53 protein-coding genes (2 of these 53 only partly in view) are annotated in these 55679 nt (G+C 66.4%); 28 read left to right on the forward strand and 25 right to left on the reverse strand.

The window, feature by feature from the left end:
- Positions 1 to 189: the beginning of an MSMEG_6728 family protein gene (locus AC1DNG_RS12790; RefSeq protein WP_476887490.1), read on the reverse strand. It extends 708 nt beyond the left edge of the window; the window shows 189 of its 897 coding nt (coding positions 1-189); the start codon lies at positions 187 to 189; the stop codon falls past the left edge of the window.
- 305 nt (positions 190 to 494) lie between these two features.
- Here AC1DNG_RS12790 and AC1DNG_RS12795 point away from each other — a divergent pair, with 305 nt between their 5' ends.
- Complete coding sequence (locus AC1DNG_RS12795; protein WP_084476203.1) at positions 495 to 1022, forward strand: hypothetical protein; 528 nt, start codon at positions 495 to 497, stop codon at positions 1020 to 1022.
- A 119-nt stretch (positions 1023 to 1141) separates the two neighbouring features.
- On the opposite strand, the gene AC1DNG_RS12800 is transcribed toward AC1DNG_RS12795, so the two are convergent.
- Positions 1142 to 1792, reverse strand: a complete 651-nt coding sequence (locus AC1DNG_RS12800; protein ID WP_476859728.1) for a transglycosylase family protein — start codon at positions 1790 to 1792, stop codon at positions 1142 to 1144.
- Positions 1793 to 2127: 335 nt separating this feature from the next.
- Positions 2128 to 4743: an excinuclease ABC subunit UvrA gene (locus AC1DNG_RS12805; protein WP_476887491.1), complete on the reverse strand. Its 2616-nt coding sequence runs from the start codon at positions 4741 to 4743 to the stop codon at positions 2128 to 2130.
- Between the two features lie 48 nt (positions 4744 to 4791).
- Between AC1DNG_RS12805 and AC1DNG_RS12810 the strand changes: the two genes are divergently transcribed.
- Entirely contained in the window at positions 4792 to 5853 is a 1062-nt protein-coding gene (locus tag AC1DNG_RS12810) for an adenosine deaminase (protein WP_476887492.1), read from the forward strand.
- Positions 5854 to 5942: 89 nt separating this feature from the next.
- Here the strand turns inward: AC1DNG_RS12810 and AC1DNG_RS12815 are convergent, their stop codons facing one another.
- Together AC1DNG_RS12815 and trxA are read right to left on the reverse strand one after the other, a co-directional pair.
- Positions 5943 to 6917 carry an aldo/keto reductase gene (locus AC1DNG_RS12815; protein ID WP_476887493.1) on the reverse strand — a complete coding sequence of 325 codons (975 nt, stop codon included), beginning with the start codon at positions 6915 to 6917 and terminating at the stop codon, positions 5943 to 5945.
- Positions 6918 to 7220: 303 nt separating this feature from the next.
- On the reverse strand, positions 7221 to 7586 hold the full coding sequence (trxA, locus tag AC1DNG_RS12820) for a thioredoxin (protein WP_230007315.1): 366 nt from the start codon (positions 7584 to 7586) through the stop codon (positions 7221 to 7223).
- 235 nt (positions 7587 to 7821) lie between these two features.
- Here trxA and AC1DNG_RS12825 point away from each other — a divergent pair, with 235 nt between their 5' ends.
- From AC1DNG_RS12825 to AC1DNG_RS12840, 4 genes are all read left to right on the forward strand, one after another.
- Positions 7822 to 8124, forward strand: a complete 303-nt coding sequence (locus tag AC1DNG_RS12825; RefSeq protein WP_230007322.1) for a rhodanese-like domain-containing protein — start codon at positions 7822 to 7824, stop codon at positions 8122 to 8124.
- 156 nt (positions 8125 to 8280) lie between these two features.
- Positions 8281 to 8889, forward strand: a complete 609-nt coding sequence (locus AC1DNG_RS12830) for a rhodanese-like domain-containing protein (RefSeq protein WP_230007316.1) — start codon at positions 8281 to 8283, stop codon at positions 8887 to 8889.
- Positions 8886 to 9650, forward strand: a complete 765-nt coding sequence (locus AC1DNG_RS12835) for a sulfite exporter TauE/SafE family protein (RefSeq protein WP_476851644.1) — start codon at positions 8886 to 8888, stop codon at positions 9648 to 9650. The genes AC1DNG_RS12830 and AC1DNG_RS12835 overlap by 4 nt, the downstream gene beginning before the upstream one ends.
- Positions 9651 to 10189: 539 nt before the next feature.
- Positions 10190 to 10633, forward strand: a complete 444-nt coding sequence (locus AC1DNG_RS12840) for a universal stress protein (RefSeq protein WP_476887494.1) — start codon at positions 10190 to 10192, stop codon at positions 10631 to 10633.
- On the opposite strand, the gene AC1DNG_RS12845 is transcribed toward AC1DNG_RS12840, so the two are convergent.
- Positions 10630 to 11919, reverse strand: a complete 1290-nt coding sequence (locus AC1DNG_RS12845; RefSeq protein WP_476887552.1) for an MFS transporter — start codon at positions 11917 to 11919, stop codon at positions 10630 to 10632. The genes AC1DNG_RS12840 and AC1DNG_RS12845 overlap by 4 nt on opposite strands.
- 99 nt (positions 11920 to 12018) lie before the next feature.
- Complete coding sequence (locus AC1DNG_RS12850) at positions 12019 to 13428, reverse strand: MBL fold metallo-hydrolase (RefSeq protein WP_476887495.1); 1410 nt, start codon at positions 13426 to 13428, stop codon at positions 12019 to 12021.
- 189 nt (positions 13429 to 13617) lie between these two features.
- On the opposite strand from AC1DNG_RS12850, the gene AC1DNG_RS12855 reads away from it, so the two are divergent.
- From AC1DNG_RS12855 to AC1DNG_RS12865, 3 genes are all read left to right on the forward strand, one after another.
- Positions 13618 to 13875, forward strand: coding sequence for a metal-sensitive transcriptional regulator (locus AC1DNG_RS12855; protein WP_476851641.1), 258 nt, complete (start codon positions 13618 to 13620; stop codon positions 13873 to 13875).
- A gap of 28 nt (positions 13876 to 13903) precedes the next feature.
- Entirely contained in the window at positions 13904 to 14329 is a 426-nt protein-coding gene (locus AC1DNG_RS12860) for a DUF302 domain-containing protein (RefSeq protein WP_476887496.1), read from the forward strand.
- Between the two features lie 226 nt (positions 14330 to 14555).
- On the forward strand, positions 14556 to 16286 hold the full coding sequence (locus AC1DNG_RS12865; RefSeq protein WP_476887497.1) for a SulP family inorganic anion transporter: 1731 nt from the start codon (positions 14556 to 14558) through the stop codon (positions 16284 to 16286).
- Positions 16287 to 16313: 27 nt separating this feature from the next.
- Here the strand turns inward: AC1DNG_RS12865 and AC1DNG_RS12870 are convergent, their stop codons facing one another.
- Positions 16314 to 17141, reverse strand: coding sequence for a CPBP family glutamic-type intramembrane protease (locus AC1DNG_RS12870; RefSeq protein ID WP_476887498.1), 828 nt, complete (start codon positions 17139 to 17141; stop codon positions 16314 to 16316).
- Positions 17142 to 17486: 345 nt separating this feature from the next.
- Here AC1DNG_RS12870 and AC1DNG_RS12875 point away from each other — a divergent pair, with 345 nt between their 5' ends.
- Positions 17487 to 18404 carry a pullulanase X25 domain-containing protein gene (locus AC1DNG_RS12875; protein ID WP_476887499.1) on the forward strand — a complete coding sequence of 306 codons (918 nt, stop codon included), beginning with the start codon at positions 17487 to 17489 and terminating at the stop codon, positions 18402 to 18404.
- A 217-nt stretch (positions 18405 to 18621) separates the two neighbouring features.
- The gene (locus AC1DNG_RS12880; protein WP_476887500.1) at positions 18622 to 19419 is read left to right on the forward strand and encodes an alpha/beta fold hydrolase; all 798 of its coding nucleotides are present in this window, start codon (positions 18622 to 18624) and stop codon (positions 19417 to 19419) included.
- A gap of 304 nt (positions 19420 to 19723) precedes the next feature.
- On the opposite strand, the gene AC1DNG_RS12885 is transcribed toward AC1DNG_RS12880, so the two are convergent.
- Positions 19724 to 21604 (reverse strand): alpha-glucosidase, encoded by a 1881-nt coding sequence (locus AC1DNG_RS12885; protein WP_476887501.1) that lies wholly within the window; start codon positions 21602 to 21604, stop codon positions 19724 to 19726.
- Between the two features lie 147 nt (positions 21605 to 21751).
- Entirely contained in the window at positions 21752 to 22999 is a 1248-nt protein-coding gene (locus AC1DNG_RS12890) for a mechanosensitive ion channel family protein (RefSeq protein ID WP_476851634.1), read from the reverse strand.
- Between the two features lie 218 nt (positions 23000 to 23217).
- On the opposite strand from AC1DNG_RS12890, the gene AC1DNG_RS12895 reads away from it, so the two are divergent.
- A complete protein-coding gene (locus AC1DNG_RS12895; RefSeq protein WP_476871886.1) occupies positions 23218 to 24009 on the forward strand; it encodes a hypothetical protein in 792 nt (263 codons plus the stop codon).
- Between the two features lie 15 nt (positions 24010 to 24024).
- On the forward strand, positions 24025 to 24963 hold the full coding sequence (locus tag AC1DNG_RS12900) for a hypothetical protein (protein WP_476887502.1): 939 nt from the start codon (positions 24025 to 24027) through the stop codon (positions 24961 to 24963).
- A gap of 20 nt (positions 24964 to 24983) precedes the next feature.
- Here the strand turns inward: AC1DNG_RS12900 and AC1DNG_RS12905 are convergent, their stop codons facing one another.
- The gene (locus AC1DNG_RS12905) at positions 24984 to 25259 is read right to left on the reverse strand and encodes a YegP family protein (RefSeq protein WP_243182192.1); all 276 of its coding nucleotides are present in this window, start codon (positions 25257 to 25259) and stop codon (positions 24984 to 24986) included.
- Positions 25260 to 25489: 230 nt separating this feature from the next.
- On the opposite strand from AC1DNG_RS12905, the gene AC1DNG_RS12910 reads away from it, so the two are divergent.
- The 3 genes from AC1DNG_RS12910 (at position 25490) to AC1DNG_RS12920 (ending at position 27676) form a co-directional block, all read left to right on the forward strand.
- Positions 25490 to 25807 carry an acylphosphatase gene (locus AC1DNG_RS12910; RefSeq protein WP_043436330.1) on the forward strand — a complete coding sequence of 106 codons (318 nt, stop codon included), beginning with the start codon at positions 25490 to 25492 and terminating at the stop codon, positions 25805 to 25807.
- A gap of 87 nt (positions 25808 to 25894) precedes the next feature.
- A complete protein-coding gene (locus tag AC1DNG_RS12915; RefSeq protein WP_026538519.1) occupies positions 25895 to 26230 on the forward strand; it encodes a cupin domain-containing protein in 336 nt (111 codons plus the stop codon).
- Positions 26231 to 26299: 69 nt separating this feature from the next.
- Positions 26300 to 27676 carry a diacylglycerol/lipid kinase family protein gene (locus tag AC1DNG_RS12920; protein WP_230009345.1) on the forward strand — a complete coding sequence of 459 codons (1377 nt, stop codon included), beginning with the start codon at positions 26300 to 26302 and terminating at the stop codon, positions 27674 to 27676.
- 37 nt (positions 27677 to 27713) lie between these two features.
- Here AC1DNG_RS12920 and AC1DNG_RS12925 read toward each other — a convergent pair whose 3' ends face one another.
- Positions 27714 to 29342: a PucR family transcriptional regulator gene (locus AC1DNG_RS12925; protein ID WP_476887503.1), complete on the reverse strand. Its 1629-nt coding sequence runs from the start codon at positions 29340 to 29342 to the stop codon at positions 27714 to 27716.
- A gap of 134 nt (positions 29343 to 29476) precedes the next feature.
- On the opposite strand from AC1DNG_RS12925, the gene AC1DNG_RS12930 reads away from it, so the two are divergent.
- The 5 genes from AC1DNG_RS12930 (at position 29477) to AC1DNG_RS12950 (ending at position 34214) form a co-directional block, all read left to right on the forward strand.
- The gene (locus AC1DNG_RS12930) at positions 29477 to 30751 is read left to right on the forward strand and encodes an alpha-hydroxy acid oxidase (protein WP_476857463.1); all 1275 of its coding nucleotides are present in this window, start codon (positions 29477 to 29479) and stop codon (positions 30749 to 30751) included.
- A 78-nt stretch (positions 30752 to 30829) separates the two neighbouring features.
- Positions 30830 to 31732 carry an ABC transporter substrate-binding protein gene (locus tag AC1DNG_RS12935; protein WP_028277463.1) on the forward strand — a complete coding sequence of 301 codons (903 nt, stop codon included), beginning with the start codon at positions 30830 to 30832 and terminating at the stop codon, positions 31730 to 31732.
- A 6-nt stretch (positions 31733 to 31738) separates the two neighbouring features.
- Complete coding sequence (locus AC1DNG_RS12940; RefSeq protein WP_476887504.1) at positions 31739 to 32764, forward strand: amino acid ABC transporter permease; 1026 nt, start codon at positions 31739 to 31741, stop codon at positions 32762 to 32764.
- Positions 32761 to 33528 (forward strand): amino acid ABC transporter ATP-binding protein, encoded by a 768-nt coding sequence (locus tag AC1DNG_RS12945; RefSeq protein ID WP_275959779.1) that lies wholly within the window; start codon positions 32761 to 32763, stop codon positions 33526 to 33528. Before AC1DNG_RS12940 ends, AC1DNG_RS12945 begins: the two co-directional genes overlap by 4 nt.
- 83 nt (positions 33529 to 33611) lie before the next feature.
- A complete protein-coding gene (locus AC1DNG_RS12950; protein WP_476887505.1) occupies positions 33612 to 34214 on the forward strand; it encodes a class I SAM-dependent methyltransferase in 603 nt (200 codons plus the stop codon).
- Between the two features lie 40 nt (positions 34215 to 34254).
- Here AC1DNG_RS12950 and AC1DNG_RS12955 read toward each other — a convergent pair whose 3' ends face one another.
- On the reverse strand, positions 34255 to 34377 hold the full coding sequence (locus AC1DNG_RS12955; RefSeq protein ID WP_476873630.1) for a hypothetical protein: 123 nt from the start codon (positions 34375 to 34377) through the stop codon (positions 34255 to 34257).
- Between AC1DNG_RS12955 and AC1DNG_RS12960 the strand changes: the two genes are divergently transcribed.
- The 4 genes from AC1DNG_RS12960 (at position 34330) to AC1DNG_RS12975 (ending at position 37842) form a co-directional block, all read left to right on the forward strand.
- A complete protein-coding gene (locus AC1DNG_RS12960; protein WP_476873628.1) occupies positions 34330 to 35103 on the forward strand; it encodes an alpha/beta fold hydrolase in 774 nt (257 codons plus the stop codon). The two genes, AC1DNG_RS12955 and AC1DNG_RS12960, sit on opposite strands and share 48 nt — an antisense overlap.
- 88 nt (positions 35104 to 35191) lie before the next feature.
- Positions 35192 to 36553, forward strand: coding sequence for an MFS transporter (locus AC1DNG_RS12965; protein WP_476887506.1), 1362 nt, complete (start codon positions 35192 to 35194; stop codon positions 36551 to 36553).
- 92 nt (positions 36554 to 36645) lie between these two features.
- Positions 36646 to 37059: an ester cyclase gene (locus AC1DNG_RS12970; protein ID WP_476887507.1), complete on the forward strand. Its 414-nt coding sequence runs from the start codon at positions 36646 to 36648 to the stop codon at positions 37057 to 37059.
- Positions 37060 to 37422: 363 nt separating this feature from the next.
- Positions 37423 to 37842: an ester cyclase gene (locus AC1DNG_RS12975; protein ID WP_476887508.1), complete on the forward strand. Its 420-nt coding sequence runs from the start codon at positions 37423 to 37425 to the stop codon at positions 37840 to 37842.
- A gap of 140 nt (positions 37843 to 37982) precedes the next feature.
- Here AC1DNG_RS12975 and AC1DNG_RS12980 read toward each other — a convergent pair whose 3' ends face one another.
- From AC1DNG_RS12980 to AC1DNG_RS12990, 3 genes are all read right to left on the reverse strand, one after another.
- On the reverse strand, positions 37983 to 39227 hold the full coding sequence (locus AC1DNG_RS12980; RefSeq protein ID WP_476887509.1) for a flavin-containing monooxygenase: 1245 nt from the start codon (positions 39225 to 39227) through the stop codon (positions 37983 to 37985).
- 170 nt (positions 39228 to 39397) lie between these two features.
- A complete protein-coding gene (locus AC1DNG_RS12985; protein ID WP_476887510.1) occupies positions 39398 to 40477 on the reverse strand; it encodes a glycerophosphodiester phosphodiesterase family protein in 1080 nt (359 codons plus the stop codon).
- A gap of 209 nt (positions 40478 to 40686) precedes the next feature.
- Positions 40687 to 41139 (reverse strand): SRPBCC family protein, encoded by a 453-nt coding sequence (locus AC1DNG_RS12990; RefSeq protein ID WP_476887511.1) that lies wholly within the window; start codon positions 41137 to 41139, stop codon positions 40687 to 40689.
- Between the two features lie 374 nt (positions 41140 to 41513).
- On the opposite strand from AC1DNG_RS12990, the gene AC1DNG_RS12995 reads away from it, so the two are divergent.
- Complete coding sequence (locus tag AC1DNG_RS12995; protein ID WP_476887512.1) at positions 41514 to 41894, forward strand: VOC family protein; 381 nt, start codon at positions 41514 to 41516, stop codon at positions 41892 to 41894.
- A gap of 175 nt (positions 41895 to 42069) precedes the next feature.
- Here the strand turns inward: AC1DNG_RS12995 and AC1DNG_RS13000 are convergent, their stop codons facing one another.
- The 4 genes from AC1DNG_RS13000 to AC1DNG_RS13015 all read right to left on the reverse strand — a co-directional run bounded on the left by AC1DNG_RS13000 (position 42070) and on the right by AC1DNG_RS13015 (position 46627).
- Positions 42070 to 42963: a potassium channel family protein gene (locus AC1DNG_RS13000; protein WP_476887513.1), complete on the reverse strand. Its 894-nt coding sequence runs from the start codon at positions 42961 to 42963 to the stop codon at positions 42070 to 42072.
- A gap of 190 nt (positions 42964 to 43153) precedes the next feature.
- On the reverse strand, positions 43154 to 44887 hold the full coding sequence (locus AC1DNG_RS13005) for a hypothetical protein (protein ID WP_476857453.1): 1734 nt from the start codon (positions 44885 to 44887) through the stop codon (positions 43154 to 43156).
- Between the two features lie 335 nt (positions 44888 to 45222).
- Positions 45223 to 45636, reverse strand: coding sequence for a hypothetical protein (locus AC1DNG_RS13010; protein ID WP_476857452.1), 414 nt, complete (start codon positions 45634 to 45636; stop codon positions 45223 to 45225).
- A gap of 64 nt (positions 45637 to 45700) precedes the next feature.
- Entirely contained in the window at positions 45701 to 46627 is a 927-nt protein-coding gene (locus tag AC1DNG_RS13015) for an Ltp family lipoprotein (protein WP_476857451.1), read from the reverse strand.
- A 680-nt stretch (positions 46628 to 47307) separates the two neighbouring features.
- Between AC1DNG_RS13015 and AC1DNG_RS13020 the strand changes: the two genes are divergently transcribed.
- Complete coding sequence (locus AC1DNG_RS13020) at positions 47308 to 47898, forward strand: hypothetical protein (protein ID WP_476857450.1); 591 nt, start codon at positions 47308 to 47310, stop codon at positions 47896 to 47898.
- A gap of 153 nt (positions 47899 to 48051) precedes the next feature.
- On the opposite strand, the gene AC1DNG_RS13025 is transcribed toward AC1DNG_RS13020, so the two are convergent.
- The 5 genes from AC1DNG_RS13025 to AC1DNG_RS13045 form a co-directional block, all read right to left on the reverse strand.
- Positions 48052 to 49674 carry an alpha-amylase family glycosyl hydrolase gene (locus tag AC1DNG_RS13025; RefSeq protein ID WP_476887514.1) on the reverse strand — a complete coding sequence of 541 codons (1623 nt, stop codon included), beginning with the start codon at positions 49672 to 49674 and terminating at the stop codon, positions 48052 to 48054.
- Positions 49671 to 50624: a carbohydrate ABC transporter permease gene (locus tag AC1DNG_RS13030; protein ID WP_476887515.1), complete on the reverse strand. Its 954-nt coding sequence runs from the start codon at positions 50622 to 50624 to the stop codon at positions 49671 to 49673. Before AC1DNG_RS13030 ends, AC1DNG_RS13025 begins: the two co-directional genes overlap by 4 nt.
- Positions 50621 to 51694 (reverse strand): carbohydrate ABC transporter permease, encoded by a 1074-nt coding sequence (locus AC1DNG_RS13035; RefSeq protein WP_476851661.1) that lies wholly within the window; start codon positions 51692 to 51694, stop codon positions 50621 to 50623. The genes AC1DNG_RS13030 and AC1DNG_RS13035 overlap by 4 nt, the downstream gene beginning before the upstream one ends.
- A gap of 79 nt (positions 51695 to 51773) precedes the next feature.
- Positions 51774 to 53093, reverse strand: coding sequence for an ABC transporter substrate-binding protein (locus AC1DNG_RS13040; RefSeq protein ID WP_476887516.1), 1320 nt, complete (start codon positions 53091 to 53093; stop codon positions 51774 to 51776).
- A 153-nt stretch (positions 53094 to 53246) separates the two neighbouring features.
- Positions 53247 to 54281, reverse strand: a complete 1035-nt coding sequence (locus AC1DNG_RS13045; RefSeq protein WP_476887517.1) for a LacI family DNA-binding transcriptional regulator — start codon at positions 54279 to 54281, stop codon at positions 53247 to 53249.
- A gap of 634 nt (positions 54282 to 54915) precedes the next feature.
- On the opposite strand from AC1DNG_RS13045, the gene AC1DNG_RS13050 reads away from it, so the two are divergent.
- Positions 54916 to 55679, forward strand: the 5' portion of a protein-coding gene (locus AC1DNG_RS13050) for a ParA family protein (protein WP_476887518.1). Its footprint extends 256 nt past the window's final position; the window shows 764 of its 1020 coding nt (coding positions 1-764); the start codon lies at positions 54916 to 54918; the stop codon falls past the right edge of the window.

Consider the following 55679-nt stretch of genomic DNA (forward strand, 5'->3'; position numbering starts at 1 on the left):
GCCGTACATGGTCAGCGCAGGAACGTACCCCATCCACATCCTGATCGCCGGGTGCGACTGCCAGCCGTACTCCGGGATCACCAGCGCACGCAGGATCTGCAGCGCTTCGACGCGCTGCTTGCCGAGCCGCACACGGTCCAAAACCGCGGCGCTCTGCTGGAAATCAGGGAAGGGGAGGAAAGTCTGCATCTCTCCAGTTTGAGGCCACGGACCAAATGCGCCAATTGCTGGCGCGCGGCGGTGAGGGTGCTCACATGACGGAACAGGGCAGACAGGCGTGCTGGAGAGCGGCTAAAATAACATGAACCACTCCCGCCGCCACGGAAGACACGCCCATGCCTTATCAAGCAGAGCCTTATCAAGCAGAGCCCTATTCAGCAGAACCATCTCTAGCAGAGCCTAAGTCAGCGGAGCCCATTACTGCCTTGCCTTTTACAGCAGAGCCACCAACAGTAAGGGTGGCACCGGCGCCGTTCGTGCCCAGGTACGGACAAATGCTCAGCCCCGACGCCCACGGGATCGTGGTGCTGGAGGAATTCACGCTGGATCCGGTTGCCGCCCGCGACGAGCAGCGCGGATTCCGCGCGGCTATGGCTGGAGTGGCCCTCACCATGCGGCGCCTGGTGGCCCTCCGCCTCTTCATCGCCGCGGTGGCGATCGCCAACCTGCCCCTGTTCCTGCTCTCGAGTGGCTGGGAGATCTACGTCATCTCACTGACCCTGGTGGTAGCCGTCCACGCCGCGGTGTCCTGGCTGAACCGCCACGAGCCCAGGATCAAGCAGCGCCGGATGCTGGAATTGCACCTTCACCGGGAGCGGAGCGCCAACTACCGCAAAGTCCGCGACGCCGTGAAGTACGTCATTGACGCCCCGGCCCGGATGAACGAAAGCCTTTACCTTGAGCTCCTCGCCGCGAAACGGGTAGCGCTGCATCTGGCCATGGGCACGGTGGCCCTGCTGGACACGAGCGACGACGCCGCCTGGAAAGTGCGGATTATCCGCGAAATCCCACAGGCCGCCTGAGCCCGCACGGCTGAGCCAGCACGGCCCACTGAAGCACCACGACGCCGGAGCGTCCCCTTTGCGGGATCGCTCCGGCGTCGTGCTGTGTGTCGTGCTGTACGCCAAGTGCTGTAACCGCCCTATGCGGGCAGCCGCAGCACTTGGCCCGGGAACACCAGATGGGGGTTGCTGATGGTCGCCGTGTTGGCGTCGGCCAGCGCGTGCCAGCCTCCGGCGATGTTGAGCTTCCCGGCGATCGTGCTCAGGGTTTCGCCGCTCCGGATGGTGTAGGTCTGGCCGCTTACGGCTACCGGTGCAACGTGGCGGGGTGCCGGCACGGCTGCCTTAGGGGCGTATCTGGCGGGGGCCTTGGCTGCGACGGGAGTCGCGGCGGGCCGCTGCGCTGTGGCTGCACTCTGCGGAGCCGCGGCGCCGCCGCGCAGTCCCAGCTTGGCCGCGCAGGCTGGCCACGCGCCCCAGCCCTGGCTGGCCTGCACTTTCTCGGCGACGGCGATCTGTTGCGCACGGCTGGCATTGGCCGGAGATCCCGTGCCGCCATGGGCCGCCCACGTGCTGGCGCTGAATTGCAGCCCGCCCGCGTATCCGTTTCCTGTGTTGGTGGCCCAATTCCCGCCACTTTCGCATTGGGCCAGCGAGTCCCACGTGGAGGCAGGGGCTGTGGCCGGTACGGCCGCGTTGGCGGCCGAGGCGGACAGGGCGACGCCTGCAATTGAGACGGCCGCAAAAGTGACGCCGCGGCGCGCGGCAGTGCCATAGATTGATTTCTTCATGGTTTAGATGCTCCTGAGGCCCACCAGCGCTCGGTCCGTCCCCGGACGTTTTTACGCCACTGCCCGCCCCTGACAATAGAGGTCATAGCGGTGTCTACCGGTCGGGCAGTATCTGGTGGTGGTAGCACCGGGCATGCAATACCCGGTTGCCGGGCATGGACACTAGGCTAAGTCAGCCCCGCGCCGTTATCAAGACGTTACTTTCCCTGCTTCTGCCGTTATCATCCGGCGCGCGTTGACGCCGACGCCCGCGCCCCGCCGGCCGCGTTGACGCCGCCCCCGCGTCCCCAGGGCCCGCTGGCCGCATCGACGCCAACGCCCGCGCCCCGCGTGGATCAGCTTCCGAGCATTGCGGCCAGGTACGGAGCCGTCCGGCTCTCCGTGGAGCCCGCGACGGCGGCCGGGGTCCCGATCGCCACGATCTCGCCGCCCGCGTCGCCACCGGCCGGGCCGAGGTCGATCACCCAGTCCGCTGCGGCCACCACATCCATGTCGTGTTCCACCACGATGACGGTGTTGCCGGCGTCCACGAGCCGGTGCAGTTGGGCCATGAGGAGCTGGACATCGGCCGGGTGCAGGCCGGTGGTGGGCTCGTCCAGCAGGTAGAGGGAGTGGCCGCGCTGGACACGCTGCAGTTCGGTGGCGAGTTTGATGCGCTGGGCCTCGCCGCCGGAGAGCTCGGTTGCCGGCTGGCCGAGGCGGAGATAGCCCAGGCCCACCTCGCGCAGTGTTTGCAGGCTGCGCGCCGCTGCCGGTACCCCTTCGAGGAACTCTGCGGCGGCATTGACCGTCAGGCCCAGCACCTCCGCCACGTTTTTGCCCTTGTACGTCACTTCAAGGGTTTCCGGGTTGTAGCGCGAGCCATGGCACTCGGGGCAGGGGCCGTAGCTGCCGGGAAGAAATAGCAGTTCGACGGCGACGAAGCCCTCGCCCTGGCAGGTCTCGCAGCGGCCGCCGGCAACGTTGAAGGAGAAGCGGCCGGCACCAAAGCCCCTCGCCCTGGCCTCGTCCGTGGCCGCGAACTCCTTGCGGACCGCATCGAAGAGGCCGGTGTAAGTGGCGAGGTTAGAGCGCGGAGTGCGGCCGATCGGTTTCTGGTCCACCTTGACGAGCCGGTCCAGCTGGTCGAGGCCTAAGACCGGTCCGACACTGAGCGGCCCGGTGGGCTCACCGGCGTCGGCCTCCAGGTCCTCGGGGGCCTTGGCAGCGTCTGTCTCCGGGTGCAGCCTGGCGCCGACCACCTCGGCCAGGACCTGGCTGACCAGCGTGGACTTGCCGGAGCCGGAGACGCCCGTGACCGCGGTCAGCACGCCGAGTGGGAAGTCGGCATTGAGTTCGCGCAGGTTGTGGCGGCTGATGTCGCGCAGTTCCAGCCAGCCGGCCGCTTCCCGCCGGGTACCGCTGGCGGCGGAACGGGCGCCGTCGTCCGCGCTGTGGCGGACGCCGCCGTCGTCCGAACCCGCCGAACCGTCCGGGAACAGGAACGGCCGGGTCACGGACGCGTCCACCTCGGCGAGACCGGCCACGGGGCCGCTGTAGAGCACCTCGCCGCCGCCTTCACCGGCGCGGGGACCGACATCCACCAGCCAGTCGGCGCGGCGGACGATGTCCATGTTGTGCTCCACAACGAACACCGAGTTGCCGGAGGACTTGAGCTGGTCCAGGACTGCGAGGAGGGGCTCGGCATCGGCGGGGTGCAGTCCGGCGGAGGGCTCGTCCAGCACGTAGATCACGCCGAACAGCCCGGAGCGGAGCTGGGTGGCGATCCGGAGCCGTTGCATTTCCCCGGGGGAGAGCGTGGGCGTGGACCGGCCCAGCGCCAGGTAGCCCAGGCCGAGGTCCAGCAGCACCGTGACGCGCTGCAGGAGGTCGCGGGTGATGGCGACGGCCACCTCGTTGCCCTCGCCGGATGACTGCTTCCGGGAGGCGGTGCCGGCCTCCGTGAGTTCGGTGGTGGGGCGGATGATGTCCGCCAGTTCGGTCATGGGGACGGCGTTGAGCTCGGCGATGGTGTGCCCGGCGAAGGTGACGGCGAGCGCGGCCGGGGTCAGGCCGCTGCCGCTGCAGACCGGGCACGGGCCGGTTTCCATGAAGCGCAGCACCTTCTCGCGCATTGTGGTGCTCTTGGAATCGGCGAGCGTATGCAGCACATAGCTCCTGGCGCTCCAGAACCGGCCCTTGTACGGCTTGGCCACGCGGTCGCGCTGGGGCGTCACCTCCACCACGGGTTGTTCCTCGGTGAACAGGATCCAGTCGCGGTCCTTTTTGGGCAGCTTCCGCCAGGGGGTGTCGACGTCGTGGCCCAGGTGGGTGAGGATGTCGCGCAGGTTCTTGCCCTGCCAGGCCCCGGGCCAGGCGGCGATGGCGCCGTCGCGGATGCTCAGCGAAGTGTCCGGGACCAGGGAGGACTCGGTGACGGTGTGCGCGATCCCCAGGCCGTGGCACTCCGGGCACGCGCCGGCGGCCGTGTTCGGCGAAAACGCGTCCGAGTCCAGCGGGCCGGCGCCGTCCGGATAGCTGCCGGCGCGGGAGAAGAGCATGCGCAAAGAGTTGGACAGCGTGGTGAGGGTGCCCACCGTGGAGCGCGAACTCGGCGTCCCGCGGCGCTGCTGGAGCGCGACGGCGGGCGGCAGCCCGGTGATCATTTCCACCTTGGGGTTGTGGCCCTGCTGGATGAGCCGGCGGGCGTAGGGGGCCACGGATTCGAAGTAGCGGCGCTGCGCCTCGGCATAGATGGTGCCGAACGCGAGGGAGGACTTGCCCGAGCCGGAGACGCCGGTGAAGGCGACAATTGCGTCGCGGGGCACGTCCACGTCCACGTTGCGCAGGTTGTTCTCACGGGCGCCGCGCACCCGGACAAAACCGTCCGTCGGATTGCCTGGAGCTAGATCAGGAATGAGGTCCCGGCCGGCCGGGCGCGGCAAATGGGAAGCATGCTGTTTACTTTGCATTGGTTCGACTCTATCCGCTCCGGGGAGCGCCGGGCATATCCTTACCGGATGGAAACACACGACGGCGATGCCCAGTTGACAGCGGAACAGCCGGAAGAACCGGACGAGCCGGAGGCGGGCGAACCCCTCCCGCTCCCGGTCGCCGAGCTGCACCTGCATATCGAGGGAACGCTGGAACCGGAGCTGATCTTCGCGCTGGCGGAACGCAACGGGATCGCACTGCCCTATGCGGACCTGGACGAGTTGCGCTCGCGCTACGAGTTCACTGACCTGCAATCCTTTTTGGACCTGTACTACGCCAACATGGCCGTGCTGCAGACGGAGCAGGACTTCGCCGACATGACCCGCGCCTACCTGGCCCGGGCGGCGCTCGCCGGGGTCCGGCACGCCGAGATCATGCTGGACCCGCAGGCCCACCTGTCACGCGGGATACCGCTGGAGACGTGCGTCAACGGCGTGGCCTCGGTGCTGGCCGGATCCCGCGAAGAGTTCGGCATCTCCACCCTCCTGATCGCGGCCTTCCTGCGCGACCTCACCGAGGACTCCGCCCTCGAGGTCCTGGAGCAGCTGCTCGCCATGGGCGCCCCGATCGCCGGCATCGGGCTCGATTCCGCCGAGGTGGGCAACCCGCCGGCCAAATTCGAGCGGCTCTTCGCCCGGGCCAAGGACGCCGGGCTGCACCGGATCGCGCACGCCGGCGAGGAGGGCCCGCCGTCGTACATCATCGACGCGCTGGACCTCCTCGACGTGGAGCGGATCGATCACGGCATCCGCTGCATGGAGGACCCGGAGCTCGTGGAACGGCTGGTGGACGAGCTCATCCCGCTGACCGTGTGCCCGCTGTCCAACGTCAGGCTCCGCGCGGTGGACACCCTGGCCGGGCACCCGCTGCCGGCGATGCTCGCGGCGGGGCTGAACGTCTGCGTGAACTCGGACGACCCGGCGTATTTCGGCGGGTACGTGGACGACAACTTCGCGCAGCTGAAATCGGTGATCGGCCTGTCCGAGTTCGACTGCGTCCGGATGGCCGCGAACTCGATCCGGTCCTCCTTCGCGAGCGAGGAACGCAAGGCCGAGCTGCTGGCCGAGCTCGCCGCGTCGGGACACTAGCCGCCCAAGCAACGCGGGGTCACTACGCGCCCATCCGGAGGCCCCGGACGGGCCGTAAGTGACCCCGCGTTGGCTGTCGAACGGCCGGGTTAGACGTCGATCGAGTCCATGTGCGGGTAGCGCGCTCCGGCTGCCACCCCGGCGGGAGCCAGTTCGTCCAGGCGGGCCAGGTCCTCGGCGGAGAGTTCGACGTCGGCAGCGCCCAGGTTTTCCCGCAGGCGGTTGACCTTCTTGGTGCCGGGGATGGGAACGATGTGCTCGCCCTGGGCCAGCAGCCAGGCCAGTGCCAGTTGCCCCGGGGTGCAGCCCTTCGCGTCCGCCAACTCCTTGACCCGGTCCACGAGTTGCAGGTTCCTGTCAAAGTTCTCGCCCTGGAAGCGCGGGGAGTGCCGGCGGAAATCGTCTGCGGCAAAGTCCTCGGGGCTGCGGAACTGGCCGGTCAGGAATCCACGGCCCAGCGGGCTGTAGGGCACAAAGCCAATGCCGAGCTCGGCGAGGACCGGGAAGACCTTGGTCTCCGGCTCGCGCTCCCATAGCGAGTATTCGGTCTGCAGGGCGGTGATGGGGTGCACCGCGTGGGCCCGGCGCACGGTGTCGGCGCTGGCCTCGGACAGGCCAAGGTGCCGGACTTTGCCGGCCTGGACCAGCTCAGCCATGGCCCCGACGGTTTCCTCGATCGGGACGGTCTTGTCCACCCGGTGCTGGTAGTACAGGTCGATGTGGTCCACGCCCAGCCGCTGCAGGCTTGCATCGCAAGCGGCGCGCACGTAGTCGGGGGAGCCGTTGATGCCCACCCAGGATCCGTCGGGCCGCCGTTCGTTGCCGAATTTGGTGGCCAGGACGACGTCGTCGCGCCGGCTTGCGATGGCCCGGCCCACAAGCTCCTCATTGGTGAAGGGGCCGTACATGTCCGCGGTGTCGAGCAGGCTTCCGCCGGCGTCGAGAAACGCCTGGATGGTGGCGACGGACTCGTTGTCCTCGCCGTGGCCGTAGAACTCGCTCATGCCCATGCAGCCCAATCCCAGGGCTGAGACGGTGAGTGAACCGAGTGTGCGGGTTTCCATAGATATCTCCTCAACGGGAACGGTTGGACGCCCTCTCCGGCACCTGGTCCGGCGCATGTTCAGCGGCGGGACGGCGCGCGGTGGGCAGACCGCAACTTTAGGCCCATCGGGCCGGGGACACAACGGGAGGTCTGCTTTGGCTCGGTGCTCCCTGGCTCGCGTAATGCCGGTCCGGCCCGGGAGCGAAAACGGCGTATGCCATCGGACCCAGCCAGAACGGCTGCAGACCTCCAGACCCGCGGATCGTCAGTACGAGCATGCGAGGGCGATCGCCCAGGCAATGGCTGGGGGGCCGCTTGATCCCTACGACGCCGGGGCGGCTGCCATTTTCGCCCGGACCTCGTCCATGTCCAGGTCCTTGATGGCGGTGATGAGCTGTTCCAGCCCGGCCGCGTTCATTGCCCCGGGCTGTGAGAAGACGAGGATCCCGTCCCTAAAGGCCATCAGGGTGGGGATGGAGGTGATGCGGGCGGCGGCGGAGAGGCCGGGCTCGGCCTCCGTGTCCACCTTCGCGAAGACGACGTCCGTGTGGTTGTCGGACGCCTTGCTGAACGTGGGGGCGAACATCCGGCACGGGCCGCACCAGGCTGCCCAAAAGTCCACCAGCACGATGCCGTTGCCGGTGATGGTGTCGTTGAAGGTTTTCTCGGAAATGTCGATGGTTGCCATGGCAAAATATTATACCCCCGGGGGTATATCAGCAAGCGTGGCACCGGGTTTGCATTTATACCCCAGGGGGTATCATGATGGAGAGGGAAAGATGCCCGCCCTGGAGGATATCCGCACACTTTTCCTGCGCCTGACCTACGCCGGCGCGGGTCTTTCCCGGGCAACCCCTGGTCCCGTATTCTGCCGCTCAACATTTTTCCGCTCAACAGGCCAGTCCTACCGAAAGGTCCAGCACATGGAAATCACCCCGCAGCAGCTCGCGGAACAGCTCAAGGCCGGCAGCGATGCCCAGATCGTGGATGTGCGCGAACCGGCTGAAATCGCCGAAGGCATGATCCCCGGTGCCACGCACATTGCCTTGGGCGAACTGGCCGGCCGCCTCAGCGACCTGGACAAGTCCCGTCCGGTCATCGCCGTGTGCCGCAGCGGACGCCGCAGTGCGGCAGCGGCTGACCAGCTGGCGGCCGCAGGCTACACGGCTTACACCGTGCCCGGCGGAATGCTTGATTGGACTGCCGCGGGATTCCCGACCGCCTGACCCCACCAGACTGCCCGGGCGGCACGCCCCCAAGCGCCGCCCGGGCTTCCATTTGCCCGGACCGTGTCCCTGATGTGGCGAACCGGGCGGTGGAGGGCGGCCTCGCCCAGTAGCGGGCCGCCACAAGAAATGCTCCAAGAAATACCGAAAGAGATCATGAATTCCTTGAATACGACCACTCCTGTTCACAGCGCTCCCAAGTCCATCGATGCCTCGACCCTGAAGGCCTGGGAGGATAACCACGACGATCTCATGGTCATTGATGTGCGCAACGGCGCAGAGTTCGATGCCATGCACATCAATGGCTCGTACCATGTGCCGCTGTCCATGCTCAGCGAACACACTGAAGAATTCGCGGCCAAGATGGGTACCCGCGTGGTCCTCGTCTGCCAATCCGGTAACCGGGCCGAGCAGGCCCGCAAGCACCTGGACGCCGTAGGCCTGGCCAGTGCCAGCGTTCTGTCTGGCGGGGTCCCCGCCTACGCGGCCGCCGGCGGGAATGTCGTCCGCGGCCGTGGCACCTGGGCCCTGGAACGCCAGGTCCGGATGACCGCCGGCTCCCTTGTCCTTGCCGGCATGCTCGGCAGCAAGTTCATCTCGCCCAAACTAGGCCTGATTGCCGGCGGCATCGGTGCTGGCCTGACGTTCTCCGCGGCCACTAACAGCTGTGCCATGGGCCAGATGCTCTCCAAGATGCCTTGGAACCGCTCCGCGAACGAGCCCACCGCGCACCAGGCCCTGAAGAGCCTGGACGCCCGGGCATGATCATTTCCGCGGCGGCCTTCGGGCTGATCGTCGGTGGCCTGCTGGGCCTGGTCGGAGGCGGCGGATCCATCCTCGCCGTGCCCGCCCTGGTCTATGGCGTGGGGCTGCCGCTTGCGGCGGCGATCCCGACGTCGCTGGTCGTCGTCGGCGCATCCTCCGCCGTCGCGGTGCTGCCCCGGCTGCGGAACGGGGTGAACTGGAGACTGGCGCTGATCATCGGCGCCGCAGGCACCGTGACGGCCTACCTCGGCGCGATGGTCAACAGGTTGCTGGACCCGAAGGTCCTGCTGCTGGCTTTTGCCGCGATCATGGTCTTCGCCGGCATCCGGATGCTGATGCCGTCGACATCCGTCGGTGGCGCCTGCGCGCTGCCCGGCGGCGGCGTCAACTGGCGCAGCTGCCTGCCCAAGGCGATCGCCACCGGCGCCGTCGTCGGGTTCCTGACCGGTCTACTCGGCGTCGGGGGCGGCTTCCTGATCGTCCCGGCACTCACCCTGGCTCTCGGGCTCCCGATGGCGCTGACGGTCGGGACTTCCCTCGTGATCATCGTGATCAACTCGGCCGCCGGCTTCGCCGCCCACCTGGGTGATCTGCAGATCGACTGGGCCGTCACGGCGGCCTTCGCCGTCACCGCGATGGCCGCCTCACTCGCGGCAGGGCGGATCGGCACCGGCATCCCGGACAGGGTCCTCAAGCGTGGCTTTGGAATCCTGGTGCTGGTGATCGCCGCCTACGTCGCTGTGCAGGCGCTCCTGTCCTGAGGGGCGCCAGGGAACGTGAAAAAAGGCGCCGGAGGACATGTCCTCCGGCGCTTTCCCTTCCTCAACGCCTGTGCTTGGGCGCCGGCAGGGTCCACCTACCGCCCGAACAGCTTCGCGAAGAAGCCCTTGCCGGTCGACTTTTCCTGCTCGTGCCCGCGGCAACGCTGGGAGCTCGGAACCCCGCGCATGACCTGGTCGACGTGCTGGCCGCAGCCTGCCCATGTGGTCTTCTGGCATTTCTTACATGTCACCGCACGGCACATCTGGTTGCTCCCTTGCATAAGTGGATAGTCTCATCAGTATACCCCCTAGGGTATTTATGGGGATGAAGACTTCACCGCGAGATAGGGCGGCAGCCCCGCGGGCCGGCGCCAAGGCAGCCTTCGAGGGAGTGTTTTGAGGCCGCCAACGGTCTGGGCGCAGCATCGCCACCGCGTCCGGCTCCAGCCGAGTTGTCCCCTTGATTCCGCTGCGCAGCGGGAGGATCGTGGGCCGTGCGGCACGACGTTGTGCCAGGCAGACGCGTAGCGGGAGGCTCGATGGCGGCAGAGGCGGTCTTCCGGGTTGTTGTTGGGGTCGACGGGTCGGACTCGTCACTGGCAGCTCTGGAATGGGCCCTTCAGGAAGCCCGGCTGAGAGCCGGGCAGGTTCACGTTGTCACAGCATGGCACTACCCCCTCCTCGGGGATGCCGCTGGCAAGGCTGAGGACCATGAAGCCTTCGGCGACAACGCCCGGAATGTGCACGCTGATGCGCTGCGGCGGGCATCCGGTTCCGGTGTTGCGGTCACCGGTGAAGTGAAGGAGGGGCATGCCGCGGAGGTGCTCCTGAAGGCTGCGGCCGGGGCCGATCTCCTGGTGGTCGGATCGCGGGGTCGTGGCGGCTTCGCCGAAATGCGACTGGGGTCGGTATCGAGCCATGCGGTGCACCATGCCCGTTGTCCTGTGCTGGTGGTCCGTACCGGTGCCAGGGCGGTTCCTTAGATTGCAGGTTTGTGGTCGGTGCCGCGCATCCGGACGGCCACGAGGATTCCCGACAACGCGGTGAGCGCCGCGACGACGGCGACGGCAGCGGGGATGCCGTAGGCGTCCGCGAGAATGCCGGAGAGCAGGGCGCCGACGGCGAAGCCGCCGTCGCGCCAGAGCCGGTAGATTCCCACCGAGCGTGCGCGCCACTGCGGATGGGCGACGTCGCCGATGGCGGCGAGCAGGGTGGGGTAGACCATGGCTGTTCCGAGACCGAGGAGAGCGGCGGCGGCGAACCAGACCCCGAAGCCGGTGCCGAGGGCAACGATGCCGAGCGCTACGGCCTGGACTAGCATGCCCCCGACGATCAGCCTTTTACGGCCGTATTTGTCCGACATGGCTCCGGTGACGAGCTGCGCGGCGCCCCAGACGGCAGGGTAGACGGCGGCCAGGATGCCGATCTTCTCGATGCTCAGCCCGGCGGCGGCAAAAAGGAGCGGAAACAGGCCCCAGGCGAGGCCGTCGTTGAGGTTGTTGACCATGCCGGCCTGGCTGACCGAGGACAGGGACTTGTCCCGGAAACTGGTGAGGGTAAAGATCTCCCGGTTGCTTAGTTCCCCGTGGGCGGCCGTGTGGTTGACGGCCTCCACTCTGGCGTAGCCTCGGGTTTCCTTCACGGCCAGAACGGACAGGCCCAGTCCCAAGGCGATGTAGGCGGCGCCGAGCAGGAACGGCCCAGGGCGGAGCCCGTAGTTGGTGGCGATGTAGCCGGTGGCCAGAGCGGTCCCGGCGACGCCGAGGTAGCCGGCAGCCTCGTTCAGGCCCATCGCCAGGCCGCGCCGGGAGGATCCGACGAGGTCCATCTTCATGACCACAGTAGTGGACCAAGTGAGGCCCTGGCTGATGCCGAGGATCACGTTGGCGGCAACGATCCAGCCCCAGGAGGTTCCGAAGGTCAGCAGCAGCGGCACGGGGATGGCGATGAGCCAGCCGGTCACAAGGACGGGTTTCCGGCCGTAACGGTCCGAGAGCGTGCCGGCGAAGTAATTGGTGCCGGCCTTGGCGAGTCCGAAGGCCACGATATAGGTCAGGGCGGACGTGTAGAGGTCAAGGTGGAAGACCTGGTCCGCCAGCAGCGGCAGCACGGTGCGTTCCTGGCCGAGGGTGCCGCCGACTAGGGCATTGACGGCGACCAGGAGTATGAACTGGGCCAGGTTCTGACGCAGGCCCAGGGTGATGCCGGTGCGCTGTGGGCGTTCCCGCCGGACTGCGCTGCCTTGCGGGGACGGGGTGTTGCCGGGCATCATTTCTGAACTCCAGTTGTCCGGGACATGCGTCGACGGCGGCCGGGTGTCCCGGCCGCCGCCAACGCTGTCAGTTAATTACTTCGGGTCGTGCCGCGATCAGTTGCTGGAAACAGATTCCCGAGCCTGCTGCCAGGCGGCCCATCCGGCGTAGCTGCCGTCGAGTTCGACGACGTCGTAGCCGGCCCGGCGCAGGGCGCTGGCCGCGACGGAGTTCCGGACCCCGCTCTGGCAGTAGGACACGATGGTGCCTTCGGAGGGGAGCTGGTCCAGGTTCCACATCACGCGGCCGCCGCTGAGCTGGTGGGAGCCTGGGATGTGTCCTGCGGCGTGTTCGGTGCGGTTGCGGACGTCGAGGACCATCGCGGCCTCAAAGCCACCCAGTTCTTCAGGCTGGATGAGCTTGGGGGTGCTGGCGGGCAGGCCTTCGAGGCCTGTGACGTAGCCGGCGACGTCGTCGATGCCGACGCGGACCAGGTGGTCCCACATTTCCTGCGCGGCGGCCTGGCTGGGGGCCAGGAGTACGAGCGGGTTCTTGTCGGTTTCGGGGTTGACCACCCAGGCGCCGAAACTGGCGGTGGACTTGCCGGAGGGGATGTTCAGGGCACCGGTGACGGTGCCTTCGTGGACTTCGGCGTTCGAGCGGGTGTCCACGAACGTCATGGCGTCGGCGGCGAGGCCCTGGGCAACAGTTTCGGTGGCGAGTTCGCTCAGGGGGGCGCGTTCGCCCATCACTGCCGGGCCCTCCCGGTTCTCGCGCTTCATCCGGCCGAAGTAGGCATGCGCATCGGGCAGGCCGTCGAGGAGCTCGGCGATGAAGCCCTCCTCGTCGTTGGCGGCCAGGTAGGGTCCCCACCAGGCGTAGAGCCGTTCGTAGCCGACCGTGCTGGAGGGGATGGCGCCGAGGGCCTTGCCGCAGGCGCTGCCGGCCCCGTGGCCGGGGTGCACCTGGACGTGGTCGGGCAGGGTCAGGAACTTATCGCGCAGGCTGGCGAACAGCTGCTTGGCGCCGGCGAAGCGGGTGTCGATGCCGCCCGCGGCCTCGTCCAGCAGGTCCGGGCGCCCCAGGTCCCCGGAGAAGACAAAGTCACCGGAGAGCAGATAGCCGGGGGTGTCGGCGAACGCGCCGTCGGTGATGAGGAAGGACAGGTGTTCCGGGGTGTGGCCCGGGGTGTGCAGGGCCTTGATGGTGATGTTGCCCAGGGTGATCACGTCGTCGTCGTTGAGGCGTTCGGCCTGGAAGCCGTACTGCCAGTCGTCCCCGCCCTCGCCGGAGACGTAGGCGGTGGCGCCGGTGGCGGCGGCGAGCTCGCGGGTGCCGGAGAGGAAGTCGGCGTGGATGTGGGTCTCGGTGACGGCCACGATCTTCATCCCGTTGGCCGCGGCCAGGGAGCGGTACACGGCGATGTCGCGGCGCGGGTCAACAACGACCGCCTCACCCTTGGCCTGGCAGCCAATGAAATAGCTGGCCTGGGCGAGGTCTTCGTCGTAAATACGCTCGATAAGCATGGGGCTCTCTTTCGCTGGGCGGGGGAGTTTCCGGGAGGGGATTCTCCGTCGGTCTACCCACAACGATAATACCCCTGGGGGTATCTTGCAACCGGCATGCGGCAGGCTGGCTGCCGGCTTCCCGCTGCTGGCCGTTATACCCGCCGGGGTATACAATTGGCAAAGTACCGCCCACCTTTGGAGCCCGCCATGGAACTTGATTCGACCGAACTCACCCCGATCATCAACCGGCTCAAGCGCGCCCAGGGACAGCTCGCCGGCGTCACGCGCATGCTCGAGGAGGGGAAGGACTGCAAGGACATCGTCACCCAGCTCGCCGCTGTCTCGAAGGCTTTGGACCGGGCAGGCTTCGCCATCATCGCGACCGGCCTCGAGCAGTGCCTTCTCCGCGGGGACACGAGCATGGATACCAAGGATCTGGAAAAGCTCTTCCTGTCCCTTGCCTGATGCCGCCACTATTACCGCAGGAGCAGCCATGAGCTATACGCATACCGTCACGGTCCCGATGACCTGGGAAGAGGCTGTGCAGCGCACCCGCGAGGCCCTCGCCGGACAAGGCTTCGGCATTCTCTCGGAGATCGACGTCCGAGCCACGTTTGAGGCCAAACTCGGCGCCGGTGCCGCCGAGGAGCTCGGCGACTACATGATCCTGGGCGCCTGCAACCCGGCCCTGGCCAGTCGGGCACTCTCCGCAGAACCGGACATGGGCGCGCTGCTGCCCTGCAACGTCGTCGTCCGCCGGGGCAAGGACGCCGCCGAGACCACCATCCAGGCCATCGACCCGCAAACCATGGTGAAGCTCAGCAACAGCCCCGCCGTCCGCGACGTCGCCAACGACGCCGACACCCGGCTCCGCGCCGCCCTGCACACACTCAGCGGCGCAGAAATCCCGGGGAACTGAAGCACCCGACGCCTCGACGGCATCAAGATGCCCGGCCGGGCCGCCGGCCGGTGCTGAGGCATCAACACTACCGTTTGGATGTCAGCCTCTGGAGTTGTTCCGGGGGATCCGAGGGTAGATGAGTTGTGCGTGCACGCCCGCGTTGTCGGTAGACGCCGCCACGGCTGGCCCCGGCTCACCCTTGCCGGGGGATGCGCGGGGCGGGGGCGGGCGGCAGAGTGCAGATATGACGAAGACCCGCGAGCGCAAGGGCTGGCTGCGCCAGGCGGCGCCCGGACTCAATGCCGTGGCTACGTACCATAAGGACTGGTTCGGCAAGGACATCGTTGCCGGGGTTGTCCTGACGACGTTGCTCGTTCCGCAGGGCATGGCCTATGCCGAGCTGGCGGGGCTGCCGCCGATCACCGGGCTGTACACGAGCATCCTCTGCCTGCTCGCCTACGCGGTCTTTGGCCCGTCCCGCATCCTGGTCCTGGGGCCCGACTCTGCCCTCGGGCCTATGATCGCCGCGACGGTCCTGCCCATTGTCGCGTCCGACGGCGACCCGCAGAAGGCGATCGCGCTCGCGTCGATGCTTGCCCTCATGGTCGGCGCCATCATGGTCTTGGCGTCCGTGGCCAAGCTCGGCTTCATCGCCGACCTCATCTCCAAGCCGACGATGATCGGCTACATGAATGGTCTCGCGATCACCATCCTGGTGGGCCAGCTCCCGAAGCTCTTCGGGTTCAAGATCGAAAGCGAAAACTTCATTGGCGACCTGGTCGGATTCGTCGAGGGCGTGGCCAATGGCGAGACAGTGGTCGCCGCGGCGGCGGTCGGCATCGGCGGGATTGTGCTGATACTGGTTCTGCAGCGGTGGCTGCCCAAGGTCCCGGCGGTACTCGTCATGGTGGTCGCCGCGATCGCGGCCACGGCGGTCTTCGATCTGGCCGCAAAGGGCGTCTCGCTGGTCGGGGAACTCCCGCGGGGATTCCCGCCGTTCACCATTCCCCAGGTGGACTTCGCGGACCTCGGGCTGATGTTCGCCGGGGCCCTCGGTATTGCGCTGGTGTCCTTGACGGACACGATCTCGACGTCGACGGCGTTCGCCGCACGCACCGGGCAGGAAATCCGCGGCAACCAGGAGATGATCGGGATCGGTGCCGCGAACCTGGCCGCGGGCCTCTTCCAGGGCTTCCCGGTCAGCACCAGCGGATCCCGGACCGCCGTCGCCGAACGTTCCGGCTCGAAGTCGCAGCTCACGGGCGTGACGGGCGCCGTGCTGATTCTCCTCATGCTGGTGTTTTTGCCGGGGCTGTTCCGGAACCTGCCACAGCCGGCACTGGCGGCCGTGGTGATGACGGCGTCGATCTCCCTCGCCGACATTCCCGGAACGGTTCGGCTCTGGCACCAGAGGCGCACCGAGTTCTACCTGTGCATGGCCGCCTTCCTTGGGGTCGCGTTCCTGGGCGTCCTGCCCGGCATCGGCATTGCGGTGGGGCTGTCCATCCTGAACATCTTCCGCCGGGCGTGGTGGCCGTACGAGACCGTGATCGGGCGGGTGCCCGGCTATGAGGGGTTTCACGACATCCGCGTCCACCCGGACGCGAAGCACCTGCCCGGCCTGGTGATCTACCGGTGGGACGCCCCGTTGTTCTTCGCCAACGTCCGGCCGTTCCGCGACAACATCCGGCACCTGGCCCGGACGGAACCCAAACCGCGGTGGATCGTCATCGCGGCCGAGCCGATCACGGACGTTGACACCACCGCCGCGGACGTCTTGCTCGATCTGGATGTCGAACTGAACGCGCAGGGTATCTCCCTGGTGTTCGCCGAGGTCAAGCACAGGACCCGGGAGAAGATCGAAAAGTACGGATTGACCCGCGAAATCGAGCCGGAGCATTTCTATCCCACCACCGAAGCAGCCGTTGCCGCCTACATGGCCCAGACCGGCGCCCAATGGAGCGCCGAAGAGTAACGGCAGGGGAGCAGACGTGGTTCCTCCTTAGCGGTGAATACGATCTGACCCGGAAGTGAGCAGCACGGAGTCGACGGCGGAGGCAGGCGCCGCGCGCCATGCACCCCGGTCCAGGACAACGGTGGTCAGGACTGCCAGGACCACGACGGCGAAGTAGATCAGTTCCGCCCGGCCAGCCTCGGCACCGGAGAAACCGAAGGAACCCACCGTAAACGTGCCTTGACTGTCGTGGAAGAGGTATGTGAGCAGCACGCTTCCGCCAGTGCGGTTGAACAGCCACACGTAGAGGAAGGTGATGGCGAAGGTGGTGGGCAGCCCGATCAGGCTGAGCTGCCCTAACACGACCAGTGGAACGTGCCAGAGGGCCACCACAACGCCCAGGAGTGCCGCGGACCGCAGCGGCGCCCACCTCGCCTGGAGCAGCGGCAGGGCATACCCGCGGAAACCGGGTTCCTCTCCCAGAGGTCCGTCCAGCGGATTGACCAGACGCACGGCAAAAACGGCCAGGAGCCCGGACCACGTCACCTGGGCCAGCCCCGGTGCAGGGGCGCCGAGTGCCATGTTCGCGAATCCGGTGACCAAGGCCATCAACGGCGGGAGGAGGAGGGCCACGGCGTACCAGACCCAGCCCACCCGCCACCGGATGAGCCGCCGGCCCCACGCCCGGAAGCCGGCCCTGCCCTCGGCGAGCCCAATGACCATCAGGGCCGCAGCCAGCGGACCGATCGGCAGGAATTCGAACTGCGGCATCAGCCCGGCCGCATAGAGCGGCCAGGAGCACCAGGAGATCGCGAACGCCAGGACAAAGAACGCCGGGAGGCGGTGACGCTGCAGCCAGACCTTGAAACGCGGCATGACGGCTCCTGGGGAGCAGGGACGGATACGGCTCATTGTCCGCCCGCGGGCGCCCCCGAATCCAGCAATGCCGAAACGGGCACCCTCCGCGGACCGCAGCCGGCGTTCCGCTGGCATCACGAGAACAACGCGGGGTCACTTACGGCCGGTCCGAGGCGCTTTGATGGGCCGTAAGTGACCCCGCGTTGTTTTTCTACTCGCGGGTAGGGCCGAGTTGGTCCCTCGCGCCCCCCGCCCAGCCCTGTCATAGTGGGTCACGACACACAGAGTTAACCGGATCCGCTCGCAAAAACCATGGTTTCCTTGGCAAAATGCAGGTGGATCAATTGCTTCTAAAGGAGACCCATGGGCGCGAACACCGCGGAAAACACCAACCTTCGGCTTAAGGCCGTGCTGGATGTTCTGGCAGAGGAGGTATGGACGGGCGAGAAGCTGAACGCCGGAGCCGTGCTGGGCGAGGCAATCGCACGGGTGCCGCTCAACGACCACGAACGCGAACTCCTCAGTGGCGGCATTCCCCGCGGCCACAAGACGCTGACCACCGCCACGGCCAAGCTGGTCAAGGCCGGCTGGCTGGTCAAGGGCCGCTCCGGCTGGTCCATCACCGATGACGGCCAGCGCGCCACGGTGGCTTTCGCCGAGCCTGCCGCCTTCGCTGCAGCGCTCGACGCCGGCACTCCCGTTCCGGCGGGCACGCCGCTTCCGACTGCTCCCGCGGCAAAGCCGGCGAAGCCGGAGAAGGCAGCAAAGGCAGAAGCGGCGCCGACCGCCGCGGCCGGGGAAGCGCCGTCGACCACTTCCAAGGTTGCCGGCAAGGCTGCCAAGCTCATCGAGGAGGCCGTGGCCCCCGTGGCCAAGGCGGTGCGCAAGCGCAAGCCCGCAGCGAAGGCCGCACAGCCTGCGGCAGCAGCGTCGGCAGAAGCCCCGGCGGCGGCGGCCTCTGCTGTCAGCGTCGACACCATCGAACAGCCGGACGCCGTCGCGGTTGCCGGCGACTTCAGCATTCTGCTGGGCGCGCCCGCCAACTGGGCGCCGCAGTACGACGAAGTCCAGATGGAACTGGACCAGGTGGATCAGCTCTGGAAGATTGCCGCGGACATTCCTGCCGGCTTCTACTCCTTCAAGATCGCCCTGAACCGCTCCTGGGACGAAAACTACGGAGCGTTTGGCGTCTTCGACGGACCCAACCACGAAGTCCACCACGGCGGCGGCCTCCTGGTCATCCAGTACGATCACCGCACCCGGGACATCGTCCAGCCGTAGCACCGACGCGCAACCGTCCTGCCGACGGGCAAATGACACTGCGACACCCGAAATCGGGTGTTTGCAGGGTCATTTGCGCGCCGCGGGCGGGTTTGGCATCCTGAGCCTGCCCCGCCTGAGCCTGCCCCGCCTGAGCCTGCCCACCCTGAGTCCGCCAAGCCTGGGTCTGCCCCGCCTGACCCTGCCGAGCGGCGGCGGCCCGGCCTAGCATTGCCTCATGGAGACCGTCGAGGTTGCGGGCCTGCGCATCCGGTACCGGCGTGCGGGCCAGGGTCCGCCGCTGGTCCTGCTGCACGGCGCCTACGAAGACAGCCGCATCTGGCGGCGGCAGCTCGAGGATCTGCAGGCTGACTTCACGGTTTTCGCCTGGGATGCACCCGGGTGCGGCGGCTCGGACGATCCGCCGCCGGACTTCACCGGACAGGACCTGGGCGACGCACTGGCAGGCTTTCTGCGGGAAGCGGTTCCCGGCCGGCCGCACGTCCTCGGGCTGTCCATGGGCTCCGGCATTGCACTGGAGCTCTACCGGGCACACCCGTCAGTGCCCGCGTCGCTGCTGCTGGTCTCGGCGTACGCCGGTTGGGCCGGATCTTTGCCGCCCGAGGAAGTAGAGCGCCGGTATGCGCAGGTGCTCGCCGAACTCGATCAGCCGGCGGAACAATTCATCCCCGTATGGCTGCCCACGCTGTTCACGGAACACGCTGATCCGGCGGCGGTGCAGGAAACCAGCGCAATCATGGCCGACTTCCACCCGGGCGGCATGCGGGCACTGCTGAACGCGAACGCCCACGCCGACTACCGCGACGTGCTGCCCACCATCGCGGTGCCCACCCTGCTGCTGTACGGCACGGACGACGTTCGCTCGCCGCAGAGCGTGGCCCGCGAGATGAACCGGCGGATCCCTGGCTCGACGCTGGTGATGATTCCCGACGTCGGGCACATGGCGGCCGTCGAAGCGCCGGCTGCCTTCAACGCCGAGGTGCGCCGGTTCCTGCACGGACTCTCCGCGCGGTGACGCCCGCTAGAACCGGGTCGGGTCCGGCCGCGGCGGCACCGGGCCGGGATCCGGAATCGGGAGGGGGCCGGGCGGCGTCGGGAACGGCCCCGGTTCCGGTGACGGCGTGGGCGCGGGGCCGGGTACCGGCTCGGGCCCAGGAACCGGCGGCGGCGTGACCGGACCGGGTTCCGGCGGGAACGGGTCTCCGGGCTCCGGCGGCGGCGTCGTGGGGCCGGGTTCTGGCGGAAACGGATCGGGGCCGGGGGGTGGTGGAATAGTCATGCGTGGCTTCCTTTCGTGGGCTGGCGTTCAGGATCGTCGATCAGGCGCCGCGGCGCCGGCGCAACACCTGCAGTTCCCAGGGCCGCAGGCGCACCGCAGCCGCGGAAAGGCCCTCCCGCACCGCACCCGCGGCGGAACCCCCGGCCGAGCCGCCGTCGGAGGCGTCGGCGTCGGCCGGATAGTTGCCCAGGACCAGCTCCGCGTCAGCCCAGGCCTCGTCCCCGAGGTCCGCGTCGCGCACCTCGCCGGAGAAGTTGCCCAGCACCAGCAGCTCCGGAATCCCGGCGCCGTCCGTGGGACCGTCTGCGGGACTGCCGGAAGAAACGGCTGAACCGGGCCCGGTCAGGGCCCGGGTGAACGCATAGACGTGCGGGTCATCCGGCAGCAGCATGGTGAAGTTCCCGTGCGAGACCACCGGTTCCGCATGCCGCAGCGCTATCACCTGGCGGTAGAAGCTGTAGACCGAATCCGGATCATCCACCTGGGCGGCGGCGTTGATGTGGTTGGCATTCGGGTTCACCGCGATCCAGGGTGCCCCGGTGGTGAAGCCGGCATGCCGGGAGGCGTCCCACTGGACTGGGGTCCGCGCGTTGTCCCGGTTCAGCGGCGCGAGGGCGGCGAGGACCTCGGCGTCGGTGTGGCTCAGGTGCGTGGTGGCTTCGCGGTGGTGGTTGAGGACCTCGATGTCGCGGTAATCGCTGATCGCGCCGAACGTCATGTTGGTCATGCCCAGTTCTTCACCCTGGTAGACGTAGGGCGTGCCGCGGTGCAGGTGCAGGACGCCGGCCAGCATTTTGGCGGAGAGCTCGCGGTATCGGGGGCTGTCGTCGCCGAAGCGGGACACGGCGCGGGCCTGGTCGTGGTTGCCCCAGTACAGGCTGTTCCAGCCCGTCTCGGCCAGCCCGTCCTGCCAGCGGCCCAGTGTCCGCTTCAGCTCGGTGAGCAGGAGTTTCTTGGGCCGCCACTTGTCGCCGTCCTCCTGGTCCAGCGCCACGTGCTCGAACTGGAACACCATGTCCACCTCGGCCCGGGCTGGGTCGGTGTACAGGATGGCGTCGTCCACGGTCACTCCGGGCATTTCGCCGACGGTGAGCAGTTCGCCGGTGCGCTTCGCGAAGACTTCCCGGTGCATCTCTTGCAGGAACTCGTGCATGCGGGGGCCGTCGATGTAGAACGGGGAGCCGTCACCAAAGAGCTTGCCGTCGGCCACCGGGCCGTCCGGGAGCGAGGTGTCCTTGGAGATGAAGTTGATGACGTCCATCCGGAACCCGTCCACGCCCCGGTCCAGCCACCAGTTCATCATCTCGTAGACCGCGGCGCGGACCTCCGGATTCTCCCAATTCAGGTCCGGTTGCTTCTTCGAAAAGATGTGCAGGTAGTACTCCCCGGTGGCCTGGTCGAACTCCCACGCGGGCCCGGAGAACGCCGAGCCCCAGTTGGTTGGCTCCGCCGCCTTGCGCCGCGGGGAGGCGCCGGCGTCGACGTCCCGCGGCGGCCGCCACCAGTACCAGTCGCGCTTCGGGTTCTCCTTCGAGGACCGGGATTCCACGAACCACGGGTGCTCGTCCGAGGTGTGGTTGACCACCAGGTCCATCACCAGCTTCATGCCGCGCACGTGCAGCCCGTCGGTCAGTTCCCGGAGCTCCTCGAGGGTACCGAACAGCGGGTCCACGTTCCGGTAGTCGCTGATGTCGTAGCCGTTGTCGTCCTGCGGGGAGGTGTAGATCGGGGAGAGCCAGACGACGTCGACCCCCAGCCGCTGGAGGTAGTCCAGCCTGCTGATGATTCCGCGGAGGTCGCCGATGCCGTCGCCGTTGGCGTCGGCAAAGCTGCGCGGATAGATCTGATAGACGACGGCGCGTTGGAACCAGTCGCCGGCAGTCGCCTTGGGTGTTTCCGTGGGGGCTTCTTCGACCGTCATGGGGACTCCTCAGCTGGTCCGGCAGACAAGGGGGCAGCGCGTTGCTGACCCGCCAACGTCTGATTATTGACCAGTTGGCGGGGGCTGGGAAGACCTGCCCGGTCCGGCTGTGCTGTCGTGCTGTCCAGGCGCGGCCGCCCGGCCCGGCTAGTTCTGCGAGGCGATGGCGTTGTCGCGGTCCTCGAAGACGTCCTCGCCCGGTCCGGAGAAGGCCTTGGAGCGCTGGATCGCCTCGATGGATCCGGTGAACAGCTGGGAGTCGTGGGGATCCGGGTGCCGGTGGTGCTCGGCCGTAGCCTTGCCGGGGCGCTTGGAGCCCGTGACGGCGTCGGACGCGTTGCCGGAAGTGGACGCCGCCAGTGCCGACGGCAGCGATTCGAGGCGGACGTGGGGGAGCGCCGTCGGGTGGTCCTGCTGCAGGAACAGCACCAGTTCCTCGCGGATCAGGCAGCGGAGGTCGAACAGGGAGGCGCTGTCCGCGGCGCTGACCAGGATGCGCACGCGGACAAAGCCGGCGGTGGCGTCCGTGATCTGCAGGATCCCCACACGCTTGTCCCACAACGGCGTATCGGCCAGGACCTTCTTCAGCTCGCCGCGCATTGCCTCGACGGGAGCGCGCCAGTCGAGGTCGAACTCCACGGTGCCCATAACCTCGGACTGCCGCCGGGTCCAGTTCTCGAAGGGGGTGGTGGTGAAGTACGTCGAGGGCAGGATCAGCCGGCGGTCGTCCCAGATGTGGACCACCACGTAGGTCAGGGTGATCTCCTCGATCCGGCCCCATTCCTTCTGGACCACCACCACGTCGTCCACCCGGATCGCGTCCGTGAAGGCGAGTTGGATGCCGGCGAAGACGTTGACCAGCGAGGTCTGCGCGGCGAGGCCCGCGACAATCGAGATCACGCCTGCGGAAGCCAGGAGCCCGGCGCCGAGCGCCTGGATCGCGGGGAACGTCAGCATCATGCTGCCCAGGGCCACCACCGCAATCAGTGCGACGCCGATCCGCCGGGCCAGGATCACCTGGGTGCGCAGCCGCCGGGCGCGCCGGTTGTCCGCGACATCCACCCGGTACCGGGTCAGCACCATTGCCTCGATGATGAGCAGCATGGCGATGGCCAGCCAGGCCAGCGAACCGATGAGCGCAATCAGCAGCAAATGGTCCAGGCCGTGGCGCCATTCAAGATCCCCGCCGCTCGTGGCGAGCGCGATCCGGACGGCGATCAGGCACAGCGACAAGCGCAACGGCAGCCGGGCCACGCGGGAGGTCTCGCGCAGTTCGGGCTTGCTGCGGTTGAGCCGGAGCACAATCTTGCGCACCAGCCAGGACAGGACGAGCCCGGCAACCACGGCGAGGGCCATGGCCAGGAACGGCATTGCTTGGGTGAGGAACTCTTGCATTACTTAAGCTCTAGCAAGCTTCCACGGGCAACTGAAATCGCCGGGATGTCAACGTGGGTCTCCTCACGCCGCTGCAGGAGCCGGCGGGCACGGCAAGTCTTCGGCAGGTTCCGGCGCGGACCATCGCAGTCCAGCGCAGTCCGGCCGCGGGCCCGGACAGAGTTCGGCCCGCCACTCCGGGACTTTTGCCTCTTGATTTTGCCGACGGACGCTCCAGAATGGTCGAACCACTTGAATCCCAGGGGGAGGGTGACATGCGTCGACTCGCGGCGTTCGGCACGGCAGCGTCGGCCGGCTTCTTGGTTGCGGCGCTGCTGGGCGCCTGCGGTGCGCCCGCGGGCCCGGGGCCGACGTCGCCGTCGATGCCCACCGTGCCCCCACTGACGTCCGCGCCGGCCAGTAGCGGCGCCGTCGATGTCCCGCCGACCGAGCCGCCGTCGGCGCCGGGCACTCCGGCGCCGACGGCGGCGGATTGGCAGAGCCTCAAGACCCCGGACGGGAAGCTCGAGTTCGATCACCCCGCCGAGTGGACCGTCAAGGACCGCGGCGCCGAGGCGGCACCCGGCGGCGTGTTCCTGGAGGTCCTGAACGCGGGCGGCAAGTCGCTGGCCACCTTGAAGACCAACGTCGCCCCGGGCGCGGAATGCACGCAGCGGATCCCCTACCAGGTGCTCGATCTGGTGCAGGTTCCGGCCCTGGCCCAGCAGGGCGTCACGCCGCACTTCATCTTTGAGTTGCGGCTGTATCCGGCCGAGAAGGACCCCACGAAGGCCAACGTCATGGCCTACGGCATCAGCTCCGCGCCCAAGCCGTCCGGCCCCGATGCCTGCCCGATTTTCCAGTTCTTCACCTGGCCGCCCAGCGGAGCGTCGTTCGGGGGCGTCTATAACCCCTTCGACACCACCCCGGGCAACGAGCCCTTTGTCGACACCCCGGAGGCCTATCTGGAGACCTCCGAATACCAGGACATCAGGAAGATGATCACCTCGCTGCGCCCGGCGGGGCAGTAGGGCCGGCCCGGGCTCATGGCGAGGCGACGGCTCACAGCGGCTGCGGTTCCGGCTCCGTTTGTTTCGGCGCTGGTGCTCGCGGCCCTGCTGCTGGCCGGCTGCGGCTCACCGGCGGCGCCCCCTGCGACATCCGGCGCTGCGCCGGAGGCAACGTCCGCAGGTCCGCCTGCCGGAGGCACCCAACCGGGAAATGACCAGCCGGGAAACACCCAGTCGGGAGACTCTTCGCAGGGGACACAGGGAACCACGCCGTCGGAGTCAGCCACGGACACAGCATCGGGAACGGCTCCGGGGAGCACCGCGGCGGCAACCCCGACGACGTCGGCCCTCCCGCCGTCGTCGTCCGGCTGGAAGACGTTCACGACGTCGGACGGGACGCTGAGTTTCGACTACCCCGCCGCGTGGGAGATCCGGGACCCTGCGGGGGAGGCGCCGCTGGGCGGTGAGTTCGTGGACGTCGTGAACGCCGCCGGGAAGCAGATGGCCGCGCTGCGCACGAACATCGTCACGGGCGCCGAATGCGGCGATCAACAGCCCTACTTGCTCATCGACTCTCAGCCGATGCAGGCGCTCGCCGAACCCGGTGCGGCGGACCAGAGCCCGCCGCGCTACGTCTTTGAGGCCCGGGGCGACTTCGGGGCGGCGGAGGCTTCGCCGCCCACCTACGCGTCGTACGGCATCACCATGATGCCGGAGGAGACCGGGCCCACGTCGTGTCCGATGTTTCAGCTCTTCCTCTGGCCGCCCAGCGGCGCGCTGTTCGGGCAGGCGTATGACCCCGGGAAAAACACGACGCCGGGGGACCCCGGGCTGCCGTACCTGGAGAAGGCGAAGCTCTACGCCAGCACGGCGGAGTACCAGGACGTCCGGAAGATGATCACGTCGCTGCGTCCGGCGGGCAACGGCGCGGCCACGGGCACGGGGACTGGCGCCGCGACGGAACCGGCGAAGTAGCTGCGTTAGACGACGCTGGGTTAGACAGCAGGCAGGTGCCGGTGGCGGTGACGGTGTTCCCGGACCGCAGGTGTCGGCGAGGCGTTCCTGCCGCCGCGCTGCCCGGTCCACGGGTTGCTGCTGACCTCCCGGATCAGCCCGGTGCCGGCGCACTCGCGCACGGCCATGATGCCGTCCGCCGCCTGGCGCTTGTCGTCGAATGCTGTGGAAATCGCCAACACGGTCCCGTCGGCGGCAAGGAGCCGGAACCGTACATTGGATTCCGCGTCGGTGAAGATTTCGAACTGTCCAGCCATTGTCTTGTCCTTGTCTAGCGGTGGTGACCGCCGGTGGAGGGTAAGAGCACTTCTTTGTGCTGTTGCCGGGTCTTCGACAAATCGCTGCAGTGCCGGTAGCCACCCTTTCGTGGACGGCGCCCCCGGGAAAGAGGCAAAGGTCCCTTGGTGTCTGGCGGATGAGACTGGGCCGGCAGTACCAAGTCCTGTGTGCCGAAACCGGGCGCCCGGATGGGCGCTACATTGGGAACATGGCGGGCAAACATCCTGTGCAGTTTCCGGCGGATTCCGGCGAGCCGGTGCGGCTGAACGCGCGGGTGTCCGGTGTGGTCCAGGCGGTCGGCTTCCGCTACTGGACGGTCCGGAAGGCCGAGGAACTGGGGCTCAGCGGCACGGTCCGGAACAACACCGACGGCTCCGTGGGCATCGTGGCCGAGGGGCCGCAGTCCGTGGTGCTGGAACTGCGGCGCTGGCTGCGCTCGCCGGAGGCGCCCGGCCGGGTGGAGGACGTCGAAGAATCCGTCTCGGCCGCGACGGGGGAGTTCGGCGGATTCGACGTGGCCTACTAGGGCTGCAGCTTTCCGGCGGCCGGCATCGTGGCCGGTCCGGGGCGAAGGACCCTCGGCAGGGGTCCGGTTTCTGAGTAGGGTGGCCCCATGCAGAAGATATCGCTCGATGCCCTTGCCCGGCAGCAGCTGGCTGCCGCGGTTGCGGCGCCCAGCGGACGGGCTGCGGACACTGCGTTTGGCGGGCATGAGAAAGTCCTGCGCCAGACCGTCATGGCGTTCAGGGCGGGGACGCAGCTGAGCGAGCACCAGAACCCCGGCGAGGCGACCGTGTTTGTGCTCCGCGGCTGCGTGCGCCTGCGGGCCGGCAACGAATCGTGGCAGGGCAAGACCGGCGATCTGCTGATCGTGCCCGAGGGGCTGCACAGCCTGGAAGCCGAGGAAGATTCGGCGATCCTCATGACCGTGGCGAAAATCAAGACCTGACGGCCCAGCCGCAGGCGGCGAGACCGGTCGAAGCCACTCCAGGGGCCGGATTACCGCAAGGAGCAGGACATGACTGTCATCCCTTTCGACGAGGTCCCAAAGACCCGGCGGTGGTGGGCCAGGGGGGCCTTCGCCGCAGTTGTCCTCGCGGTGGCTGTCCCGTTGGTGGCGGCGGGTTTGGCAGGCACTATTGCGCTGGTCACGACCGGCCTGGGCGCCGTGTTGGTGGCCGTGGCAGCGATCTACTGGTTCCTCATCAGCCGCGGTCTTCTGCGCTGGTTTGCGCTGGCGCTGGCGGTACTCGCACCCCTTGTGGTCGTGGCCCTCTACATCCAGGGGAGCCTGCTCCGGGAGGTGGCGATTGCCGCTGCGCTGGCATTCGTTGCCCTGGTCTGTGCCCGCGCCGCGCTCCGGGAAAGGAGTGAGGGCAAAGCCATGCCCGAGCACCCCGCCCCTGCCTGGCAGCATGCTTTCCTGGTGATGAATCCGCGTTCCGGCGGGGGCAAGGTGGTGAAGTTCGACCTCCAGCGGAAGGCGGAAGAACTCGGCGCCGAGGTGGCGCTTCTTGAGGGACCGGGACCGGTTGACGTCGACGCGTTGGCCCGGCAGGCCGTGGAGCGCGGGGCCGATCTGCTCGGCGTCGCCGGTGGGGACGGAACCCAGGCGCTGGTGGCCGGCATTGCGGCCGAGCACAACCTTCCGTTCCTGGTGATCAGCGCCGGCACGCGCAACCATTTCGCCCTGGATCTCGGGCTGGACCGCGAGGACCCGACAGGCTGCCTCGATGCCCTCCGGGACGGGGTGGAGCTTCACGTCGACCTCGGCAAGATCAACGGCCGCACCTTCGTCAACAACGCATCCTTCGGGGTGTACGCCGAGGTGGTGCAGAGCCCTGCGTACCGCGACGACAAGGCCGGTACCGTGCTGGAGATGCTTCCGGACCTGATCAGGGGCGATAAGGGTGCGCGGCTGCGGGCGCAGGCTGACGGGGAGACGGTGGACGGCCCGCAGGCGGTGCTGGTGAGCAACGGTCCGTACGGCAGCAATGACCTCGCCGGCCTGGGCCGCCGAACCCGGCTGGACCGCGGCGTGCTCGGCGCGGTGGCGATTTCCGCCGCCAACACCCGGGAAGCGGTCGGCCTGCTGCGCCGTGCCACGAAGCGCGGCCTGATCCAACGCACCGCGGCGGAGGTGGTGGTCGACGCCGACGTGCCCGATATCCCCGTCGGAGTGGACGGCGAGGCTCTGCTGATGAGCACACCGGTACGGTGCACCATCGAACCCCGCGCACTGCGGGTACTGGTTCCGCGGAACCGTCCGGGCGTCCCGCCGGCCCAACCGGCGCTGGATCTGGTCCGGCTCCGCGAGCTGGCATGGGGCCGGCACGTGTCTGCGCCGTCTGCGCCGTCGTCCGCCGTTCCTCCGCACGCCGGCGGGGGATCGTAGCCTCGGCAGATCTGGCCTGAACGGTGTACGACGGCGACTAGTTGTGCCGTGCCCACAACTGCAGCCACACGAGCAGGCGCGTTTCGGCGTCGTCGAGGTCTATGCCGAAGAGCGGCTCCACCCGGGACAACCGGTACCGGACCGTGTTGACGTGCACATCCAGCGACTTGGCGGCGTCGATCGCGTTTCCGCCGCAGCTGAGGTAGGCGTAGATGGTCTCCTCGAAGGACTTCCTGTGCTGTTCGTCGTACGCCGCGATGCTCAGCGCGTGCGCCCCGGGCAGTTGGCCGGCGGCCGTCAGCGCCGAGACGAACTGGCGCAGCAGCAGACGCGAGCCGAGGGAGTCGTCGTCGGCCACGATGTCATCCGAATCCGCGGCGATGCGCCCCTCCGCGACGTTGCGCACAAGTTCGGACAAGACCAGTTCCGCGTTGACCCTGGAGTCCTCCAGCCGGTCGATCGTCGCCGCGGCGCCGAGCGCGGCCAGGACCGGGCGTGCGAGCAGCCGCCGCGCATTCTGCACAATTTTCAGAAGCGCGGTGCGCTGGAAGTGGCGTGAGGTTTCGGTGGTTTGCGGCAGGACGATGTACACGATGTTGTCCGAGAGCCCGCAGACGGCCGAGGGCAGCCGGATGGCGCAGGCGGTCCGGATGGTGTCGAAGAGCCGGAGGCGGGACTGCAGCGTTTCGGCCGCGATGGCCTCGGACGGCCAGACGCCCAGGGCCGCAACCCGGATCGACGGCGCCGAGATCCCGAGCCTGATGGCGGCCAGTTCGGCGCGTTTCGGATCGAACAGCAGCGGCTGGACGAGATCGATCTGGCGGGTCAGGTTCGAGACGTAGGTGGTCCGTTTGTGCAGGATGTGGAGCGCGGCCACGTTGGCGGCTTCGCGCAGGATCCGGTTGGCGTCCTCGTTGTGGTGGTCCGCCAGTTCAAGGAGCCAGAGCGAGCCCAGAACGGAGTCGCCGGCCCGGATCGCTATGGCCGTGCGCCGGAGCGAGGGATCCTGCGTGGCCACATCCAGCGCATCGGTGGCGGCATGGACACGGCGGTAATCGTTGTCCGTTTCCAACGAATGCGGCACCTGCAGGCTCAGGATGGAGCTCCGGCGCGTCTCGTCAATGGGCTGGTCCGGGAGGGTGGAATACGCCAGGATCGTCTGCTCGGGATCGGCGATCGCGATGGCACCGCCGGCCTGGGCCGCCACCGTGTTGGCGAGGTCGAACAGGTCTCCGGGCCGGATGTCCACGAGGGTCCGGCCCGATTGCCGGTGCGGGACCACTGCCGCGTCCATGATCTCCGCGAGCTGGTTCCAGGGCACCGAGTCGGAGGCCCGGAACAGCGCCATCCCGTTGTCCCGGGCGGCTGCCCGCAGGACTTCGTCCGAGGTGCCGTTGGATTTGTAGACGATCGCCACGTACCCGGCGTCGCTGAGTTCCCGCACTTTCGCGCCCAGACGCTTCCCGGAAAGTGACAAACCAATGGCCAGGGCAACGGCACCCGGGAACTTGGCGGGCCGCGCCGTCGAGTCGTAGAGAACCGAGCCGGCGACAATCTGCCGGTCATCTGATGGCATTTCCACGAGGCTGAGAATTTCCGAGCCCGCCGAGCGGGCGACGTCGGCCAGGGTAGGCAGCGCGTGCGTCTTCACCTCCGATGCCGTCACCGGGACACCCAAGAAGCTGTTTGGTATTCGCTACTAATGATTGGCCCTTCAATTTGTCGATAACTCCATGGTGATGCGGAGCTTCATTTCCTACGCTGAACCATAACGCAGCACAGTTCAACGGAAGGCCGTCATTGAAAATCAGCGAAGCCAGGCAACTCGTCCAGGTGAAGGCCCCCGTCCTGTCCCGCCAACGGCGCGTGCTGGCGGGCGCCTACAACGTCGAGGAATTCCGGAAAGCGGCACGCAAGGTCCTGCCTGCCGGGATTTTCGACTATCTCGACGGCGGATCCGAAGACGAAGTGACGCTCCGCCGCAACCGGGCCGTCTTCGACGCCTGGGCCCTCATGCCCAGCTGGGGCCCGGTGTCCGGACCCGACACGACGACGACCCTGCTCGGAGAAGAAAGCGCGCTGCCGCTGACCTTGACCCCCACCGGGGCGACCCGGCTGTTCCATCCCGAGGGCGAACTTGCCGTCGCGGCCGCCGCGGACCGGGCCCGCATCCCCTATGGGCTGGCCGGGCTGAGCACCGTGCCCATGGAAACCATCGCAGAGCACCACCCGTCCCTTGACCGCTGGTTCAACTTTGGCCTCACCTCCGACGCCCAGGCGATGAAGAACAAACTGGCCCGCTGCAAGGCAGCCGGATTCAACACCCTGATTGTCGGCGTCGACACGCGGGCACTGGGTTCCAGGGAACGGGACCTCCACAACGGATTCACCGCCCCTCCCGCGCTCACGCTGTCAACCATCGCGGACATCGCCCGGCGCCCTTCCTGGTGGATCAACTTTTTGAAGTCGGACGGCATCAGCTTCCCGAACCTGGATCCGCAGAGCCCCGCCGCCTCCTCCGTGGTGACCCCGACCATGTGGCAGCACATCCTGGGCCACTCGGATGCCAGCAGCGGCTGGAAGGAACTTGAGGCCCTGCGGCAGGCCTGGCACGGCAAAATCGTACTCAAGGGCTGCGTCAACCCGGCCGACGTCGCGAAGGCCTCCCGGATTGGCCTGGACGCCGTCCAGTTGAGTAATCATGGCGGCCGCCAGCTCGATCACATGCTGAGCCCCATGGACGTCCTCCAGGAATCGCGGCAACGGGTGGGCGATTCGATCGAGATCTACGTGGACTCCGGCATCCGCCGGGGGAGCGACATCCTCAAGGCGCTGGCGCTGGGGGCCGATGCCTGTTCGATCGGCCGGGCCTACCTGTACGGATTGGTAGCGGCCGGCTCACCGGGCGTCGGACGCATCATCGACATCTTCGGGGATGAACTGCGGCGTACGATGACGTTAGTGGGCGTCTCCAGTATTTCCGAGTTGAAGGCCCGGGGCGGGGAAATTCTTCGGGATATTCGTCATTCCGGAGAACTTCTTGAGACAAGAGCGTCGGAAAACACAAATTCTTGAGTTTTGAATAAGCAGTCATGCAGTGCCCTCCCGCAGCGTTGCGGGAGCCTAGAGAATCCCTGAACAGCTAAGGAAGCCATGCGCACCCGATACCTTCTTCCCGTTCTCACCATAGCCACGGCGCTCTCGCTCTCGGGCTGTGTCAACAACAGCGAACCCGCCGCCACCGGCTCGGCATCCGGTACCGCTGACGCCATCGACGTGCAAAAGAATGACTCCATTGCCGCCTCGCTCCCGGAAAAAATGAAGAGCTCCGGCGTGCTCAACGTCGGCATGGCCAACAACTACCCGCCCAACGAGTTCAAGGACGATAACGGCGAACCGGCAGGCTGGTCCGTGGACCTCACCAACGCCTTGGGCAAGGTTATGGGGTTGAAGGTCAACTTCGACATCGGCACCTTCGATAACATTCTGCCGGCGGTGAAGGCAGGGAAGGATGACATGGGAATGTCGTCGTTCTCCGACACGCTGGAACGCGAAAAGCAGGTGGATTTCGTGAACTACTACTCAGCCGGCATCCAGTGGGCGTCGCCCAAGGGCAAGAATGTGGACCCGAACAACGCCTGCGGGCTTAAAGTCGCCGTCCAGGCCACCACCTATGAGGACACGCATGAGGTGCCGGCCAAGTCGAAGGCCTGCACGGATGCAGGCAAGCCGGCGATCACCATTTTCAAGTACGACGCGCAGGACCAGGCAACCAACGCCCTCGTGGTGGGGCAGGTCGATGCTATGAGCGCCGATTCGCCCGTGACTCTGTATGCGATCTCCAAGACCAAGGACAAGCTGCAGACCGCCGGCGACGCCTTTGAGGTGGCGCCGTACGGGATGCCCGTGGCCAAGGGTAGCGAATTTACCCCGGTCCTGCAGAAGGCGTTGCAGGCACTGATCGACGACGGTACGTACAACAAGATCCTGTCCAAGTGGGGCGTCGAGTCCGGTGGCGTCAAGACAGCAACTCTCAACGTGGCAGCCAAAGGGTGATAGCAAATGAGCGAGCCGGAATCCGACAGGATGATTGAGTCGGAGCCTGACAGGAAGCTGCGGGCCCGGACCCGGAGCGGACCGGACACGGACACCGCGCCGGCGGAGGCGATCGTCGCGATCCCGCTGCGGCACCCGTGGCGGATCGTGATTGCCGTGGTTCTGCTGCTGGGGTTGGCGGTATTTGTCCTGGACGCCGCCCAGCGCTCGGACTATGGCTGGCCGGATGTGGGCAAGTACATTTTTGACCGCCGGATCAGCCAGGCCGCGTGGGTGACGTTGTGGCTGACCATCTACTCGATGATCGGCGCGATCGTCATCGGCCTGCTGCTGGCCATCATGCGGCTCTCACCAAACCCGGTGCTCAAGAGCATTGCCTGGCTGTACATCTGGATCTTCCGCGGAACCCCTGTCTACGTGCAGTTGGTGTTCTGGGGCATCGTGGCCCTGATCTACCCGGTGTTCACGCTGGGGATTCCGTTCACGACGCCGTGGGTCACCGTCCCGAACGAGATCTTCACGAACCTGTTCATTACCGCCGTGATCGGGCTGGCCTTGAACGAGGCCGCCTACATGTCTGAAATCGTGCGTGCCGGCCTGTTGTCCGTGGACGAGGGCCAGGCGGAGGCCTCCACGGCGCTGGCCATGTCCTGGGGGCAGACCATGCGGTATGTCGTGGTTCCGCAGGCCATGAAAATCATCATTCCGCCTACCGGCAACGAAGTGATTTCAATGCTCAAGACCACCTCCCTGGTGGCCGCGATCCCATTGAGCATTGACCTGTACGGGGTGTCCCGCGGCATTTCGGCCGTGACGTTCACCCCGGTCCCGCTGCTGATTGTGGCTTCGCTCTGGTACCTCCTCTTCACCTCGGTCCTGATGGTCGGCCAGCACTTCATCGAAAAGCGGTTCTCCCGCGGAACCGGGCGGGCCAAGACAGACAAGGCGCCCACCGCGCCCGTACCCGCGCAGGTGGCCGGACCCGGCGCGCCGGGTGCACCGCTCGGTACAGACTTTGGAGGTAAGGGATGACGGGCGTGCCAATGGTTCTTGCGGAGAAGGTTTCCAAGAATTTCGGATCCAACAGGGTCCTGCGTGGGATCAGCCTGGAGGTCGACCCCGGGGAAGTTCTCTGCATCGTGGGGCCTAGCGGTTCCGGTAAGTCGACCTTCCTGCGGTGTATCAACCACTTGGAAGTGGTTGACGGCGGCCGGCTTTCGGTCGACGGACAGCTGGTCGGCTACCGCCAAAAAGGCGAGAAGCTCTACGAACTCAAGCTCAAGGAAGCTGCTTTCCAGCGCCAGGAAATCGGAATGGTGTTCCAGCGGTTCAACCTGTTCCCGCACCTGACCGCGGTGGAGAACATCATTCTTGCTCCCATGCGGGTGAAGAAGATTTCCAAGGCCGCTGCCACGGCAAGGGCCATGGAATTGCTGGAGCGTGTGGGGCTGGGGGACAAGGGCGATGCCTATCCGGCGCACCTCTCTGGCGGCCAGCAGCAACGGGTGGCCATTGCCCGTGCCTTGGCCATGGACCCCAAGCTGATGCTCTTCGACGAACCGACCAGTGCCTTGGACCCGGAGCTGGTGGGCGAGGTCCTCGATGTCATGAAAGGACTGGCCAAGAGCGGCATGACCATGATTGTGGTGACCCATGAGATGGGGTTCGCCCGCGAGGTGGCCGACACCCTGGTCTTCATGGACGACGGCGTGGTGGTGGAGGCCGGGGCTCCCCGCCAGATCCTGAGCGATCCCCAGCACGACCGGACCAAGGCGTTCCTCTCCAAGGTGCTGTGACGTCGAAGGTTGACGGCGCGGCGGTGAGCCCTGGCCTCACTGGCGCGGTGGCTTCGCCGCCGCGCCAGTGCAACACTGAATCCGTGGACAGCCCCGCGGACAGCAAGATCTGGGCGGACTACAACGCCGCCCAGGCAACCCGTGGGGTGCGCACGCTGTGCCTCGACGCCATGGCCTTCGCCGGCCCGGGGAACGGCCGCCGCGCCATAGATCTGGGCTGCGGCGCGGGCAAGGAAACACTGGCGATGCTCGACGGCGGCTGGCGGGTCCTCGCCGTCGATTCACAGCCGGACACCCGGGACAAGCTGCTCGCAACTGTGCCCGCGGCGCTCGCCGAACAGTTGGACGTCGAGCTAAGCCCGTTCGAGGACCTTCCGCCGCTCCCGGAGGCGGGGCTCATCCTGGCCAGCTATTCGCTGCCCTTCGTCCACCCCCAAAACTTCGCCCGCCTTTGGCGGATGCTACTGGGGGCGCTGCGCCCCTCCGGCGTCATTGCCGTGAATCTGTTCGGCGAACGGGACTCCTGGGCCGCCATTCCCGAATGGAACTTCCACACCGAAGCGGAGGCCAGGGGCTTGTTCGAGGGACTGGATATCCTTACGTTCGAGATCTACGATGCCGACGGCCAATCCTTCCGCGGTCCCAAGCACTGGCACATTTTCGACGTCATCGCCCGGAAACCCTGACGCCGGGCAAGACCCTTATCCGGCAGGACTTCCGCCCGACCTAATCGACCGAAGAGGTCTCCGAGAGGAGCAGTACGTTATGGGTGATGCCTTCAACGCCGTGGATGGTGTCCGAATTTCCTTTCAGGAGCAGGGCGTCGGCCCCACTATCGTTCTGGTGCACGGTTCAGGGCTCTCCCGTGCCATTTGGCGGGGACTGGGCTACACGAAGGCCTTGCAGGAGCGCTTTCACGTGGTGACTCTGGATCTGCGAGGACACGGCCGCAGCGACAAGCCGCAGCACGAAGATGCCTACAGCATGGACCTGCTCGTCGGGGATGTTGTGGCAGTCCTGGACGCCGCCGGCGCGCAGGCAGCCCATTACGTGGGGTATTCTGCCGGCTCGCGAGTCGGATTCTCACTGCTGGCCAGCAGCCCCGAGCGTGTCAAGACATTTACGGCTGCGGGCGGCACGTACCGCTCCCCGGCCGGGCAAATCGAATCGATCTTCTTCCCTGGATATGACCAGGCCCTGGACCGGGGCGGCATGCCGGAATTTCTGCGCCAGTGGAGTATCGCCACGGGCCGTGACCTTGATCCGCAGACGGCCGCCGCGCTGCTGGCCAACGACCCCGCGGCCTTGCGCGCCTACTTCCGGCGGAGTGAGGACGAGCCCGGAATCCCGGAGGCCGTTCTTCGGACAATGGACACCCCCACCTTGCTGCTCGCCGGCACGGAAGACCCGCTTCGGTATGCGGACTCGGAACGGGCGGCCCAGCTCATGCCCAGGGCCCAATTTCAGGCACTGCCTGGCCGCAACCACGGGCAGACCTTGGTTCCCGCCGGCCCGGTCCTCAGCATGGTCACGTCATTCATCACCTCGGCGGTCAGCGCGGGGAACAACGGCTAGACATGGAGGGCTGGCGCCAGATCGACGACGACGGCGGCATGCGTCGTCCGGTTCGATTTCGGCCGGCGTCGTAGGACAGACTGTTGCCGTGAGCAACTCTCCCCGTGCAGGCCTGGCCGTCGCCGGCCTCAGCCTCGGCACGTCGCTGAACCCGTTGAATTCGTCGATGATCGCTGTCGCCCTGGTGGTGCTGCGCGAGGACTTCGGGCTCGACGTCGCCACGGTCACCTGGGTGATCACGGCGTTCTACCTCACCTCCGCGGCCGGCCAGCCGCTGATGGGCCGGCTGGCGGACCGCTTCGGCCCGCGGCGTCTGTTCCTGCTGGGCATGGCCCTGGTGGCAGTGACCTGCGCGCTCGCGCCTTTTGCGCCCAACTTCGCGCTGCTCTGCGTAGCGCGGGCGTTCATGGCCCTCGGCACCGCGACGGCGTACCCGAGCGCCGTCGTCATGGTCGCCGCGCTGGCGCGGGAGGCGAACGTGAAGTCCACCCGGCCGCTGGGCCGGATCCAGATGGCGAACACGTCGGCGGCCGCCGTCGGGCCCGTGGTGGGAGGCCTGCTGGTGAGCCTGGTGGGCTGGCAGGCGTTGTTCCTGATCAACGTCCCGCTCTCGCTGCTGGCGATCCTTGTGGTCCGGCGCTTTGCCCCGGCCGACGGTGCCCGGGAACGCGGCCGGGTGTCGGAACTGGTGCGCGACTCTGACCTGCCCGGGATTGGGGCCTTCATCGGTGCCCTGGTGCTGGTGATGATGGCGATGCTGAATGTGCTGCCCGACTACCGGTGGTGGCTGCTGGGCGGCGGGCTGGCCCTTGCGGCGCTGTTCGCGTGGCGGGAGCTGCGGTTCAGCCCGCCCTTCCTTGACCTGCGGCTGCTGGGCCGCAACCGGCCGCTGCTGCTGGTCTACCTGGGTTTTGCGCTGTTCAACGGCGTCTACTACTTCGCGTTCTTCGGGCTGCCGCAGCTGCTGCAGACCGCGGGCGGCTACAATCCCGGCGTCGTGGGCCTGCTGATGCTGCCGCTCGCCGCGATCTCCGTGGTCGGGACGCCGTTCGCGGTCCGCGCGATCGACCGGTTCGGCGTGCGGCGGGTGCTGATCGCCGGCGTCGTGCTGCTCCTCGTCGCGTCTGCGGCGATGTGGCTGCTGACGGTGTCCCTCGCAGCCCCGCTGGTGCTCGCGCTGACCGCCCTGCTGGGTGTGCCGTACTGCGTGGTCGCCATTTCCTCGAGCCAGGGCATGTACGTGTCCACCCGGCCGGAGGAGCGGGGGGTGGCCGCCGGGATCTTCCAGACCTGCCGCTACCTCGGCGCCATCACGGCCACCGTGCTGATCGGCATCTTCTATGGGAGCGGCGTGACGCAGGCGAACTGGGGGCTGATGGTGTTCGTGATGCTGGGGCTGGGCTCGGTGGTGCTTGTCGTGTCGCTGCAGTGGCGGGAGCGGCGGGCCTGAGGTCCGGCAGGCGGGTGAGCGCGAGCCGTTGATGTGCCATGGCCGGAGTGGAAGACTTGGGCTGCGGTCTCATCCACTTTAAGGAGTTGGAAATGGCTGACGGGACTGGATTGATCAAACGGTTCTACACAGAGGTGATTGGGGACGGAAATCTCGCCCTCATTGATGAACTGGTCAGTGATGACTTCGTCGATCACGACCCCCTACCCGGACAATCGCCCGCCAAGGACGGCGTCGGGTACTTCGTCAACACGATGCGGGCGGCATTCCCGGATCTCAAGGCCAAGACCACCGAACCGGCGCTGGTAGATGGAGATCTCGAGGCGCAATACGTGGTCCTGACCGGGACGCATCAGGGAGAACTGATGGGCGTCGCGCCCACCGGTCGGAGCGTCGAATTCAGCGGCGTCGACATCATCCGCGTTGAAGGCGGCAAAGTCGTCGAGCACTGGGGGGCCACGGACACCATGACCCTCATGCAGCAGATCGGCGCCGTACCGAAGTAACGCGCAGCAATTTTGTGCAGGAAGGGGCCCTTTCGAGCGAAAGGGCTGCCTTCCAATTGCAACGCGGGGTCACCTACGGCCCATCCCGGCAGCTGGGATGGGCCGTAGGTGACCCCGCGTTGCTCTTAGGTGACGGCGAGGGCGGGGCTGGGATCGGCGGCAGTCAGGGCATCTTGACACCCTCGAAGCCTCGGAATATCTTCTGCCTAAACGAGGTGTTTCGCCCGTTTAGCACTGCTCTTTCACCCTACTTTCCAATGCCGGCGCTGCCCGAAACGGCAGTCTGGCGGGCGTCTGCGCGTCCGGCAGGCGCATAACGCCTGGGGGATCCAAATTCGGTCTCGCGCCTACAAGGAGTCGGAAATGTCTGAAGGTGCTGGATTGATTGAGCGGTTTTACAGGGACGTCATTGAGAGCGGAAACCTCGCCCTCGTTGATGAGCTGGCCGCGGACAGCTATGTGGACCACGAAGAGGCCCTGCCCGGGCAACCGCCGGGCAAGGACGGCGTCAAGTTCTTCGTGAACACGATGCGGTCGGCTTTCCCGGACATCAAGGTCAAAGAGATCGAGCCCAAGGTGATGGCTGGAAACCTGGAGGCGTGCCATGTGATTCTCACGGGTACGCATCGCGGGGAACTGGCCGGCATCCCGGCAACGGGCAAGAGCGTCGAGTTCGATTGCACTGACATCATCCGTGTCGAGGACGGAAAAGTGGCCGAGCACTGGGGCACGACGGACAACCTGGGCCTCATGCAGCAGATTGGTGCCGTGGCCGTTGCCTGAACCAGGCGACGAACAACAGGGCCGGCGCGATCGCGGCCGGAACACGCAATATCAGCACGCAATAAAAAGGCTGTCCACGTTCCCCACAGGGAAACGCGGACAGCCGTTCGACGTCGACGGCGGTTCGATCAGAGGGGCTGTCAGCGCCCGGCGATGTGCCCGGCAATGTACTTGGCATCGCGCCCCACACCGGCCACGACCGCCGAGCTGTGCCCGGTGAGCCACGGCAGGCCCACGGCGTAGAGGCCCGGGTAGTCGGTGACGCCGCGGCTGTGGCGGGGGTAGTTCCATTCGTCCAGTACGGGGATGTCGAGGATGCCGAAGTCGAGCCGGTATCCGGTGGCCCACAGGACGGACGTCACGCCCTCCGCTGCCAGGTTCAGCCGCGCCGGCTCTGAGGGAAGCCAGCCGTCGGCCGGCCGGAGTTCAGCCTCCGGCGCTTCGATCCCGGCAGCGGCAATGTACGTATCGAGCATCGGTCGGAGGCGCTGGCTGAAGCCGGCCTCAATGGTGGCGAGGCGTGCGGCGAGGTCATCGCTGAAGACGAGGTCGCCGTCGTCGGCTGCGTCCAGGTGGCCGTGCAGCCGGATGCCGCGGCGGCCCAAATCCCGCAGGTGGATGTCATGGCCGCCGTCGGCGCCGGATAACAGCGGGTTGCAGGCAAACCGAGCCGCCGGTGAGGGCAGCCGTTCCACGGAAAGTCCGTTCAGCCCGTGCTCGGGGCCGTGCAGTCCGAGCTGCATCATCCAGTAGAAGGTGTCCCTGCCGCGGTACCGGCGCGGGGCCTCCGGGCAGGTGGACACCGCCAGATGGACCTCGCGGCCGGCCGCCAGCAGCTCCTCGGCGATCTGGCCGCCCGACTGGCCGGTGCCCACAATCAGCACAGCGCCGTCCGGCAGTTGGCCCGGGTTGCGGTACTCGTCGGTGTGAAGTTGCACGATGTGCCCCGGAAGCCGTGCGGACATCGCGGGGATTTTCGCTTTCTGGAAGCCGCCGGTGGCCAGCACCACGTTGCGCGCCCGCCAGCTGCCTTGGGTTGTTTCCACGGCGAAGGAGTCGCTGTCCGCCGCGGCGATGCGCGTGACATCCGTGCCGGTGCGGACCGGCGCGCCGATGGTCTCCGCGTAGTGCCGGAAATAGTCCACCACGGCATCGCGCGGCATAAAGGCGTCCGGGTCCGGACCGGAGAAGGGCATGCCCGGCAGCGACAGCGAGAAATTCGGGGTGTTCAGGTAGAACCCATCCCACCGGTCCTGCCAGGCACCGCCCAGGGCGGCGCGCCGTTCCAGTACCTGATGCGCGACGCCGGCCAGGTCGAGCCAGTAGCTCATGGCCAGACCCGCTTGGCCTCCGCCCACAACGAGCGTGTCCACTTCGGCGTCCATCTCCGCCCACCACCTCGATCAGTGCACCATGCGCGAGGAGCGCGATCCCGGGAAAATCCTGGCCCGCGGAGGCCTCCATGCGAGGAGCTTACGCCGGGTCTGGGTCCAGGCGTAGGGGTTTTGACGACGGCGGGGCGGCCACTTCTGTGGCCGCCCCGTTTATCGGGGTGCTAGTTCGTAGCCGGGTAGGCCTTGGGGAGCTTCAGGCCGCGCTCGTCCAGAACGGTGCGCAGGCGGGTGGGGTAGTCGCTGATGATGCCGTCCACGCCGAGGTCCATCAGCCGTGTCATGTCCGCCGTGGTGTTGACGGTCCAGGGGATGACCGGCAGGCCGAGCTCGTGGGCTTCCTTGATCATGCCCGGGGTGACGGAGCTGAAGGCGGGGGAGATGACGTCGTAGCCCTGGGCTGCCGCTGCTTTGGCGAGCGATCCGCCGTAGGTGTCGATGTCGATGCCGCCGAGGTTGGGGCTGGCGCCGGGCTTGCCGACCTCGAGCCAGGCGTCGCCGCTGGACAGGGCGACGAGCGGCAGCTGCGGGGCGATCTTCTTGGTCAGGTTCAGCGAGGACCAGTCGAATGACTGCACGGTGCTGCGCCCGGCCATGCCGGCGGTGTAGATCTCGGTGACCACGGCCTTGGTCAGGGCCACCATGCCCTCGCCGCCGGACTTCCCGTCCTCCACCTTGGTTTCGATGTTGAAGCGGACCTTCTTGGCGTCGGCGTCGCGGACCAGCTGGAAGACGTCCTTGAGCTCAGCGATCCGGTTGCCCTCGACCACGTCCTGCTCCGGGAACCCCTTGAGCTGGGTGAACCCGCAGTCCAGGGTCTTGATCTGCGCGAGAGACAGTTCGGCGACCCGGTCACCGACGTAGGGATACTGCGCGTCGCCGGGAGTCGCCGGCGCGGTGTCGCGGCACTTGTCCGCCTGGATGGTGTCGTCATGCCAGACGATCACCTTGCCGTCGGTGGTCAGGTGGGTGTCCAGCTCCAGCGTGGTCACGCCGAGCTTCAGCGAGTTGGCGAACGCGGCCAGCGATTCCTCGGTCCACTCGCCGCGGCCGCCGCGGTGCGCCTGCAAGTCAAAGGAGCCGTTGCTCTCGTTGGTCTTGATTGCCGTTGTTGCCTTTGCGGCCTTTGTTGTGGCGGCGTTCGACGACGGCGAGCCGGCTTCGGGGTTTGAAGCGGCGACGGCGGGGCTCGCCAGCGAGGCGATGAGCGCGGCGGTGGCCACGGCTGTCAGGGGTGTGCGCATGGTGATGGTTCCTCCCGGGTGACGTTACCGGCGTCGTGCCGGCGACCCGACCACCGTAGGGAGGTGAGATGGACTGTTGTGCGCGGGGAGCTGGACCGGGGGTGAACACGAGGAAACCGAGCCGGGTGACGGGCCCGGAGACGCGAACAACCGTTCGTGTTCCGGACGGATCATGACCCTGCAGGAACTCCCCAGCGGGTCAGGCTACTTTAGGTGCCGCCACCCAGGACCGCCTGCAGTTTCTCGAACGACTCGGTCCAGCCGTTGCGGTGCAGTTCGAGGCGTTCGTCCGTCAGGAACGGTCCCTGCGAAAGCACCAGGCGCGTGCCTGTGCCGGTACTCCCGAGTGAAAGGTCGACGACGGTCTCCCGGTCGTCTGGCGCCGGTTCCTCCCAGCGGAAGGTGTACACCAGGCGCCAAGGAGGATCGATCTCCAGGAACTCGCCTGAGAGGTGGAACTGTTCACCGTCCGGTGGGGTCATGGCGAAGCGGTAGCGGCCGCCTTCGGCGAGGTTGACTTCGGCTGCAGGGATGATGAAGCCGTGCGGACCCCACCACTTCACCAATTCGGCCGATTCCGTCAGCATCCTGAAGACTTCATCCGGGGGAGCGGCGAGCGTGCACTCCAGGTTCAGGACCAGGCCGCCAGTTTCCGCGTTCATCCTTCAACTCTGGCATCGTGCGGCCACTGGCGGAAGGGGACCGGCGGCCGCCGCCCGTCACGCCGCAAGCGTCAGCAGCTTGCCTTCCGTCACGCCCTGTTGGACCGGCGCTTTGCAGCTCCCTGTTCGGAGAGCGACCCTTCAGCCCACTGCCAGTCACCCCTGTTTCCGCAAGACCAAATCGGTCCATAATGGCCACATAACTTCGGGGACCCCTCACACCGGTGATGGGTGGCGCGGCGTTGGAGAGTCCCAGGTGGCTGCCCCCGGCTCGGCGCAGGGGCGGTCACGGGCCCCGGACAGGTATTCCGGGGACCGAAACCGGGGGGAGCATCGCCATCGCTGCGGTCATCAACGCACTGAAGGGAATCATCATGTTCAAGGATTCAAACATCATCGCTGTCCTCCCCGCGAAGGACATCAACAGGGCGAAGGAGTACTACCGGGACAAGCTGGGAATCGAACCCTCCGAATCCATGGAGGAGGGCAGCGTCATGTACAGCTGCGGGCAGGGAACCCGCTTCCTTGTCTACCAGACAGAGAATGCCGGGACCGCGAAGAACACCCAGATCGGCTGGGAAACGGACAATCTCGAACGCGAGATGGAAGAACTGCGGGGCCGCGGCGTCGTCTTTGAAGACTACGATTTTCCCGGCCTGAAGACGGAGAACGGCGTCGCCACCGCTGAATGGGGGAAGGCAGCCTGGTTCCTGGACAGCGAGGACAACATCTTCAACATCTCGCAGCGCGCGTAGGCCGGAGTCTGGCCCCGATCAAGGACGCATTGCTTCGCTGCCTCCGGCTACGAAGCCGGAGAGAACCGGACCCCGCCACCAAAGCGGGATCCGGTTTCAGCGTGGGGCTGGCCGGCCTCGACAGGGCAAGAGCGTGGGCAGAACGGCAGGGTACTCGGTAACGGCTGTCCGCACGCTAGTTTGTGTGCGGTTCCCCTGGCCGCCGGTGCCGGTGGTGCAGCTCGTAGCTGTCGAACACATCGGAAGAGGTGGCTCCGGAATGGCCGAATTTGCCCCGGAGGACCTCCGCGAGTCCGTCCAGCGCCGCGTGGAGCATCCGTCCGGCGAACTGCAGTTCAGGGTTCTCGCTGCGCTGGGCCTGGGATGCCAGCTCCTGGGCGTAAGCCACCGTGGCGGGGAGGGAGCCGCGCTGCTCAATTTCACGGAAGTAGTAGGTTTCATGGAACGCAAGCAGGTCTATGCTCACCGTTGCCACGTTTCCGGCAATTGCCTCCAACAGCCCGGCAGCGTGACTGGGATCCATGGCCAGTACACCTGCCGGACCTGCAGCCTCCCTGAACAGGGTCAGCTGGTGGGCAAGGGCCCGGCGGCGGTTCAGGGCCGGGAAAGTCTGCAGGATCCAGGTGACCGTTGCTGTCAGCAAGCCGAAACCGGTGACGGCCTCGAGGGCAACAACCAGCCGGAGCAGTGGTTGCGTTGCCACGATATCGCCAAACCCCACGGTGGAAAGAGTGACCAGGGAGATGTAGAGGGCTTCGGCAAAGTCGGCCCGCAGCGGAACCCCGGCTCCGTAAACAAAGCCGTCCGTCAGATGGGGCAGGTATAGCAGAGCCCAGCCGATGGCCGCCAAGCCTGCCCAGGCGCCAATGACAGCGGCCATCGCCAAGGGTGCTGCGATGAAGGAGCCCCGGCCCCGCAGTCTTCTCGATACAAGCCAGAATCCGCGCATGATCGCCCGGCCCAGAGGACCGGAACCGTGCGGATAAAGCAGCGTACGAAAGACGTCAACGAGCATCAGCAGAACCAGCCCGGCCCCCAGAACCGTCCAGAGCGTGTCCTCGAAGTCCATGCCTCATCTTAGAGGTGGCACTCTTTTGAGGAGCAGCCGCACGGTCCGGGCAACGGGCCCGCGGGATAGCCACCGACGGGCGGCCCGGCATCTGGCCGCTTCAATCTATACACGGAAACCCCGCCAGTACCTTTTGGCTGGCGGGGTTTCCTTGCGATCGCGGTGGTCGTAGTCGGGCGAATATAACCCGCTATTTAGCCACGGCGGCAGTCGGAACGGACGTTCGGGAGAACGTTGTGTAGCCCGGCTTGGACCCCGTCACCTTGACGGTGAGGGTCTTCGCTACGTCTGTTGTGGTGGGTTTGTAGGTAGCGGCGTTGGCGCCGGTGATTGCAACGCCGGCTCGGTACCACTGGTAACGGAGCGTGACTGGTGCTGGTCCCCAAACGCCGGAGTTAGCGGTGAGGGTGGACCCCACCTTGGCGGTCCCGGTGACGGTGGGCGTGGCCCTGACCAGTGATCCCTTGACCACAGCAGCCGTGGCGGCGGAGGTTCGGGAGAACGTAGTAAAGCCCGCCTTGGACCCGGTGACCTTGACTGTGAGGATTGCTCCCAGGTCCTCCGGCACGGGGGTGTATGTGGCAGAGGTGGCGCCGGTGATCGCGACGCCGGATCGGTACCACTGATACCGGAGCGTAACCGAGGCGGGACCCCACGCTCCGGGGACGGCCGTGAGGGTGGTCCCGACGGCGGGAACGCCCGTGATCGTGGGGGTGGACCTTGTCAGCGAACCCTTGGCTACTGCCGCCGTCGGGGCGGACGTCTTCGAGACCGTGCTGTAGCCGGACAGGGACCCGGTCACTTTGACGCTGAGGGTGGCCGCAACGTCAGCGGCGGTGGGGGTGTAAGTGACCGCACTTGCGCCCGGGATGAGCACCCCGGCGCGGTACCACTGGTAGCTGAACGATGCAGGCGACGGAGCCCAGATGCCCGCCTTCGCAGTCAGAGTCTGGCCGACCTGGGGCGTTCCGGCGATCGTCGGTGCCGGGGCTGCAAAGGAGCCCTTGGCAATCTGTGCCGTCGGTGCCGACTTCTTAGTCACGGGCAAGTAGCCGACTTTGGAACCGGTGACGCCTACGGTGACGGTACTCCCCGCGTCAGCTGGGATCACGGTGTAGGTGGCTGCGTTGGCGCCGGCGATGGCGGCTCCCGAGCGGAACCACTGGTATCCGAGGGCGACCGGGGAAGGTCCCCAACTGCCGGCGGTGGCCGAAAGCGTGGACCCGACTTGTCCGGTGCCGGAAATGGTCGGAGTCGATGCGGCCAGAAGACCCTTGAACGTCGTTGACCAGGAGGACACGGCATCGGGGGCCAGCGCATAGCCTGCCCGCGCCTTGGCGGTTACTGTTACTGTGCCCGTTCCGGGGAACGTGCCGGCCGAAGCAACCTGGCCGTCTACGAGGTAATCGACGCCGGACGTGGCCGGGATCGTGTAGGTGTCGCCCGCGGTGCCGTCCTTCTCAGTGAAGGTCACGGCGGCTGGGGAAACTACCGTCGGAGGTGCTTCGTCGATGACCGTGACGGTTTTCAGTGTCTGGAAGAAGCTGGAGGCGTTGCCCCAAGTGTCACGCAGTGGGTAAAGCACCACCTCCCACTGTCCGGTTGCGGCGCCCTGCGGGATAGTAATGGTGTGCTTCCAGATGCCGTCCTGAATCGTTCCGGAGACCAGTGTCATGCCGCCAAAGCCCTGGCTTTGGCCACCCCCATTGACCCAGCCCCACGGGTCAGGGTCGACCCAGTTGGCAATCATGGTCGGCGATTGCACAGCTGTGGCGTCGACCAGGTGAATGGTGACGTTGATGGTCGCCGGACCCTTGTAAAGATTGAGGTTTGTCCACGTGACCGACTGGCTTGCGAGCACGGGACCTGACATGTCGGATGCCTGTGCCGGGGCGGCGACTGTGGCACCGATTGTTGTAAACATGGTCACTAAGACCATCAAAGTCATCAAAGGCCGAACGCGATTGAAGACGCGCATGAGAACCCCCATAGTGTTGCCTGTAAGAAGGCTGAGTGATGCCTGACAGAACCGCAGACACGTGAATCATACACATGAACCTTCAAGTGTCGAGCCTTGGTGCCGTCGCGGGTCCCAGCCGAGCTTCACGAACGCGAAGGCGAAGGCCTGGTGCATCTCGTCGGCGAGGGTACGCACCGCCAGTGGGACGCTCGTTGCGGCAGAGGTCCACCATCAGGACTTGGTGCGCCGAACGGCGGGTGCGGATGGCTGAGTGTGGCCATCAACACCCGCCGCACTCCCTACTTGGTTACGTGAACGACGACGGCTTTGCTAAGGGGCTGCTTAGCGCCCGGGTTATCGATTCCGGTGACTGTCCAGTTCCTTAGCAAGAGGACTGTTTTGCCTGTATCGGCGTTGTAGATGATGTTCTCGAATCCCAAGGCCGCCAAGTCGTCGTCGAGGGCCTGAGCATTCATGCCTTCAACTGCGGCCGGAATTACGGCCGTCTCGGCCGGAGCGGGAGCGGCAGGTACGGCAGCTGCGGCGGCTGGAGCCGCCGCAGCTGCTGTCACAGTCGCCGTTACAGTCGCCGTGGCAGTTTCCGTTACAGTCACGGTCTCGGTGACGGTCGGAGCAGCTTTAGGCGTATTTGCTCCCGCGCATCCTGATAGTGCAAGACACAGCAAGCCCGTCAGGGCCAGTTCTTTATTCATTATTCCCATTTTCATTTGTTCTGGATTTAGTAGCCCATCGGCTGGGCTTGATCGATTCGGAGCGCTAGAGGCCCGTCTGGCTCACTCCGTACTCAGCTTGCGCCGGGCTGAAGCCCTCGAAGATCAGCTGGTCTTTCAGTCCGGCACGGGAGAAGGACTGGTACTCGAGGTAACTCTTGGCGGACTTGGCTGCCTGCTCGTTCCAGTCGACTGTCACGCGGTCAACGGCCCAGGTCGCATCCGGTGCCGAATACTTCTCGAACTCCAGCTGCTTGATCAGGCCCGTGCGCGAGAAGGCTTGGTAATCGAGGTAGTCACCAGCGGTCCGCAGAGCGTTTTGCTGACTGGTCGTCCCAGCTTCAGCGGCGGCCTTAGCAGCAGCGTCAGCCTCTGCCTTCGCCGCCTTAGCAGCAGCGTCAGCGTCGGCCTTGGCTTTGGCAGCAGCGTCAGCGTCAGCCTTGGCTTTAGCGTCAGCCTCTGCCTTCGCCGCCTTAGCAGCAGCGTCAGCGTCAGCCTTGGCCTTAGCGTCAGCCTCAGCCTTGGCGACGGCGGGATCCTGCGTTGGGGTCGCTGTCGGGGTAGCAGTAGCAGCGGCAGTAGCGTCATTTACGGAGGAAGCGGGTGAGGCGGACGATGTGGCAGCTCCGGCGCGGCTGGCATTGATGATGATGCTCAGGAGGATGAAGGCAGCGGTGACGATCAGGGCAATTTTCTTGTGCTTGTCGTAGCCCTCCAGCGGAAGACCTTGCTTATCGCGGGTTTTGTTCGCCAGTACGAGGACGAGATCGACCAGGGCCCAGATGCCCAGGCCACCGAAGGTGACCAGCTTGAGGATACCGGTTCCGACTTTGCCCAGATAGAAACGGTCCACGCCGAAAACGCCGAGGAGGAGGGAGAACAGCCATGTCACGAGGAAAGACTTATTGCTCTGTTTTGCCTGTCCATATCCGTAAGCCGGGGGATAGGGGGCGAGGTTCGGGGGTTGGCTCATAAGAGTCCTTTCATAGGACACCTGACCGACGTGCGATGCGAGCGTGCGGAGTGGGTGCGGTGATGGACGCACATAGGGGGGAGCCCGGCCTGGAACGCGGGTCGTAGAGGTAGTGCATCACGCCAGCCAACAGTCACAAGCATGTTCGCTTCCCCCAATAGCGTCGCGGGCGTATACCCGCATAACGGATGTTACATTGCATCCACGAAATCGAATGCAAACACATTGGAAAATGTCATCTCGGGCATTTTCGAGAGTGCCGGCGGAGGCTTTTGGCAACATGATTACCCCCGGACAAAGGCACCCCGGTCACGCTCAGCGCCAGCGGGAAGGGCTTCCCCGTCACCGCGGGCGGCCGCGGCTTTCTGAAGTGCCGAGGTGATGACGGCCGAGACGAGCCGGACACCTCGGGGTCCGGCTGCTTTACTGACCCGCAGCCCTCGACACGCAGTCCCTTTGCAAATCCGGGACACTCGATCAAAATTACGTCTCGTCTGCGAGATTCTGGATCTGGCAAGGTACATTCGAGGCAAATTCGATCTAGGGGACGCAACCACACGATGAATAAACGCTTCAACCCGCCGCCAAACTGGCCGACACCTCCTGCGGGTTGGGTTCCGCCATCTGGGTGGCTGCCCGATCCAGCCTGGGGCCCGCCGCCAGAAGGGTGGCAGCTCTGGGTGGATGAACCTGCGGTTGGAACTCACGGCGCCTATGGTTTCACCTCGCCCCTCTCCGCGACTCCGTATCCAACGAAGAAAAAGAAGCGAAGAGTCTGGCTGGTTCTCTTGGCCGTCGTACTCGCTCTCTTCGCAGGATGCGCAATTATCGGGTCGAGCGTGCGTTCGTCGTCCACCGAATCACAGCTTGAGTCGAAGAACCGGTCTCCGGTTTCGCAGGCTCAAATCGACGCAGCGAAAGAGCTTAGTGAGCGTGATTTGGCGCTTCTAGTCAAGAGCCCTGACAGCCATTCCGGAAAAACCATGGTCATCTACGCCAGAATTACGCAGTTCGACGCTGCCACCGGGAAATGCATTTTCCGAGCCAACATCTCACACAAGAAGATGGAAAACTCTTGGGAATACGGTGAGAACTCGATTTTCCGCGGAGGCGATGGAGATTCAGACTGTCCTTCACTGGAGGGATTCGTGGCGGACGACGAGGTTCGCATTACGGCCACGTCACTGGGCTCGGTTAGCTACGAGACCCAGATGCGTGGGAACACCACAGTTCCGTCCTTCCAAGTAGAAAAGATAACCTCCGCGAAGTAGTCGGGCATTCGATCGTGGAAGGGAACAGAGGGCCTGCAGCCCGGGGCTCGTACGAATTCCTCCACGCGGACTCGAGAACACGTAAAGCTAACGCCCCGAGCTGCCCCGGTCGCGGCGCTTTCGTAGGCAGACCGATTCAGTCGCGCAGCACGCTCAGCCCTTCAGTACCCAGGCCGCGTTGTTCGGCTGAAGCCAACCGTCCTCGGCCAGGGGCGCGGCGCTGAGCAGCACAGTGCCAGCCGGCAACCGGACGGGCTCGGTGCCCATCGCGACGACGACGAGGAAGTGCTCGTTACGTTCGCAGATGAGGAGGTTTCCGGCCTCGACCCGCCAGCTGCCGCCGTCGTCCTCGGTGAAGACCTCGTTCTTCCATAGCTGTCGGCGCAGCTCCAGGGCCGCTTTGGTGAGGTTCAGCATGGACTCCGGGTCCTGCTCTTGGCGCTCGATCGCGTGAGTTCCCCAGCCGGCGGGGATCGGGAGCCACGGCTCCGCGGCAGTTTCAGCGAGCGAGAAGCCGTTGTTCAGCTCCGCGCCCTCGGTCCAGGGCAGCGGGACGCGGGCGCCGTCGCGGCAGACGCCGCCGCGGGCCCACATCGGATCCACCCGGGCCTCTGCCGGGACGTCGACCTCGGGCAGACCGAGCTCCTGGCCCTGGTAGATGTAGGCGGCGCCGGGCAGTCCGAGCAAAGCCACCAGCGCGGCCCCCGCCCGGCGTGAACCCAGTTCGCCGCCGCCGAAGCGGGTGACGGAGCGGACGATGTCGTGGTTTTCCAGCGCCCACGTAGGGGCGGCGCCGTGGAGCTTCCTGGCAGCTTCGAGCTCGTTGCCAACGGCGGCCCACGCCTCCGGATCCCAGCCGAGTTTCACGAACGCAAATGCGAACGCCTGCTGCATCTCGTCGGCCCGGGTGTATCGGGCGGCGCGGGCGGGTTCCAGGTTGACCTCGCCTACCAGCAGCCGGTGCGGCTCGTACTTGTCGGCAAGCGTACGCCAGCGGCGGTAGACCTCGTGGACGTCCTCCTGGTCCGAGACCTGTGGGTTGGACCGCAGGCCGTCCACCACCCCGCCCGTGGAGGGCGAGTCCGGCAGCCCGTCAGCCTTGAACAGGGCATGCGCGACGTCGATCCGCAGCCCGTCCACGCCCTTGTCGAACCAGAAGCGCAGCACGCCGTCGAAGTAATCGCCGACGGCGGGGTTACGCCAGTTCCAGTCAGGCTGCCCGGCCGAGAACAGGTGCAGGTACCAGTCCTTGTCCGTCTCCGAGCCGGGATTGGCTCGGCTCCAGGCGCGGCCGCCGAAGACGCTCTGCCAGTTGTTCGGCGGGTCGTCGGCGTCTGGGCCTTCAACAAAGTGGAACATGTCCCGCTCCGGCGAGCCCGGCCCGGCCGCGAGGGCCGCCTGGAACAGCGGGTGCTCCGAGGAGCAGTGGTTGGGGACGACGTCGAGCAGGACCCGCAGGCCCAGCGCGTGCGCCTGCTCCAGGAGCGAGTCGAACTGGTCCATGGTGCCGAACAGCGGGTCTACGCCGCAGTAGTCAGTGACGTCGTAGCCCTGGTCCACCTGCGGGGAGGGCTGGAACGGGGTCATCCAGATGCCGTCGAGGCCGAGGGAGGCGATGTACGGCAGCCGGGCGATGAGGCCGGCGAGGTCGCCCACGCCGTCGCCGTCGCCGTCGGCGAACGAGCGCGGGTAGACCTCATAAATGACGGCGGACTGCCACCAGTCGGGGGCCTGCGTGATCGTGGTTTCCTCGAGCGAGCCGGGAGCAGGGCTCATTTGCTCGCGCCCGCGGTGAGGCCTTCGACGATCCGCCGCTGGAAGATCAGCACCATAATCACCAACGGTACGGTGACGATCACGCCGGCGGCCATCTGCTCGCCGAAGGGCGCCTGGAATTCGGTGGCGCCGGTGAACTTGGATATCGCCACCGTGGCGGTCTGGATCTTGGGGTCGTTGATCATGGACAGCGCGATGATGAACTCGTTCCAGCTGTGGATGAAGGTCAGGATCGCGGTGGTGAAGACGCCCGGCGCTGCGAGTGGGAGCAGGACCCGGCGGAACGCCTGCCACTTGGTGCAGCCGTCGATCATGGCGGCCTCCTCGAGGTCGAACGGCAGGGCCTTCATGAACGTGGTGAGGTTCCAGACCGCCAGCGGGATCGCGAAGGACAGGCTGGGGACGATCATCGCCTGGTAGGTGTTGATCCAGCCGAGGTCCGTGAAGAGGCGCAGCAGCGGCACCACCACGGAGATGCCGGGGAACATCGACGTCGCGATGATCACGCCCAGGATCACCGACTTGAAGCGGAAGTTCAGCCTGGAAATCGCGTAGGCCGCGAACACGCCGAGCAGCAGGGCGAACACCGTGGTGGTGCCGGCCACGATCAGGGAGTTCAGCAGGGCCTGGCCGAACATCGTGGAGCCGTCGAACACCTTGGCGTAGTTCTCCAGCGAGAACGGCGCCGGAAGCAGGGTGTTGTCGAAAATGTCGGCGGTACGGCGGAGGCTGGAGACCAGCATCCAGTAGAACGGCGCCAGGCAGTAGGCGAAGATCAGCGCCAGGCCCAGGTACACCGAGTAGGAGCGCCACGTGCGCGGCGTTTTCGGCTTGCCTGTGTTCGATTGGCCGGGGCGGCCGACGGCGGGGCTTGCGTCGGGGGCGGCGGCTCCGGAGGCGCCCGGGGCGCCGGAGTCGGTGGCGGCGTTGCGGAGGTCAGAGATGGTCATCGGGTGGCCTCGGCCTTCTTCTGTTCAGCGATTGCCTGGTCAGTGTTCGCCTGGGTGCGGGTTGCCTTGGTGCGGGACTTCTTCGAGAGCAGCTTCAGTTCCTTGGCGCCGGTGACGTCGGCGCCGAGGACCTTCACGAACACGATCGCGACGACGGCGACGTACAGGAAGAGCATGATCGCGAACGCGGAGGCGGAGCCGTAGCGGAGCTGGTTGGATTCGTCCCACGCGAGCATGGAGAGGGTTTCCACGGATTCCTTGCCGGGGCCGATCAGCACGAAGGGGAGATCGAACATGCGCAGGGCGTCGAGCATGCGGAACAGCACGGCGACCAGCAGGGTGGGCTTGACCAGCGGGAGGGTGATGGAGCCGAGCTGGCGCCACCAGCCGGCGCCGTCGATCTTGGCCGCTTCATAGACCTCGCCGGGGATGACCTGCATGCCGGCGAGGACCAGGAGGCCGATGAACGGGGCGGTCTTCCAGACCTCGGCGATGATGATGGCCGCGCGGGACGCGTTGCCCTCGGCGGTCCAGAGGATTTCGGAGCCGAGCAGGGTGTTGGCGATGCCGTCGGACTGGAAGATCCAGCGCCACAGCAGGCCGGAGACGGCAGTGGGGACGGCCCAGGGGACCAGGATGCTGGCGCGGAGGAAGGACCGGCCGCGGAAGGCGCGGTTCATGGCGAGGGCCAGGCAGAGGCCCAGGACGGTCTCGAGGAACACCGTGGTGACGGTGAAGAACGTGGTGTTGCCGAGCGCGTTCAGGAAGCGCCGCCCGGTTTCGCCGACGAAGAGGTCGGCGTAGTTGGCCAGGCCCACGAAGGATTCGACGTCGGCGACGAAGCCGTCCGCGTCCAGTCCGGATTCGGCGCGGTAGAGGGACTGGTGCACCGCGGCGAGCAGCGGGTACACAATCACCAGGGCCAGCACCAGGATGGTGGGGGAGAGCAGCAGCGCGGCCATGCGGCCTTCCCCGGCGGTGCGGTTGCCGCGGTGGCCGCGTTTGCGCGGGCTGGCTGGTTGGGGCGTGCCGGTCTGCGCGCCGGCGGGCGGGGCGGTCGTCGTCGTCATTCTGGGAACCTCACTGGGGTTGCAGCTGCCGGGCCGGCCGGGGTGAACCGGCCGGCCGGGCTGTTGCTATGGGGCGGAGTTACTTGGCGGAGAGCTCGGTGAGCTTGGCCTGCATGTCGTTCAGGGCCGTATCCGTGTCCTTCTTGCCGGTGATGGCCGCGTACGCCTCTTCCTGGATGGCCTTGGTGGTGGCGCCGTACTGGACCACCTTGGGGCGCGGCTGGGCGTTGTTCAGCGACTTGAGCAGGGTGGGGAAGAACGGGCGCTTGGCGACGACGGCGGGGTCCGCGTAGAGCGAGGCGTACGCGGGGGCGCGGGAGGACAGGGCGAGGCGCTTCTTGGCCTGCTCTTCGCTGGTGAAGAACTTGATGAACTCCAGGGCGGTGGCCTTATTGGCGGTGAAGGGCGAGATGGCGAGGCTGCGGCCGCCGAGGGTGGAGACGCCGGGGCCGTCGGTGCCGGGGATGGAGGTGATGCCGAACTTGCCGGCCACCTTGCTGGAGCCGTCCGTGGCGCTGAGGGAGGCGTGCAGGAAGGGCCAGTTGCGCAGGAAAACGAGCTTGCCGTCCTGGAACGCGCGGCGGCCCTGCTCCTCGAGGTAGGTGATGGCGTCGGACGGGAAGAGGCCTTCCTTGAAGCCGTCCACCAGCAGGTTCAGGCCCTTCTTGGCCTCGGGGGTGTTGACGGTGGGCTTGCCGTCGGCGTCCACCACGGTGCCGCCGGCGGAGGCCACAGCCTCGGAGAAGTTGACCGTGAGGGCCTCGTTCTTGTCGAACTGGCCGGCGTAGCAGGACATCCCCGCGGCCTGGGGGAGGGCCAGGATGGCCTTGCAGGCGGTCTTCATTTCGTCCCAGGTCTTGGGCGGGGCGGCGATGCCGGCGGCCTTGAGCAGGTCCGAGCGGAAGTAGAACAGCGCGCCGTCGGTGTAATAGGGGGCGCCGACCAGCGTGTCCCGGTACGTCGCGGCGTTGACGGTGGCGGGGATCATCTTGTCGGTGGGGATCGCGTCCGCGGGCAGCGGCATGATCCACTTGTTCGCGGCGAACTCGGAGGTCCAGACGACGTCCAGGTTCAGCACGCTGAAGGTGTCCGACTTGATCTGGGCGTTCTGGATGAGCTGCTGGCGCTGCTGGTCCGCGGAGTCCGGCAGTTCGATGAATGTGACCTTTTCCTCCGGGTGGGCGGCGTTCCATTCCTCGATGCTCTTGTTCGCGGCACCGGAGGCATCGCGGTTGGAGACGTAGTTGATGGGGCCCTTGCCCTCGAAGGACGCGGCGGCCTTCGGGGCGCTCTTCGCGTCCGTGGAGGTCCCGCCGCAGCCGGTGAGGGCGACGGCGGCGACGGTCAGGGATGCGGTGGTGGCCAGAAGGGTCTGCCAGGTGCGGCGGCGCTGCCTCATGTGTTGCTCCTTGTTTTTGAGGGTTGGTGCGAGTGGGGTGGTGCGAGGTGAGTGGTGCGGGTGGTTTGGTGCATGCGGAACTGCGGCGGTGGTTGCCTGGTGGCACTGGGGAGTGCCGGCGGTCGCCGTGGGTGGTGGTGTTGGGGGTGTTGGCTAGCTGGTTGGTTCCTGGGTGCCGACTTGTTCGCCGGGCGGGGCCGGTTTCGCCGGTACCGGGCTGGGCGGCGCGGTGGAGCCGCGCTCGATCAGCCGGTGCGGCATGATCTTCGGCCCCAGGTCGCGGGAGCGGAGCAGCTTTTTCACGGCCATCCGCCCCATCTCCTCCAGCGGCTGGGCCATGGTGCTCAGCGGCGGGTTCACGTGCAGGGAGGTGGAGGTGTTGTCGAAGCCCAGGACCGAGACGTCCTCCGGCACCCGGAGCCCGCGCCGCTGCAGTTCATTGACGACGGCGGCACCCATCTCATCGCTCATCGCGAAGATCGCGGTGAGACCGGGTTCCTGCTGCAGCAGTTCGTCCGCGCCGGGAGCGCCGCTTTCATAGAAGAAGCTGCCCGTGGCCGTCACCGGGGTGCAGTTCGCTTCCGTCATGGCGCGGAGGTAGCCGCGTTTGCGAGGCTGGGCGACGAAGACCGACGCCGGATCACCGGTCAGCAGGCCGATGCGCCGGTGGCCGAGCCGCAGCAGGTGACGGGTCGCGTCGTAGGCTGCCTGCTCGTCGTCGATGGCCACGCTGGGGGAGCCCGACTTGTCACTGATGGCGACGGAGATGATGGGGACGTTGGGCCCCAGCAGCTGCCGCGTCTCCGGCGTGATCACCGCGGAGATCAGGATGACGCCGGCGGCCCGGTAGGTGCGCAAAGTGCGGAGGTAGCCGGCGATGTAGGCGGACTTGGCGCCGGTGCGGCCGAGCATCACGGCGTAGCCGCGTTCCTGGGCCTCCTCCTCGACGCCCTGCATTACCTGGGAGGCCAGGGCATCGGAAACCATCGGCGCGAGCAGCCCGATCACGGACGTCTGCCGGGTCTTGAGGCCCCGGGCGAGGTAGTCCGTCTCGTAGCTGAGGCTCTTGACCGCAGTCTCGACCCGTTCCCTTGTTTCGTCGGAATAGCCGACGAGCCCGTTGACAACCCGGGAAACGGTGGCCGGGGAGACGCCGGCGTGATTGGCGACGTCGCGGATGGTGACCACTGTTCCTCCTCACTGAAGGTGCCTGCTAAGCGGCATGGACCGAATGGCTGACGGGTACGCAATCGGTTTACGTAAACGGTTTCGTTGGGTGCAGGATCAACAGTAAGGGGTGCGCGGGGGATCGCGTTGCGTTTCGTAAACGAGGGCGCCATTGAAGATACTGGCTGCTGCATGTCGGCCGAAATCCGGCTAATCCGTAACTTGGGCCCAGCGATCTCTCACCCTGGAAGCGCCTCTCTGTGGCCTTGCTCGTTGGCCACAAGAATCAGGCTGACCGCGGAGGAAAAAGACGCCTGAGAAGAAGCGCGCCCTTGGGAGTCATGATCCTTTGGCCCGCTCTGCGTGTGCCCTTCTCTAAGCAGACATAGGGAAATTGCGTTCATTCGCATCTTGCAGACGCTTTAGTCGACAGCGTCCTGAGGTGAAAGTTGATGCCCACGCGCCTCCGCGGAACCCGGCACAGAACTGTGGACGCCGGGGAGGAACATGGGTCGGTCACGTGCAAACATTCAAGATGAAGGTCTTCTGAGCCATTCTGATGTACATATTGTACGACTGAATGGCCTTCTGGTACGCTAGTGACCTGGGGGAGTCGCAAAAGGTCGGCTGCCGATGCTCAGAGGACAGTGGTCACATGCTAAAATATGCGTTTTGGAATAACAAAGGCGGCACGGGTAAGACAAGCTTGTGTTTTCAGAGCCTGACCTTCTACGCCAAGCAGAATCCGGAAGCCCGGATTCTCGCCATCGACGTGTGCCCGCAGGCGAACCTTTCCGAGTTGCTCTACGGCGGGCTAACCGGCAACGGCGGCGAGGTGCTCCTAGCAAGACAGGGCGAGGCGACCCGCCGAACCATAGGTGGATACTTCGAGGCTCGTCTTCCGAGTCCCTATTTGCCGCCAACCATTGTGCCCAGTGCCTACGTCTCCAAGCCTAGCGACTACAACCACTTCATTCCGAAGAACATAGACTTGATTGCAGGGGACCCTCTGCTGGAACTACAGAGCAACGCTATGTCCACGCTGGCAAACAACGTCTTGCCGGGAACCAACGCGTGGCTCGCCGTTGTCGATTGGCTCAAGGACCTGCTCGCCGCGGCCGAGGACCAATACGACGTCGTATTCATCGATGCCAACCCGTCATTTTCCATCTACACTCAGATCGCTCTGTCGTGCGCTGATCGGCTGGTGTTGCCCGTCATGGCGGACGACTCGTCACGCCGAGCTATCCAGAACGCCTTTTCCCTCGTATATGGGTTGAAACTACCCTCGGACATCTACTCAACATATGCTTTCGCAACGAGGCTTCGCGCTGCGGGCAGAGAGCTGCCTAAGGTGCATGTCATAGCCAAGAACAGGCTAACGCAGTATATGGGTCCGGCCTCGGCCTACTCCGCTGT

This window comes from Arthrobacter sp. 01T425 (genome assembly GCF_056398725.1).

Coding starts and splice junctions, on each gene's coding strand:
- AC1DNG_RS12795 (WP_084476203.1), top strand. CDS start 495: ATGCTCAGCCCCGACGCCCACGGGATCGTGGTGCTGGAGGAATTCACG.
- AC1DNG_RS12800 (WP_476859728.1), bottom strand. CDS start 1,792: ATGAAGAAATCAATCTATGGCACTGCCGCGCGCCGCGGCGTCACTTTT.
- AC1DNG_RS12805 (WP_476887491.1), bottom strand. CDS start 4,743: ATGCAAAGTAAACAGCATGCTTCCCATTTGCCGCGCCCGGCCGGCCGG.
- AC1DNG_RS12810 (WP_476887492.1), top strand. CDS start 4,792: ATGGAAACACACGACGGCGATGCCCAGTTGACAGCGGAACAGCCGGAA.
- AC1DNG_RS12815 (WP_476887493.1), bottom strand. CDS start 6,917: ATGGAAACCCGCACACTCGGTTCACTCACCGTCTCAGCCCTGGGATTG.
- trxA (WP_230007315.1), bottom strand. CDS start 7,586: ATGGCAACCATCGACATTTCCGAGAAAACCTTCAACGACACCATCACC.
- AC1DNG_RS12825 (WP_230007322.1), top strand. CDS start 7,822: ATGGAAATCACCCCGCAGCAGCTCGCGGAACAGCTCAAGGCCGGCAGC.
- AC1DNG_RS12830 (WP_230007316.1), top strand. CDS start 8,281: ATGAATTCCTTGAATACGACCACTCCTGTTCACAGCGCTCCCAAGTCC.
- AC1DNG_RS12835 (WP_476851644.1), top strand. CDS start 8,886: ATGATCATTTCCGCGGCGGCCTTCGGGCTGATCGTCGGTGGCCTGCTG.
- AC1DNG_RS12840 (WP_476887494.1), top strand. CDS start 10,190: ATGGCGGCAGAGGCGGTCTTCCGGGTTGTTGTTGGGGTCGACGGGTCG.
- AC1DNG_RS12845 (WP_476887552.1), bottom strand. CDS start 11,919: ATGCCCGGCAACACCCCGTCCCCGCAAGGCAGCGCAGTCCGGCGGGAA.
- AC1DNG_RS12850 (WP_476887495.1), bottom strand. CDS start 13,428: ATGCTTATCGAGCGTATTTACGACGAAGACCTCGCCCAGGCCAGCTAT.
- AC1DNG_RS12855 (WP_476851641.1), top strand. CDS start 13,618: ATGGAACTTGATTCGACCGAACTCACCCCGATCATCAACCGGCTCAAG.
- AC1DNG_RS12860 (WP_476887496.1), top strand. CDS start 13,904: ATGAGCTATACGCATACCGTCACGGTCCCGATGACCTGGGAAGAGGCT.
- AC1DNG_RS12865 (WP_476887497.1), top strand. CDS start 14,556: ATGACGAAGACCCGCGAGCGCAAGGGCTGGCTGCGCCAGGCGGCGCCC.
- AC1DNG_RS12870 (WP_476887498.1), bottom strand. CDS start 17,141: ATGCCGCGTTTCAAGGTCTGGCTGCAGCGTCACCGCCTCCCGGCGTTC.
- AC1DNG_RS12875 (WP_476887499.1), top strand. CDS start 17,487: ATGGGCGCGAACACCGCGGAAAACACCAACCTTCGGCTTAAGGCCGTG.
- AC1DNG_RS12880 (WP_476887500.1), top strand. CDS start 18,622: ATGGAGACCGTCGAGGTTGCGGGCCTGCGCATCCGGTACCGGCGTGCG.
- AC1DNG_RS12885 (WP_476887501.1), bottom strand. CDS start 21,604: ATGACGGTCGAAGAAGCCCCCACGGAAACACCCAAGGCGACTGCCGGC.
- AC1DNG_RS12890 (WP_476851634.1), bottom strand. CDS start 22,999: ATGCAAGAGTTCCTCACCCAAGCAATGCCGTTCCTGGCCATGGCCCTC.
- AC1DNG_RS12895 (WP_476871886.1), top strand. CDS start 23,218: ATGGTCGAACCACTTGAATCCCAGGGGGAGGGTGACATGCGTCGACTC.
- AC1DNG_RS12900 (WP_476887502.1), top strand. CDS start 24,025: ATGGCGAGGCGACGGCTCACAGCGGCTGCGGTTCCGGCTCCGTTTGTT.
- AC1DNG_RS12905 (WP_243182192.1), bottom strand. CDS start 25,259: ATGGCTGGACAGTTCGAAATCTTCACCGACGCGGAATCCAATGTACGG.
- AC1DNG_RS12910 (WP_043436330.1), top strand. CDS start 25,490: ATGGCGGGCAAACATCCTGTGCAGTTTCCGGCGGATTCCGGCGAGCCG.
- AC1DNG_RS12915 (WP_026538519.1), top strand. CDS start 25,895: ATGCAGAAGATATCGCTCGATGCCCTTGCCCGGCAGCAGCTGGCTGCC.
- AC1DNG_RS12920 (WP_230009345.1), top strand. CDS start 26,300: ATGACTGTCATCCCTTTCGACGAGGTCCCAAAGACCCGGCGGTGGTGG.
- AC1DNG_RS12935 (WP_028277463.1), top strand. CDS start 30,830: ATGCGCACCCGATACCTTCTTCCCGTTCTCACCATAGCCACGGCGCTC.
- AC1DNG_RS12940 (WP_476887504.1), top strand. CDS start 31,739: ATGAGCGAGCCGGAATCCGACAGGATGATTGAGTCGGAGCCTGACAGG.
- AC1DNG_RS12945 (WP_275959779.1), top strand. CDS start 32,761: ATGACGGGCGTGCCAATGGTTCTTGCGGAGAAGGTTTCCAAGAATTTC.
- AC1DNG_RS12970 (WP_476887507.1), top strand. CDS start 36,646: ATGGCTGACGGGACTGGATTGATCAAACGGTTCTACACAGAGGTGATT.
- AC1DNG_RS12975 (WP_476887508.1), top strand. CDS start 37,423: ATGTCTGAAGGTGCTGGATTGATTGAGCGGTTTTACAGGGACGTCATT.
- AC1DNG_RS12980 (WP_476887509.1), bottom strand. CDS start 39,227: ATGGACGCCGAAGTGGACACGCTCGTTGTGGGCGGAGGCCAAGCGGGT.
- AC1DNG_RS12985 (WP_476887510.1), bottom strand. CDS start 40,477: ATGCGCACACCCCTGACAGCCGTGGCCACCGCCGCGCTCATCGCCTCG.
- AC1DNG_RS12990 (WP_476887511.1), bottom strand. CDS start 41,139: ATGAACGCGGAAACTGGCGGCCTGGTCCTGAACCTGGAGTGCACGCTC.
- AC1DNG_RS12995 (WP_476887512.1), top strand. CDS start 41,514: ATGTTCAAGGATTCAAACATCATCGCTGTCCTCCCCGCGAAGGACATC.
- AC1DNG_RS13000 (WP_476887513.1), bottom strand. CDS start 42,963: ATGGACTTCGAGGACACGCTCTGGACGGTTCTGGGGGCCGGGCTGGTT.
- AC1DNG_RS13005 (WP_476857453.1), bottom strand. CDS start 44,887: ATGTTTACAACAATCGGTGCCACAGTCGCCGCCCCGGCACAGGCATCC.
- AC1DNG_RS13010 (WP_476857452.1), bottom strand. CDS start 45,636: ATGAATAAAGAACTGGCCCTGACGGGCTTGCTGTGTCTTGCACTATCA.
- AC1DNG_RS13015 (WP_476857451.1), bottom strand. CDS start 46,627: ATGAGCCAACCCCCGAACCTCGCCCCCTATCCCCCGGCTTACGGATAT.
- AC1DNG_RS13025 (WP_476887514.1), bottom strand. CDS start 49,674: ATGAGCCCTGCTCCCGGCTCGCTCGAGGAAACCACGATCACGCAGGCC.
- AC1DNG_RS13030 (WP_476887515.1), bottom strand. CDS start 50,624: ATGACCATCTCTGACCTCCGCAACGCCGCCACCGACTCCGGCGCCCCG.
- AC1DNG_RS13035 (WP_476851661.1), bottom strand. CDS start 51,694: ATGACGACGACGACCGCCCCGCCCGCCGGCGCGCAGACCGGCACGCCC.
- AC1DNG_RS13040 (WP_476887516.1), bottom strand. CDS start 53,093: ATGAGGCAGCGCCGCCGCACCTGGCAGACCCTTCTGGCCACCACCGCA.